This is a genomic window from Shewanella sp. 10N.286.52.E4 (genome assembly GCF_041468785.1).
Classification (GTDB): domain Bacteria; phylum Pseudomonadota; class Gammaproteobacteria; order Enterobacterales; family Shewanellaceae; genus Shewanella; species Shewanella electrodiphila.
The window spans coordinates 127,603-175,654 of sequence record NZ_JBFRJJ010000011.1 but is presented as its reverse complement, the minus strand read 5'-3'; the positions used below and the strand labels follow the sequence as shown (position 1 = coordinate 175,654).

General features: G+C 39.8%; 39 protein-coding genes and 2 tRNA genes. 21 read left to right on the top strand and 20 right to left on the bottom strand.

From position 1 onward, the window contains the following. Positions 1-47: 47 nt before the first annotated feature. The 9 genes from AB4153_RS06785 to AB4153_RS06745 form a co-directional block, all read right to left on the bottom strand. A tRNA-Lys gene (locus AB4153_RS06785) sits at positions 48-123 on the bottom strand. 217 nt (positions 124-340) lie between these two features. Then, positions 341-1,066 (bottom strand): tol-pal system protein YbgF, encoded by a 726-nt coding sequence (gene ybgF / locus AB4153_RS06780; RefSeq protein WP_102528369.1) that lies wholly within the window; start codon positions 1,064-1,066, stop codon positions 341-343. A gap of 63 nt (positions 1,067-1,129) precedes the next feature. Continuing rightward, on the bottom strand, positions 1,130-1,681 hold the full coding sequence (pal, locus tag AB4153_RS06775) for a peptidoglycan-associated lipoprotein Pal (protein WP_229368306.1): 552 nt from the start codon (positions 1,679-1,681) through the stop codon (positions 1,130-1,132). A 19-nt stretch (positions 1,682-1,700) separates the two neighbouring features. Next, positions 1,701-3,029 carry a Tol-Pal system beta propeller repeat protein TolB gene (gene tolB, locus AB4153_RS06770; protein WP_102528367.1) on the bottom strand — a complete coding sequence of 443 codons (1,329 nt, stop codon included), beginning with the start codon at positions 3,027-3,029 and terminating at the stop codon, positions 1,701-1,703. 9 nt (positions 3,030-3,038) lie between these two features. Further along, positions 3,039-3,974: a cell envelope integrity protein TolA gene (gene tolA / locus AB4153_RS06765; protein ID WP_371996802.1), complete on the bottom strand. Its 936-nt coding sequence runs from the start codon at positions 3,972-3,974 to the stop codon at positions 3,039-3,041. 4 nt (positions 3,975-3,978) lie between these two features. Then, positions 3,979-4,404: a protein TolR gene (gene tolR, locus AB4153_RS06760; RefSeq protein ID WP_102528365.1), complete on the bottom strand. Its 426-nt coding sequence runs from the start codon at positions 4,402-4,404 to the stop codon at positions 3,979-3,981. Next, positions 4,404-5,093, bottom strand: coding sequence for a protein TolQ (gene tolQ / locus AB4153_RS06755; RefSeq protein WP_102528364.1), 690 nt, complete (start codon positions 5,091-5,093; stop codon positions 4,404-4,406). The genes tolR and tolQ overlap by 1 nt, the downstream gene beginning before the upstream one ends. Next, the gene (ybgC, locus tag AB4153_RS06750; RefSeq protein WP_102528363.1) at positions 5,083-5,484 is read right to left on the bottom strand and encodes a tol-pal system-associated acyl-CoA thioesterase; all 402 of its coding nucleotides are present in this window, start codon (positions 5,482-5,484) and stop codon (positions 5,083-5,085) included. Before ybgC ends, tolQ begins: the two co-directional genes overlap by 11 nt. A gap of 1,555 nt (positions 5,485-7,039) precedes the next feature. After that, complete coding sequence (locus AB4153_RS06745) at positions 7,040-7,909, bottom strand: OmpA family protein (protein ID WP_102528362.1); 870 nt, start codon at positions 7,907-7,909, stop codon at positions 7,040-7,042. Between the two features lie 138 nt (positions 7,910-8,047). Between AB4153_RS06745 and rnt the strand changes: the two genes are divergently transcribed. Then, the gene (gene rnt, locus AB4153_RS06740; protein WP_102528361.1) at positions 8,048-8,725 is read left to right on the top strand and encodes a ribonuclease T; all 678 of its coding nucleotides are present in this window, start codon (positions 8,048-8,050) and stop codon (positions 8,723-8,725) included. 62 nt (positions 8,726-8,787) lie between these two features. Here rnt and AB4153_RS06735 read toward each other — a convergent pair whose 3' ends face one another. Continuing rightward, on the bottom strand, positions 8,788-9,393 hold the full coding sequence (locus tag AB4153_RS06735; protein ID WP_102528360.1) for a peroxiredoxin: 606 nt from the start codon (positions 9,391-9,393) through the stop codon (positions 8,788-8,790). A 415-nt stretch (positions 9,394-9,808) separates the two neighbouring features. Here AB4153_RS06735 and AB4153_RS06730 point away from each other — a divergent pair, with 415 nt between their 5' ends. Next, positions 9,809-11,128 (top strand): Na+/H+ antiporter family protein, encoded by a 1,320-nt coding sequence (locus AB4153_RS06730; protein WP_102528359.1) that lies wholly within the window; start codon positions 9,809-9,811, stop codon positions 11,126-11,128. A 103-nt stretch (positions 11,129-11,231) separates the two neighbouring features. Here the strand turns inward: AB4153_RS06730 and upp are convergent, their stop codons facing one another. After that, positions 11,232-11,858 (bottom strand): uracil phosphoribosyltransferase, encoded by a 627-nt coding sequence (upp, locus tag AB4153_RS06725; RefSeq protein ID WP_102528358.1) that lies wholly within the window; start codon positions 11,856-11,858, stop codon positions 11,232-11,234. A gap of 241 nt (positions 11,859-12,099) precedes the next feature. Here upp and purM point away from each other — a divergent pair, with 241 nt between their 5' ends. Together purM and purN are read left to right on the top strand one after the other, a co-directional pair. Beyond that, a complete protein-coding gene (gene purM / locus AB4153_RS06720; protein WP_102528357.1) occupies positions 12,100-13,137 on the top strand; it encodes a phosphoribosylformylglycinamidine cyclo-ligase in 1,038 nt (345 codons plus the stop codon). Continuing rightward, on the top strand, positions 13,138-13,782 hold the full coding sequence (gene purN / locus AB4153_RS06715; protein WP_102528356.1) for a phosphoribosylglycinamide formyltransferase: 645 nt from the start codon (positions 13,138-13,140) through the stop codon (positions 13,780-13,782). It abuts the gene before it with no gap. Between the two features lie 82 nt (positions 13,783-13,864). Here the strand turns inward: purN and cysB are convergent, their stop codons facing one another. Next, positions 13,865-14,839, bottom strand: a complete 975-nt coding sequence (gene cysB / locus AB4153_RS06710; protein ID WP_102528355.1) for an HTH-type transcriptional regulator CysB — start codon at positions 14,837-14,839, stop codon at positions 13,865-13,867. 354 nt (positions 14,840-15,193) lie between these two features. Between cysB and AB4153_RS06705 the strand changes: the two genes are divergently transcribed. Next, the gene (locus AB4153_RS06705; RefSeq protein WP_102528354.1) at positions 15,194-15,979 is read left to right on the top strand and encodes a hypothetical protein; all 786 of its coding nucleotides are present in this window, start codon (positions 15,194-15,196) and stop codon (positions 15,977-15,979) included. Positions 15,980-16,279: 300 nt separating this feature from the next. Here the strand turns inward: AB4153_RS06705 and topA are convergent, their stop codons facing one another. Next, positions 16,280-18,943, bottom strand: coding sequence for a type I DNA topoisomerase (gene topA, locus AB4153_RS06700; RefSeq protein WP_102528353.1), 2,664 nt, complete (start codon positions 18,941-18,943; stop codon positions 16,280-16,282). Positions 18,944-19,301: 358 nt separating this feature from the next. Between topA and astB the strand changes: the two genes are divergently transcribed. Beyond that, positions 19,302-20,636 (top strand): N-succinylarginine dihydrolase, encoded by a 1,335-nt coding sequence (gene astB, locus AB4153_RS06695; RefSeq protein WP_102528352.1) that lies wholly within the window; start codon positions 19,302-19,304, stop codon positions 20,634-20,636. 112 nt (positions 20,637-20,748) lie between these two features. Here the strand turns inward: astB and AB4153_RS06690 are convergent, their stop codons facing one another. Continuing rightward, entirely contained in the window at positions 20,749-23,322 is a 2,574-nt protein-coding gene (locus AB4153_RS06690) for a hypothetical protein (RefSeq protein ID WP_371996800.1), read from the bottom strand. 234 nt (positions 23,323-23,556) lie between these two features. Here AB4153_RS06690 and AB4153_RS06685 point away from each other — a divergent pair, with 234 nt between their 5' ends. The 4 genes from AB4153_RS06685 to AB4153_RS06670 all read left to right on the top strand — a co-directional run bounded on the left by AB4153_RS06685 (position 23,557) and on the right by AB4153_RS06670 (position 28,040). Further along, positions 23,557-24,861 (top strand): dicarboxylate/amino acid:cation symporter, encoded by a 1,305-nt coding sequence (locus AB4153_RS06685; RefSeq protein ID WP_102528350.1) that lies wholly within the window; start codon positions 23,557-23,559, stop codon positions 24,859-24,861. Positions 24,862-25,018: 157 nt separating this feature from the next. Further along, entirely contained in the window at positions 25,019-25,798 is a 780-nt protein-coding gene (locus tag AB4153_RS06680; protein WP_371996798.1) for a LysE family translocator, read from the top strand. A 224-nt stretch (positions 25,799-26,022) separates the two neighbouring features. After that, positions 26,023-26,697 carry a response regulator gene (locus AB4153_RS06675; protein WP_229368324.1) on the top strand — a complete coding sequence of 225 codons (675 nt, stop codon included), beginning with the start codon at positions 26,023-26,025 and terminating at the stop codon, positions 26,695-26,697. Then, entirely contained in the window at positions 26,688-28,040 is a 1,353-nt protein-coding gene (locus AB4153_RS06670) for a sensor histidine kinase (protein ID WP_303516541.1), read from the top strand. The genes AB4153_RS06675 and AB4153_RS06670 overlap by 10 nt, the downstream gene beginning before the upstream one ends. A gap of 41 nt (positions 28,041-28,081) precedes the next feature. Here AB4153_RS06670 and AB4153_RS06665 read toward each other — a convergent pair whose 3' ends face one another. Then, entirely contained in the window at positions 28,082-28,777 is a 696-nt protein-coding gene (locus AB4153_RS06665) for a 2OG-Fe(II) oxygenase (protein WP_303516543.1), read from the bottom strand. 127 nt (positions 28,778-28,904) lie between these two features. Here AB4153_RS06665 and AB4153_RS06660 point away from each other — a divergent pair, with 127 nt between their 5' ends. Further along, positions 28,905-30,161, top strand: a complete 1,257-nt coding sequence (locus tag AB4153_RS06660; RefSeq protein WP_303516545.1) for a DUF3391 domain-containing protein — start codon at positions 28,905-28,907, stop codon at positions 30,159-30,161. An 84-nt stretch (positions 30,162-30,245) separates the two neighbouring features. On the opposite strand, the gene corA is transcribed toward AB4153_RS06660, so the two are convergent. Next, entirely contained in the window at positions 30,246-31,193 is a 948-nt protein-coding gene (gene corA, locus AB4153_RS06655) for a magnesium/cobalt transporter CorA (RefSeq protein ID WP_102528344.1), read from the bottom strand. Between the two features lie 201 nt (positions 31,194-31,394). Next, on the bottom strand, positions 31,395-32,423 hold the full coding sequence (gene yejK, locus AB4153_RS06650; protein ID WP_102528343.1) for a nucleoid-associated protein YejK: 1,029 nt from the start codon (positions 32,421-32,423) through the stop codon (positions 31,395-31,397). A 275-nt stretch (positions 32,424-32,698) separates the two neighbouring features. Here yejK and AB4153_RS06645 point away from each other — a divergent pair, with 275 nt between their 5' ends. The 4 genes from AB4153_RS06645 (at position 32,699) to AB4153_RS06630 (ending at position 35,590) form a co-directional block, all read left to right on the top strand. Continuing rightward, positions 32,699-32,917, top strand: coding sequence for a YejL family protein (locus tag AB4153_RS06645; RefSeq protein WP_102528342.1), 219 nt, complete (start codon positions 32,699-32,701; stop codon positions 32,915-32,917). 142 nt (positions 32,918-33,059) lie between these two features. After that, positions 33,060-34,862 carry a DUF3413 domain-containing protein gene (locus tag AB4153_RS06640; RefSeq protein WP_102528341.1) on the top strand — a complete coding sequence of 601 codons (1,803 nt, stop codon included), beginning with the start codon at positions 33,060-33,062 and terminating at the stop codon, positions 34,860-34,862. Between the two features lie 108 nt (positions 34,863-34,970). Next, positions 34,971-35,047: transfer RNA gene (locus tag AB4153_RS06635), tRNA-Pro, on the top strand. Positions 35,048-35,242: 195 nt separating this feature from the next. Beyond that, a complete protein-coding gene (locus tag AB4153_RS06630; protein ID WP_371996797.1) occupies positions 35,243-35,590 on the top strand; it encodes a hypothetical protein in 348 nt (115 codons plus the stop codon). Between the two features lie 79 nt (positions 35,591-35,669). On the opposite strand, the gene AB4153_RS06625 is transcribed toward AB4153_RS06630, so the two are convergent. From AB4153_RS06625 to msrP, 3 genes are all read right to left on the bottom strand, one after another. After that, positions 35,670-36,515, bottom strand: coding sequence for a magnesium transporter (locus tag AB4153_RS06625; protein ID WP_102528339.1), 846 nt, complete (start codon positions 36,513-36,515; stop codon positions 35,670-35,672). A 560-nt stretch (positions 36,516-37,075) separates the two neighbouring features. After that, positions 37,076-37,684, bottom strand: a complete 609-nt coding sequence (msrQ, locus tag AB4153_RS06620; RefSeq protein WP_371996795.1) for a protein-methionine-sulfoxide reductase heme-binding subunit MsrQ — start codon at positions 37,682-37,684, stop codon at positions 37,076-37,078. Next, on the bottom strand, positions 37,681-38,715 hold the full coding sequence (gene msrP, locus AB4153_RS06615) for a protein-methionine-sulfoxide reductase catalytic subunit MsrP (protein WP_371996794.1): 1,035 nt from the start codon (positions 38,713-38,715) through the stop codon (positions 37,681-37,683). The genes msrQ and msrP overlap by 4 nt, the downstream gene beginning before the upstream one ends. A gap of 200 nt (positions 38,716-38,915) precedes the next feature. On the opposite strand from msrP, the gene rmuC reads away from it, so the two are divergent. From rmuC to AB4153_RS06585, 6 genes are all read left to right on the top strand, one after another. Beyond that, positions 38,916-40,397 (top strand): DNA recombination protein RmuC, encoded by a 1,482-nt coding sequence (gene rmuC, locus AB4153_RS06610; RefSeq protein ID WP_371996793.1) that lies wholly within the window; start codon positions 38,916-38,918, stop codon positions 40,395-40,397. Between the two features lie 198 nt (positions 40,398-40,595). Beyond that, complete coding sequence (locus AB4153_RS06605) at positions 40,596-42,545, top strand: transglycosylase SLT domain-containing protein (RefSeq protein ID WP_371996791.1); 1,950 nt, start codon at positions 40,596-40,598, stop codon at positions 42,543-42,545. Positions 42,546-42,699: 154 nt separating this feature from the next. Next, on the top strand, positions 42,700-43,611 hold the full coding sequence (locus AB4153_RS06600; protein WP_371996790.1) for an AAA family ATPase: 912 nt from the start codon (positions 42,700-42,702) through the stop codon (positions 43,609-43,611). Between the two features lie 5 nt (positions 43,612-43,616). Then, on the top strand, positions 43,617-44,693 hold the full coding sequence (locus AB4153_RS06595) for a DUF58 domain-containing protein (protein WP_371996788.1): 1,077 nt from the start codon (positions 43,617-43,619) through the stop codon (positions 44,691-44,693). After that, the gene (locus AB4153_RS06590; protein ID WP_371996787.1) at positions 44,683-46,791 is read left to right on the top strand and encodes a transglutaminaseTgpA domain-containing protein; all 2,109 of its coding nucleotides are present in this window, start codon (positions 44,683-44,685) and stop codon (positions 46,789-46,791) included. Before AB4153_RS06595 ends, AB4153_RS06590 begins: the two co-directional genes overlap by 11 nt. Positions 46,792-46,864: 73 nt before the next feature. Beyond that, on the top strand, positions 46,865-47,335 hold the full coding sequence (locus AB4153_RS06585; RefSeq protein ID WP_371996786.1) for a DUF2059 domain-containing protein: 471 nt from the start codon (positions 46,865-46,867) through the stop codon (positions 47,333-47,335). The last annotated feature ends 717 nt before the right edge of the window (positions 47,336-48,052 follow it).

Here is a 48,052-nt window from a genome sequence, read left to right as displayed (position 1 = left end):
ATTACGTCTGAATTAAAGCCAAACTGGCAATCTCACTTTCAGAAAAGTGGTGGGTCGTGAAGGATTCGAACCTTCGACCAATTGGTTAAAAGCCAACTGCTCTACCAACTGAGCTAACGACCCATCTTTGTTAATTAGATTAAGTGAAGACTATAAATAGAGTTCAATCAATCTGTCATCAAAATAAGTTAATCTAACCTGTTTAATGACCCCAGAACGTCGCTCCGTTCTGAGGGCGCCTATAATACCTTTTTCATCTTCTCATGCAAGCGCAATTTATGGTTTTTTTGCCGTTTGCACTAAAAATAAACTAAGAGGCTGTTTTTTAGTTAAATTAGGCTTATAAAGCCGACAGTTGTTGTTGTGCTAGTCGAGCGGAGGCACTATTGGCATATTCTTTTAATACACGGTTATAGAAAGTCTTTGCTGTAGCACTATCACCTTCTTTCTCTGCGATCATGCCTAGCTTGACTAAACTATCACCACGCTTATTAGAATTAGGGTATTTTGTCACTACAGTATCAAAAGCTTGCTTAGCTTCAGCAAACGTTCCTTTATTAAATAATAACTGACCAAGCCAATAATTAGCATTCGCTGCATAAGTGGAATCTGGGTATTGTTTAATAAAACCACTGAAGGCAGGAATCGCTTCATCGTACTTTCTTTCTTTCAATACTAAATTAACCGCTTGCTCATAGCTTGCCGTTTCACCTAGCGTCGAGTTTGATGAAGAACCTGCACTTGAATCTGCAACAGTAACTGTTGTTGACGCTGCACTTGCTGATAAATTGGCAATTTCTTCGTAGAGCTGACGTTGACGTTGAAGCATTTGACTAATTTGGTAATCTTGCTGCTCATTAATGCCACGCAAATCGAGAACTTCACGTTGTAATGCATCTAAACGTTGTTGTGCTTCAAATTCAGTTTGTTGTTTCGCTTTAATAATACGCTCTAAACGAGAAATTCGATCATCATTTGACCCACTAGCAATATCTTGTACTGGTGCTGGTGCCGCTGTGGCGCCTGCAGCTACAAACATTGCAGCAACTAAAACAGCATGTTTCATCAATAAACTCCTAAACTGGCCAGCTAGGCTGGCCTTCCGTAAACGTCAGTTCTTTTAACGTTATTAATAAACTAAAACACCACGACGGTTTTTAGCAAAACCACTTTCTGAGCGAGAAAAATCTAATGGCTTTTCTTCACCATAGCTCACTACGCTCATTTGGCTTGCTTGAACGCCCATGCTTTGTAAGTACTTAGCAATGGCTTTGGCACGGCGCTCGCCTAAAGCGATGTTGTACTCAGGCGTACCACGCTCATCTGCATGACCCTCAATAAGTACTCGAACGTTTGGGTGTTCAACTAAGTAGTTACCGTGTGCTTGGATAATTGCAGCATTTTCGCTTTGCACTTCACTGCGGTCGAAGTCAAAGTAAATAATGTTTTGAGCGCGTAATTCTTCTTGCTCAACACGTTGCTGCTCTTCAGGGGTTAAAATAGGTGCAACGCCACCAGTTTCAACACCACCAGAACCATATTCACCGCCAGTTGTCGTGGTAGTAGTACCACTTGTAGAGCCACTCGCGTCAGTTTCAGATTCTGAAGTTGTGCTACATGCACCTAATGCCATAACAGGTACAACAACTAACATAGCTTTAAACAACTTATTCAGATTCATGGGTAATCCTTAATTAATTTTATAGAAATGGAGACCAGGCAGGCGATTTCACTTCGCCTTGGCCCGCTGGTAGTCTTGCTTTAAATCGTCCATCCATAGATACCGCTGCTAACACTTGTTTACCGCGGTAAGTAGTACCATAGATAACCATGGTTCCATTTGGTGCAATACTCGGTGATTCATCAAGTTGAGTCGAAGTCAGCACTTGCATAAAGCGAGTTTTAAGATCCATTCTCGCAATATTGTATTTACCATTAGTACGGTTAACAAAAATCATACTACGACCATCTGGAGTAATAGTACCACCTAGGTTCCACTCTCCTTCAAATGTGACGCGTGATATTTTACCTGTGCTTAATTTTACTTGATATATTTGTGGTTTGCCGCCACGTTCAGACGTAAAAATTAGCGATTGACCATCAGGCATCCAAGAAGCTTCGGTATCAATGGCATAATGATTAGTCACACGTTTTAATGCTCTCGTGGCAATATCAATAACATAGATTTCTGGCTGACCATCTTTAGATAAGGTAACAGCAAGTTTTTTACCATCTGGAGAAAAGCTAGGTGCACCATTAATGCCATTATGAGAGCTAACTTTTACTCGCTCTTGGGTATAAATATCCTGAACAAAAATTTCCGCTTTACGGTTTTCAAAACTCACATAAGCTAAACGACGGCCATCAGGTGACCAAGCAGGTGACATTAAAGGTTCAGGAGAACGTAGCAACATTTGCTCGTTATACCCGTCATAATCAGAAATCATCAAATGATATGGTGATTTTTCACCTTGTTTGACAACAACGTAAGCAACTCGACTTAAGAAAGCACCACGAATGCCTGTGAGTTTCTCATAAACGATGTCGCTGATACGGTGACCATATTGTCTAAACTGTGCTTCACTAATGACAGTTTCACGACTTTCCAGCAATAAATCGCTTGATGGCATTGGACCTTTATCAGTTTGCAGTTGAGCTTTCACTAAATCAATCAGATCGAAGCTAACTAAATATTGATTAGTACCATATGGTTTTATCGAGCCGACTAATAACGCTTCTGATTCAGTATCGCCCCAACCTGTCGCAACAAACTCTTTAACAGTACTAATATTGGCCTGTGGTAACCCACGTGCATCAAGTGGGCTAAAAGTACCACTTCTAGCTAAATCGCTATTCACGACATCACTGATCTGCTCTGGTGCTGGCCCTGTTCCCTGCCAAACAAAAGGCATAATCGCGATGGGTCTTGCGGCGTCAACCCCTTCAGTAATAACAATATCTAATGCTGCGTTAGCGGTAGTACTGGTGAAAAGTACCAATATCGTTAACCATTTTGCCAAAATCTTCATGTGACTCCTTTAATTAAATTCCGGTGATACGGTTAAATTAATTTCTTTCATTTTTTCATAGACATCTGGTTCAGAAGAAACCGGTAAACGTCCAGCGTTGTTAATTGCAGCCTTCGCCGCACGGCAAACCACAGGATCACCGCTTACAGTTTTACTCGAAGTAACAAAGCCATCTTTAGCCAAGCGAACATTGACTACGCAACTTTTTCCTCGCATTGACTCATCAACAATTAATCGTCGCTGTATCGCAGATGTAATCATAGCGGTATATTTATTGACTTCACTTACAACCTGTCTGCTACGAGCAGCTGATACCGCCACTTGCTCGGCAGCCATCGCTTCCGCCATTTCACGCTCTTGACGAGCACGTTCCGCTTCTTCAGCCTTACGCTTTCTTTCAGCTTCTTCTTTACGTTTACGCTCATCTTCACGTTTTTTAGCCGCAGCAGCTTCTTCCGCTTTACGTTTTTCAGCGGCTTTTTTCTCAGCAGCTTGACGTTCAGCTTCTTGCTTTTTACGTAAATCTGCAGCTTTTTGTGCCTTAGCTTTTTCTTCTGTTTCTTTAAGCTTGGCTGCTTTGGCTGCGTTATTAGCTTTGAGTGTTTCTTGCTCTTTTAACTTTCGCTGATTTTCAAGCTGTTTAATACGCTCTTGCTCTTTACGTACTTCATCTTTCGCTTTGCGGGCTTGTCTATCTAGCTCTGCTTGACGCTCTCGCTCCAATTGCTGAGCATCAGCGCGTTGCTTCTTCAATTTTTCCGCATGTTCGTTAATACGTTGCTGATCAACCACCACTGCTTGCACTATTGGCTCAGATTGCTGTGCTTGTGGTAAATGCTTTGGTTTATCATCAAAGCTAATGCCTAATGCTAACGCCACAATCACACCGACATGAACACCAGCAGAAATGGTAATGGGTAAGGTTAATTTAGATTTAGCAGTCACTAAATTACTCCTTAGGTGAATCAGTCATTAAGCCAACAGCTGGCACACCTGCGCCTTGCAAGCTGACCATTAACTGAATCACATTTTCATATGGAATTCGGCGATCTGCTTTAACAACCACAGGCCTTTCAGGTTCAAGCAATATCATTGCCCCAACTTGAATTGATATTTCATCCAATGAAAGTGGATCGTCATTTGAGCCACTGCCCACATTTAAGAAGTACTCACCAAATTCGTCTATCGACGCGACAATCGGTGGCTTACTTTCAGCAGGCAAAGGCTCTGCTTCACCTTGAGGTAATTCAACTTTGACACCTTGAGAAACAATAGGCGCGGTAACCATAAATATGATCAGCAGCACCAACATGACATCAATATAAGGTACAACATTGATTTCGGCGACCGGACGACGGCGCTTACGTTGATACATTACACCGCTTCCTTCTCACTGTAGGCTTGGCGTTGCAATATGTTAGAGAACTCTTCCATAAAGTTAACGTGTGCCATTTCAATCTTTTCAACTTGTGTAGAGAAACGGTTATAACCAATTACTGCAGGAATAGCAGCAAACAAGCCCATGGCTGTCGCAATCAAAGCTTCAGCAATACCTGGAGCAACCATTGTTAAAGTCGCATTTTCAACAGCGCCAAGTGCAATGAATGAGTTCATGATGCCCCATACTGTTCCAAACAAGCCAATGTATGGGCTAGTAGAACCAATGGTAGCGAGTAAAGGAAGGTGAGTTTCTAAGCGCTCAACTTCACGGGATAAACTCACTCGCATAGCGCGCGTTGTTCCGTCCATGACAGCTTCGGGTGACTTACTATTAGCCTGACTTAAACGAGAATACTCTTTAAAGCCTGCGACAAATAAAGCTTCAAGACCTGAAACCCCTTCATTTCTAGCTGACAATTCTTTATACAATTTATTTAAATCTACACCAGACCAAAATGTATCTTCAAACTTCACTGATTTAGCGCGTGCACTATTAAGTAACTTGCGGCGCTGAATAATCACAGCCCATGAGGCGATAGATAAGCATAATAAAGTTAGCATCACTAACTTAACGAGAACACTTGCCTCTAAAAAAAGACCGATAAAAGAAATTTCAGCTTGCACGATTAAACTCCTGCACAATATTTAATGGGATAGCTCTTGGTCGCATACGTGATAACGCGATACAAGCGACAATAATAGTGCCTTCACAATAACAGTCGCCTTTATCATCAAGCAAACGCTGCTTAAATACCAAAGAGGCTTTTTTCAATTCTATGACCTTAGACTCAACAAATAAGTTCTGTTCAAACCTTGCTGCAATACGAAAATCTAATTCAGCATGCTTAACAACAAAAGCAATATCCTCTGCTAACAGTTTACTTTGTACGATTCCCATGGACTTAAGCCACTCTGTACGGGCACGTTCAAAGAAATTTAAGTAGTTAGAATGATAAACTACCCCACCAGCATCGGTGTCTTCATAATAAATAGAAATAGGCCATGTAAACATAATAAGCGATTGTGAATTTTGCGTAATAAAAGATGGCTTACTATACCGAGTACCACAACGCTTGTGAACAAAATGACTGGGTAAAGCAGGCTTTATTTTATGGTTCGATGCTTAATTTGCCATTAAAAAACCCCTTTTGCAGGCATAAGCGTAAGAAATGAAGAAACTTTAATGTTAACCCTTGATATATTTACATTCTATTAACTTATATTGAAGCAAGCTTGATTCAAGAATGGACAAATTATCAGCAACACATTAATTAATCTATCGCTCTATCTCAATCTCCTGCGCCATTCAGCCCACCCAAATATCCATGGGTATACTTATAAATACTAATCATGACAACAAGGCAGATCTTTAGACCATGTTTTCGATGGCGATTTATACAGGTTTTCATACATTAGAAACTGGGGGTTCCAGCAAGCTTGAGCTTTCAGGTGACGTAATCAATATTGGTATTTAGCAAAATCAGCTTCGAGTTCTCTATACTTATATTGAAAGTAGCTTTTTTAAAGTCGCTTTGTATTTAAGTCGCTTTCTTTAAGTAGCTTTCTTTAAGAAGCTTTCTTTAAGAAGCTTTCTATTTAAGAAGCATTCTATTTAAGAAGCATTCTATTTAACAAGCTTCGAATATAAGCAACTCTGCGTGTAAGTCGCTTGGAGTAGAAGTAACTTTGTATGTACCTAGCTTTGGATATATAGAATATCAGTTTGGATAAGTTAATTTATTGCTTTTATCGATAATAAACTCGTGCTTCCTCGTAAATAGCGATGCTACCAACACAGATAAAATCAGCCCTCTGAATCAAGAATTAACGGCAACTGAATATTTAGTAAGCAAATTCATTGTTAAACAGTCAAAACGAACTGACATTATTCGCTTTGATAACTTATCCAATATTGAACAGCCTAATCAATTAGTGATCTCTATCACCATTTCAACCAACGCCCCTAATTACACAGGCTTTTAAAGTAAATTAAATATCAAAAAATATTATCAATCATGCTTGGCATGCTGAGATTTAACAATTGTATATCATAGCTAAAAAGGCAGAATTCGACTAAATATGCACTCAGTACGCTTATAAAGTTTATTTTATTCCATTTTGAACACTTTAATGTGATTACGGTAAAAACCCCCTTTAAAAGTTATATTAGTTTTACTAATGATAAACTGAAATTTTTCTAGTTTGTCAGACTAGAGTAAAATCTCTAATATGCATCTTGTTTTCAGGACATAGCTAATTTAGTTATTGAAAACCAAGAACTCCAAGATGATGTACCCCAATACCTCATCTTATCCCTGGTTCTTATGCTTGACTTCCTTCCTTGAATTTGTGAATACAAATTGTTTGGCCCGCTTATTTTAAGCGGGCTTTTTTTTATCTAAAATTTAGCATTTACAAAATCTCAAATAATCACTTTTTGATAGGCATAGAAAATGGCTTAGCTGGGTTTGCTAAACCATGATCAATACGTAGATATTTTATATTTTTTTTTAAGTAAAGTGACTTGGGGAACTTTCAAATAATAAATCAGCCAAATCTCGCCAGCAAGATTAAATGCTTTTTGATATTTTTATCACAACACGGCGATTTCGCGCTCTTTCTTCAACAAGGTTATTTGAAGCGACATGTCGCCTTTCGCCATGGCCTGTTTTATGAATACGGCTTTCTTCAATGCCGCTGGCAACGAGTAAGTCGGCAACAGAGTCTGCACGACGCTCAGATACTCTTTGGTTTATTGAGCGTCCACCATAACTATCTGTATATGCATCAACAAAGATTAATTCAACATCAGAGTCATAGGATAAGTACTCTTGGACACGATTAAGTTGCTGTTTAGAAAAACGGGTTAAGTTAGTTCCGCCTTCCTCGTAATTTAACACGGTAAAAGCGATATCATCAAAACCATAAGGTAATAAGGTTGATAGGCATGAACGAAATTGTCTGTATTGACCACCAAAATTTGCAGCCGACAAGCCGACAGCGACTTTATCATTTTGATTATACCAATCAGCATAGTAAAACGTCGGTTGCATACCTTTACTTAGCTCAGACAGCATAGACCAAGCTGCTTGTTTAGGTACTTCACCATTAAACTGCTTTTGATACTTAAGTTTGGTAATAGCTTTCTCATTAACCCCTGGACGCCATTGAGGCGCTTTGCTGATTAATTCAGCATTTGTCACTTGATCAGGCTTGTTCCACATATCGAGGGTAAAGTTAAGGTTTAAGTCTTTACCTGCTCGACTCGTAAACACAGCCTTACCATAATCAGGAATATCATGCTCTAAGCGGCATTCAATTGGGCTGTTTTGGCTGATGCGCCACATTGAGTCGTCTAGAGACGCAACATAGTGTTGTAGATCAGCTTGTGCTGAACATACAAAGCCTAAGCTCGATAAAAGAATTGCTTTACGCCACATAAAAACACCCTGTTTGATGGTCACAATTCTATATCGGCATAGTTTTATTATTCTTTAGCAGAGAAATCACACAATCAAACATGACACTTGGCCACAGTTTTAGCATAATAGCCGACATATTAGAGAATGAGGTTTTTAATGAGCGATATCTGCGACGCAAACAAATTCAAACACCGCTTTAGAGGCTACTTTCCAGTTGTTATCGATGTCGAAACAGCAGGATTCAATGCCGCAACTGATGCGTTGCTAGAAATAGCGGTCACCACCCTTAAAATGAATGCCGATGGCTTTATCGAGTTAGATAAAACCCAGCACTTTCATATTGAGCCATTTGAAGGGGCAAACCTTGAGCCTGAAGCATTAGCATTTAATGGCATTGATCCAACTAACCCATTACGCGGTGCGGTTGATGAAAAACAAGCATTCCTAGAAATCTTCAAAAATGTCAAAAAGGCTCAAAAAGCCGCTGATTGCCACCGCTGTATCATCGTTGCGCATAACGCAGCATTCGATATTGGCTTTATAAATAAAGCGATTGAGCGAAATGATTTGAAACGTTCTCCGTTTCACCCTTTCGCCACTTTCGATACCGCAACGTTAGCAGGTCTCGCTATCGGACATACTGTACTTGCTAAGGCATGTAAAATGGCAGGTATAGATTTCGATAATAAAGAAGCTCACTCAGCTTTATACGATACCGAGCGTACCGCTGAATTATTCTGTTATATCGTCAATAAATGGAAAACATTGGGTGGCTGGCCAATGGTGAGTGAAGAAGCTGACGAAGTTGAAGTAAAAGAAGACTCAGAAAGCTAATCACAATCTAAAGACACAAAAAAAGCTGCCTAGGCAGCTTTTTTGATTTCTAACTATCGCTATTAAAGCTTGTCAGAATTGTCTTTTAAGTAAGAAGCAACACCTTCAGTTGTTGCAGTCATACCTTTATCGCCTTTTTCCCAACCAGCAGGACAAACTTCACCGTGCTCTTCGTGGAATTGTAGCGCGTCAATCATACGTAGCATTTCATCAACGTTACGACCTAATGGTAAGTCGTTCACTACTTGGTGACGAACTTGGCCTTCTTTGTCGATTAAGAAAGATGCACGGAAAGCAACACCAGCTTCTGGATGCTCAACATCGTATGCTTTACAAATTTCGTGCTTAACGTCAGCAACTAATGTGTAGTTAACTTCACCGATACCGCCTTTATCTACAGCAGTATTTCTCCAAGCGTGATGCGAGAACTGAGAATCGATTGAAACACCGATAACTTCAACGCCACGTTTAGTGAACTCTTCAATACGATGATCAAATGCAATCAACTCTGAAGGACACACAAAAGTGAAATCTAGTGGGTAGAAGAAAACAACTGCTGACTTACCTTTAATCGCGGTAGATAGATTGAAACTATCAACGATTTCACCAGTACCAAGAACCGCTGCGGCAGTAAAATCTGGGGCCGGACGGCCTACTAATACGCTCATTTTATATCTCCATCTATGGATTGAAAAAAACTTAAAAACAATGCCTGTTAAACTGAGTAGCATTATACCCAAACAAAAGCATTATGCGAGGTTGCTCACACATTTGCTTTTGCCTGATAAAAAAATGTACCTTGCATATTTGCGGTATACCTTACCCCTAATTGCTTAAAGAAATAAGTCTTTTAAGATGAAATTTGGTTTACATGCTGAAAAAACACGCCAGAACGATATTGGCCAGAGACAAAAGATTAATTTCAACATAGTGACAGGCCTTGTTACATCAATGAAAAAACCTCCTTACATGCCTACACTTTTTGTAAACTCATTAGAGATAAACTGGACATGGCCTTTGATACAGACAAGAATAACTTCACTATGTCTACCAAATAACAAAACTTAATAAGAATAAATTAATATGAATGCGGTCGTAATTGCTGTCACCTTAATGCTTGCATTAAGTCTCATGCGTGTGAATGTTGTCATCGCGCTTACTGTAAGTGCACTTGTTGCAGGTCTCGTTGGAGGCTTAGATATCCATCAGACAATCGCAGCTTTTAATGACGGTCTTGGAGGCGGAGCACAAATTGCGTTAAGTTACGCCTTACTTGGCGCGTTTGCAGCCGCTTTATCACATTCTGGTTTAACGACCTTGATATCGCACAACATCATTAAAAAAGTAGGTAAAGAGCCAAACAGCACAAATACTCTAGTAGTGCGCTGGTTATTACTTGCATCAATATTGTTGATGGCCATAAGTTCTCAAAATATTTTACCGATTCATATCGCATTCATCCCAATTTTAATACCGCCATTACTGCATGTATTAAGCAAGCTACAAATAGATAGACGTCTGGTTGCGTGTATTATCACTTTTGGCCTTGTTACAACTTATATGATTCTACCAGTTGGCTTTGGTGGCATTTTCTTAAATGACATCTTACTTGCCAATTTAAACAACAACGGTCTAGATGCGGTTAAAGAACAAATCCCAGCGGCTATGTTACTGCCTGCATTAGGTATGATAACTGGTCTACTTACTGCAGTATTTATTACCTACCGTAAGCCGCGCGTTTATAAAGCCACTGATATTACAGTAGAGCAAGAAGTGGTAGGCATTAATAAAAAGACCATCATCATTTCTTTAATTGCAATTTTGGCTACCTTAGTGGTTCAGCTACAAACAGATTCAATGATTTTTGGTGCACTAACCGGTTTTATCATCTTCCGCTTCTCAGGCATCATTAAGCCAGATGTAAGACAAGATATGTTCAACCAAGGTGTATTAATGATGGCCAACATTGGCTTCATTATGATTGCAGCTGCAGGTTTTGCTGCTGTGGTTAAATCAACCGGTGAAGTCAGTACTTTAGTCACCTCGCTTGGTGACATCATTGGTGACAACAAAGCCTTAGCCGCATTACTAATGTTGGTTGTTGGTTTGTTGATTACCATGGGGATTGGCTCGTCTTTCTCAACCATTCCTATTATTGCCACGATTTATGTACCTTTAGCATTAACCTTCGGTTTCTCTGTGGCGGCAACTATTGCATTAGTGGGAACAGCTGCAGCATTGGGTGATGCAGGCTCACCAGCGTCAGATTCAACCTTAGGACCAACAGCCGGCCTTAATGCTGACGGCCAGCACGATCATATTCGTGACAGTGTTATCCCGACCTTTATTCACTACAACATTCCGCTAATCGGTTTTGGTTGGATTGCAGCCATGGTGCTGTAGTCGATTAAAAATTAACAACACCCAATAAAAAAGGAGCCATATGGCTCCTTTTTTAGTTATTAAATCAAACTTCTTAATAAGTAGAGTGATTTAACACTCTGAATTACTTAGTACCAAAAATCTTATCACCTGCATCACCTAAGCCCGGTAAAATATAACCTTGCTCGTTTAAGCAGTCATCAATAGATGCAGTGAATAGTTCGATATCAGGATGCGCCGCTTCTAATGCTTTAATTCCTTCAGGGGCTGCAACTAACACAAGTGCTTTAATTGATACGCAGCCACGTTTTTTCAATAAGTCGATAGTGGCAATCATTGAACCGCCAGTTGCAAGCATTGGGTCAACTACAATCGCTACACGCTCATCTACATTGCTTACTAACTTATCGAAGTAAGGCACAGGTTCTAACGTTTCTTCGTCGCGGTAAATACCCACAACCGAGATTTTAGCGCTAGGCATATGCTCAAGGACGCCATCCATCATGCCAAGTCCTGCACGAAGAATAGGTACTACAGTAACTTTTTTACCTTTGATCTGTTCAATCTCAACAGGGCCATTCCAGCCATTAATAGTGACGGTTTCTGTTTCAAAGTCTGCAGTTGCTTCGTACGTTAATAAGCTGCCTACTTCTGTAGCCAACTCACGAAAACGCTTAGTACTGATTTCAGCTTCACGCATTAACCCTACTTTATGACGAATTAACGGATGTTTTACTTCAACGACTTTCATTTTTGCACTCCTAATGATGAGATATTTTTCGCAAATTGTTCAAATTCTAGTTTATTTATTCTCTTTATAAAACATAAAGTTTCATAATTGCAGCCAATCTCACGCTAAACAGCTAAAACCATTACAGAAAACTGTTTTCATAATCGGATAAACCTGAAACATGACTTTCGACGCCTATCACAAGCTGATAGAATAGCGCCGCATAAAATCCCATAAAACGATGTACCTTAGAGGATCCTCCGTGAGCACTCCTACACCACTTAGCTATAAAGACGCTGGCGTTGATATCGATGCTGGTAATGCATTAGTCAATAACATTAAATCTGCGGTAAAACGCACTCACCGTCCTGAAGTCATGGGCAACCTAGGTGGTTTTGGCGCTCTTTGCGAATTACCAACGAAGTACAAACACCCAGTATTAGTTTCAGGTACTGACGGTGTTGGAACCAAGTTACGTTTAGCCATTGATTACAAAAAGCATGACACTGTTGGTGTTGATTTAGTTGCTATGTGTGTAAATGACCTAATCGTATCTGGTGCAGAACCTTTGTTCTTCCTAGATTACTACGCAACAGGCAAGTTAGATGTAGAAACGGCAACTTCTGTTGTCAACGGTATTGCTGAAGGTTGTCACCAATCAGGCTGTGCATTAATCGGTGGTGAAACTGCTGAAATGCCAGGCATGTATGAAGGTGAAGACTATGATTTAGCAGGCTTTTGTGTTGGTGTTGCTGAAAAAGAAGCAATCATCGACGGCACAAAAGTTAAGTCTGGCGATGCATTGATCGCTTTAGGCTCTACAGGTCCTCATTCAAACGGTTACTCTTTAGTACGTAAGGTATTAGAAGTGAGCAAAGCGGATCCACAACAAGATCTCGCTGGTAAGCCACTAATCGAACACTTATTAGAACCGACTAAAATTTATGTTAAGCCTTTACTTAAGCTGCTTGAACAAACTGAAGTTCATGCAATGGCGCACATCACTGGCGGCGGGTTCTGGGAAAACATCCCACGCGTATTGCCAGATGACTGTAAAGCGGTAGTCAAAGGTGACTCTTGGCAGTGGCCCGTTGTCTTCGACTGGTTAATGGAAAACGGTAACATCGAACAATTCGAAATGTACCGCACCTTTAACTGTGGTGTCGGCATGATTATCGCCCTTCCTGCTGAAAAAGTAGAATCAGCATTAGCACTGCTAACAGCTGAAGGCGAAAATGCTTGGTTAATCGGCGAAATTGCAAATCGTCAAGGTGACGAAGAGCAAGTGGAGATTAACTAGATGCCTGTATGCTGTCGCGTTCTCGTTCTTATTTCGGGTAACGGTAGTAACTTACAAGCCATTATTGATGGTTGCGATGATAACGTAGACGCTGAAGTTGTTGGCGTTATCAGTAACAAGCCTGATGCCTACGGACTCGTCCGTGCTCATCACGCTGAAATCAATACTAGTTGTGTTATCGCTCGCAAGGATGAAAGCCGTCAGCAGTACGACTCTCGCTTACAGCAAGCCATTGAACAGTATCAACCTGATTTAATTGTGCTTGCTGGATTTATGCGTATTTTATCTGATGAATTTGTTAGTCAATATATTGGGCAGATGGTGAACATCCACCCTTCTTTATTGCCTAAATATGCTGGTTTACATACTCATCAAAGAGCACTAGATGCAAAAGATAAAGAACATGGTGCAAGTGTTCACTTTGTTATTCCAGAACTGGATGCTGGACCTGTAATTTTACAGGCTAAAGTACCAGTTTATGAAGACGACACTGTAGAAACATTATCTAGCCGTGTTCATGAGCAAGAGCATGCTATTTACCCTCTTGTGGTTAAATGGTTTAGTTTAAATCGACTTAAAATGTTAGAAAATCAAGCCTATCTTGACGACCAATTGATTGGTATTCATGGCTATGCGCCTGATTAAATCGATTTAGAATAAAGCCACAAACAAAAAATCTCGCAAATGCGAGATTTTTTATTATTTGATATTTGGCTTTTTAAAATGCTTACCTAACAGGTAAGTCCATCCCTGCGAACATTTCATCGATTAATTGTTGGTCACGTAGTGCCACCGCTTTTTCAACCACATCACGAGTTAAATGTGGCGCGAAGTTATACATGAAGTCATACATATAACTACGTAAGAAACTACCACGTCTAAAACCAATTTTTGTTGTACTGTGAGCAAACAAATGTCTTGCATCAATTGCCACTAAATCTTTATCTATCACAGGATCGATTGCCATCGATGCTATCACGCCAACACCCAGCCCTAATCTAACATAAGTTTTTAACACGTCGGCACTCGTGGCGCTGAATACCACTCTTGGTTCAAGTTCAGCTTTTTTGAATGATTTTTCAATTTCAGAAGCTTTATCAAAACCGAACACATAAGTGACTAATGGAAACTCAGCTAAATCTTCAATAGTTAACGTTTTACGATTGGCCAAAGGGTGATCGCGTGTAACGACTATAGAGCGATTCCAGTGATAACACGGCAGCATAATCAAATCGGAATACAAGTGCATCGCTTCAGTGGCAATCGCAAAGTCAGCATCACCACGGGCTGCTTGTTCACTAATTTGCGAAGGCGTTCCTTGGTGCATGTGTAAATTAACTTTTGGGTAGCGTTTAATGAAAGGCTTAATTACTTGTGGCAAAGCGTAACGAGCTTGGGTATCAGTTGTAGCAATATTCAACTCACCTTGATTTGGCTGAGTATATTCTTCTGAGACTTTTTTTATGCTTTCAACTTTGCCTAAAATATCGTTTGAAATATCAATCACTAATTGGCCAGCGGGTGTGACATGAGTTAAGTGCTTACCGCTACGACCAAAGATTTGAATGCCAAGTTCATCTTCAAGCATTCGAACCTGTTTACTGATCCCAGGTTGCGAAGTGTAAAGGTCTTCAGCCGTAGCTGAGACATTCAAATTGTGTTTTACCACTTCTGCAATATATCTTAGTTGCTGTAATTTCATGCTACGACCTTTACTTTATGCCAAACAGAGTTTGAATTTGGTTTTTTAAGACTTCTAATAAAACTAATCAATTTACAAATTATAGAACTAAAACTGTTTATAAAAAGACTCGTTATAGCTAAATGTTATATACGATCTAAAATATTAATGCAAACAGTAATAAAGAGATTGAGAATTTTGCATGTTCTAAGGCTCTAATGGTAACCTTGCGGACTCAGTCCAAAGTTATAGTAATTCTTAACAAATTGAATAACTTTTTTACGACACTCGCTGTGTCTTGCGCTAAGATATAACTACAAATAAGATAAAAGTGGTACTCAACCACTCTGCTATTAATTATTGAACGGAAACCATATGACCTTTACCTTGGTATTGATCCTGTTAGGTGCACTTTTTATCCTGATCATTGGTATCAGTGTTATTCAGCAACAAAAAGAACGCGCTGAAGCTGAACGCAGAATGGAATTAAAGCGCCATAGAGCAATCATCAACGAAACTGAAGCTGTTTTATCTAACACAGGATTAGCATCATTTCCCAGCAGCGTTATTTTAGTGCTTTACAAGCGAATCAATGAAGCACTGGAATTGTCGTTAACTCACCTAGAAAACCAGCCGCAACAAGCTGACTATCAACGACGCTTAGCTGATATTCAAAACCAAATAACGACACTCAGTTCTAGTCCATCTCAAGCATTAGCTATTGAAAATTTTCGTTTGCCTGACAATGACAAACAAATTTTAGAACTAGTGCAAATGCTTAAAAAGCTTAAGGCGATTATTCGAGCTGAGAACAACAAAGGTAAGCTGGACCCACAAGTCTTCGGTGAAGCTGAAAATCGAATTGATAGCTACCAACTACGTATTAACGTCGAGTCGATGCTTTCGCGTTCTCGCGCCGCTAACTCACTTAAACAGTTTGGTTCTTCTAAACAAATGGTGTCAAAAGCATTGGCAACATTGCAAGCCATTAAAGCTAAAACACCTAACGACCCATTTATTAGCCGCAAAGTGGATGAGGCAAAAGAGTTATTAGAAGAAATTAATTCTCAGCAAAAACAACTGAACCCAGATATTGCTAAAGCGCCTAAAGAGGATGAAGACGATATCGATATGCTGTTTCAGCCTAAAAAGAAGTGGTAATAGCAGCATCCATTATTCATTTAAAAAAGCCTCGAAAGAGGCTTTTTTATTGCGTAAATTAAAAGCTTGTTGAGCTACGCAAGAACTTACATTAACTAGGTTTCTCAAATTGAATACATATGTAGCCAAACACTCTACTTCTAGCTTATAAAGCGCACTCCTCAATCCCTAGTGCTATGTTTACTTCTAGTACAGTTTCCTACATTGACATACAAAATTCGCTGAAATCTTAAGTACAAAAAATGGGACCCAAAGGTCCCATTTTAAAATGCTAACTAAACTAGCTTCAGTTCAGATAAATTAAGAGGCTTTTTTCTTAGCCGCTTTTTTAGCAGGTTTTTTCTTTGTCGATTCGCTTACCCACTTACCACCGATAAACTTCGAAGACCAACCTGTTGCCTTGCCATCAACTTCAGTCGCAACGTATTGCTCCTTAGTTTTTCGGCTAAACTTAACAGCGGCTTTGTTACCATTATCATCAGTAACAGGCGCGTCAGCTAAGAATTGGTACTTTGGCCATAATTGGTCACGGTAAGTAACAAGTTCTTCAACTAAAGGCGCTCTTGTCTCGCGAGATTTAGGGAACGTACTTGCAGCAAGGAAAATACCTGCAGCGCCATCACGCAATACAAAGTGCGCATCTGATTTAGTACATTTTAAATCTGGTAAGAAAATTGGGTCTTCTTTCGGTGGCGCCGCTTCTCCGCTTCTCAGCAGTTTACGGGTATTCTTACACTCAGTATTAGTGCAACCAAAATACTTACCGAAACGACCATTTTTAAGTTCCATATCATTGCCGCACTTATCGCACTCAATGATTGGTCCTTCATAGCCTTTAATTTTGAACTGACCAGCTTCAATCTCATAACCTTCACATGTCGGGTTGTTACCACAAACATGTAACTTACGAGATTCATCGATTAAATAGCTGTCCATTGCTGTGCCGCATTTGCCACAACGATGTTTTGCACGTAATGCATCAGTTTCAGCATCTTCGTTATCGCTAACAGCCTCTTCACCAGGCGTTAAGTTCATGGTGGTTTTACAGCGCTCTTTTGGCGGCAATGCATAACCTGAACAGCCTAAGAATACACCTGTTGTGCCTGTACGGATCCCCATTGGGCGACCACAAGTCGGACACTTGATATCTTCAGCTAGTACCATCTCGTTAAGACGCATACCGCCTTCTTCAGGATCTAGTTCAGCATTTTTTAGTTGCTTAGTTAAATCACCGTAGAAACCATCAAGAACAGTTTTCCACTCCAACTTACCTTGCGCAACGTCATCGAGTGTTTGCTCCATGCTCGCAGTAAAGTCAAAGTTCATAATGTCACTGAAACTTTCGACTAAGCGGTCACTGACAATTTCACCCATTTTTTCAGCAAAGAAACGACGGTTTTCAACTTTGACATAACCACGATCTTGAATCGTCGAAATAATCGTTGCATACGTTGATGGACGACCAATACCACGCTTTTCAAGCTCTTTAACTAAAGACGCTTCACTAAATCGTGCTGGCGGCTTAGTAAAGTGTTGCTTTGGCAATAAATCTTTAAGATCTAATACATCGCCTTTATCTAGTGCTGGCAGCGTATTGTCTTCTTCGTTTTTCTTGCCCATTGGCGGCTGAACTTTCGTCCAACCATCAAATCGCAGCGTACGACCACTCGCTTTAAGCTCGTATTCGCCTGCAGTCACAGTTAAACGCGTCGCATCATATTTAGCTGGCATCATTTGACAGGCGACGAATTGACGCCAAATCAACTCATAAAGACGCTGAGCGTCTCTTTCCATATCAGTTAGAGATGCTGACTGAACGATGACGTTCGACGGTCTGATAGCCTCATGCGCCTCTTGAGCGCCTTCTTTACTTCCATAACGAAGTGGCTGTTCAGGTAAATACTTCTTACCGAACTCAGAACCAATCATATCTCGCACGCCTTCAACGGCTTCTTTACTCAAGTTTGTTGAATCGGTACGCATATAAGTAATATGACCCGCTTCATACAAACGTTGCGCCATCATCATGGTCTTCTTAACACCAAAACCAAGACGCGTACTCGCAGCTTGTTGCAAAGTAGAAGTAATGTATGGAGCTGAAGGTTTACTTGAAGTGGCTTTATCATCACGACCTGTGACAACAAACTTCGCATCTTTCAATGCATCAAGTGCAACTTGTGCTTGCGCTTCATTAATCGGGCTGAAAGCGGCCGACTGAAACTTAGCCACTTGCATTTTTAACTTGTGCTGCTCAGGTGTGGCTAAATCGGCATGAACATCCCAAAATTCTTCAGGAACAAAAGCTTTAATTTCGCCTTCACGTTCTACCACTAGTCGCACAGCAACTGATTGCACACGACCTGCTGATAAACCACGCGCTACTTTTTTCCAAAGTAACGGAGATACCATGAAGCCCACAACACGGTCGAGGAATCGACGCGCTTGTTGAGCATTCACCATATTAGTATCTAGTACTGATGGTTCACTAAATGCATCTTGAATAGCTGACTTGGTAATTTCATTAAAGACAACACGTTGATAACGAGATTCGTCACCACCAATGATTTCTTGTAGATGCCAAGCAATTGCCTCTCCCTCTCTATCCAAATCGGTTGCGAGATAGATATGGTCAGCATTTTCTGCAAGTGCTTTTAATTCTTTAACGACTTTTTCTTTGCCAGGTAATATTTGATATTTGGCTGCCCAGCCTTTTTCAGGATTAATCCCCATACGGGCTACTAATGCGCGTTTATCGCGTTGTAGCTTGTACTTGGCTTTTTCTTCAGGGGCCATTTTCCTAACTTCAGCAGGGGTTTTAGTCGCAACCTTGCTGTCAGGCGATGATGATGTAGGCAAATCACGGATGTGCCCTACACTCGATTTAACGATGAATTCTTTACCAAGGTATTTATTAATAGTCTTGGCTTTGGCCGGCGATTCGACAATAACTAGCGATTTACCCATAGTTTAATTTGCGCCAAAAAGTCTCTGATAGATTAAATTGGTTCCATATATAGAGTGTTGAGACGAATGTTTCAAGTAAATACCTCTATTATGTGCCCAGCGAGCCATTTTTTAATCAATTATAAAAAATGACAAAAAATAATATTGCGTTAATTAAAAGTAATATTTCATTATTTATGGTCTAGCAAGTAAAAGTTGTGCATGTTTAGTCACTTTTTCGATTTTTGCGACCAAAGTCACCGCTTGTTAAGGCCTATTTCATCAGTATACTGGCTGTATTCTTGCATTGCCTAGCAGCAAATGAACTCATTTTCACAACAATTTTTATAACAATAATAAATAAATTTAAGGATAATAAATGAAGCACTTCGAAGCGAACTTTGATGGACTTGTCGGACCAACCCATAATTATGCAGGGTTATCTTTTGGTAATGTAGCCTCATATAGCAACGCTGCGCAAGCTTCAAATCCAAAGTCAGCTGCCAAACAGGGACTGAAAAAAGCCAAATCTCTTGCTGACTTAGGCATGATTCAAGGTGTTTTAGCTCCTCAAGAACGCCCAGATTTATATTCACTTCGTCGTATGGGGTTCTCAGGTTCTGATGCTGAGGTGCTTAATCAAGCCGCTAAGCATGCTCCTGCGTTACTTAATGCATGTTGTAGTGCATCATCTATGTGGACCGCAAATGCAGCGACAGTGTCTCCTAGTGCTGATACTCGTGATGGCAAAGTTCACTTCACACCTGCAAACTTAGTCGACAAGTTACACCGCAGTATTGAACCTATCACTACTGGTAATATCCTCAAAGCGACTTTTAAAGACGAGCGTTTCTTCAAACATCATCAACATTTACCAGAACACGCAAGTTTTGGTGATGAAGGCGCGGCTAATCATACTCGCCTGTGTAATGATTACGGTCATTCAGGTGTTGAGTTATTTGTATACGGCCAAGAAGCCACAAATCCGAATGCGATAAAACCAACAAAGTTTCCAGCTAGACAAACATTAGAAGCATCGCAAGCTGTTGCACGTTTGCATCAGTTAGATGACGAAAGCAGTGTTTTTATCCAACAAAACCCTCATGTAATCGATCAAGGTGTTTTCCATAACGATGTTATTTCAGTAGGTAACCAAAATGTGTTGTTCTATCACGAACAGGCTTTTTTAAATACTGATGCGAAATTTGAAGAAATTCGCCGCAAAATGAATGCTGATGTTCACTTTGTTAAAGTTTCTACTGAACAAGTCTCGATAAATGATGCCGTTAAGAGCTACTTATTTAATACCCAAATTATCACCCTACCCAATGGCGAAATGGCAATCATTGCCCCAACTAACTGCCAAGAAAACCCTGCAGTATTTGCCTACCTAAATGAATTAGTCACGTTAGGCACTCCTATCAAACAAGTTCAATATTATGATGTAAAGCAAAGCATGCAAAATGGTGGCGGCCCAGCATGTTTACGTCTACGTGTTGCTATGAGTGAGTTAGAAGTATCAGCAGTAAATCAACATACACTTATGAATGATGCGTTATTCAATAAACTCAATGTTTGGGTAGATAAGCATTACCGTGACAGCTTAGAAGTAAAAGATTTAGCAGATCCACAACTTATTATTGAATCACGTACAGCATTGGATGAACTCACTCAAATCTTGAAACTTGGTAGTGTTTATCAGTTCCAAAAGTAATATCGATAGTTTTAACAGATAATCATTAATAATTTGATGAACTAAATATCTAGAAATAAAAATGCCGCTCATTGAGCGGCATTTTTAATTATTGAATTCATCAAGGTATTAACTACAAGATATTAATACCAATCGCGAACACTTCTGTAAGAACTCCCTGAGGAGTTTCTGTGGTTACAGAGAAAACGCCAGAATTAGGTTCATCCTCACCTTTTAATGAAACAGCAAAGTTTCTACCTCCATTATGGTTAGAACTTGGCCAAGTGATGGTAGAAGTACTTGTAACAGAACCAGCTGATGCCGCAAAAGTCACAGTAGTACCTGCAGGTAATTGCTGATTATGTAAATCAGACAGCGTAAACGCTACTGATGCGGAACCTTTACCAATTATCTGAATTGGATATGGAACTATTTCACCATCCCCATCACTTTGAACAGCCGAGTGTGATCTATCAACAACAATCGTATTTCCATTTTCGTCTAACCCGTAGTCTTCATCTACAATTAGTATTTCTTCAGGTAAAGTTGCAACAGCTGTACTTCCCGACATTACAATCACAATACTACGTCTTACGAACAAGGATTTCGAATCACTCACACCATCTGCACAACCAGCATGAACAGGATCTGAACAAAGTACACCATTATAAAGCCCATCAGCAGTATCAAAGACTGTATTCACATTAAAGTCTATTAGCTCTTCAAGCGCACCACCATCAAGACCTTTTAATGAGTCTGCAGCTTGTGGGTTAAATACCGTATCTTCGTTGTAATCATTAAATGCATCATCTAAATCAAATTTTTCACCAGTCACATCTGTACCGTTTAAAAACTCATTCATTTCATCAGCATCAAAACGACCATTACCATTTAAATCAGGGAAAGACTCTTCACCAATTGCTGTAGCAGTAATAGTGGCACGACCACCATATGGCTGACCGTAGTAATTACCATAGACAATATTGTCTTCTTCACAGGTAGGGTCTTCTGACTTGTCGGTTAACTTATAACACTTAAGGTTTTGAATTGGACTTAGTATTTGATTTCCTAAAGCATCGTAAAAACTTTTACCTTCTGGTCTTGGTAATTGTGAAGTCCACATAACAGAACATGCGCCATTGATAGTTTGGCATGCGTCTTCAATAGAACCACCTTCAGTAGTAAATGACACCGTCGTTCCATCAGGTACTGGGTTATTGAATGCATCAGCCATTCTGGCTGTCACTTCAACTTTTGCACCTTCATAATTCCAACCTTCTGCATTACGAATAGTTGAAGATAATGAGAAACTGTCTTGATCAGGTATACCTGTTGACACAACTAACTGACTTGATTGACTGGCGATAACAGGTGATGAGCCTTGAATTGTTCCAGTTACTCGAACTGATGTTGCAACCGTACCAGTTGTCACTACAGTTTGGACAATGCCATCGTTGTTTGTAGTCGCGGTAATTGGAGCAATAGATATACCGCCTACCACTGTATTTAATGAAAAGTTTACCGCCTGATTAGCAACAACGTTACTGTTTTTATCTAATACTTGAAACTTAACAACTGAAGACTCGATGCCACCAGTTCCTAAAATACCAATATTTTCAGGTTCTGCTGAAACAAAGACAATACTACCGATATCTGATTGCAATACATTGATAGTTGCTACTGCTGATAAACTAATGCCGCCCGCATTGGCAGTTACATTAATTTGATCTTCACCTACACAGCCTTGAGCAAGATAGGTTGATGTTGCAACACCATTAGATGATGAAACAGGAGAACTTAACTCAGCTTGAGCAGGGCTTTTAGTTGCACAAGTAGAAGAAAAGTTAACATCAATGGGTTGGTTGAATGGATTTCCAGCCTCATCTTGGATCAAAACAGAAACCGTTGCTGTTCCACCTGCTGATAAATCAGTAGTACTGACTTCTGCGACACCGCTAACAAATGGTGAGCCGCTTCCCATGACAACATTTGTTGCGCCTACAACAATAATTGTCTCACCTTTCTCTCCAGTATCCAGAGAAGCTGTTACAGTACCAGCGCCTAAAGAACTACCCGCATAAATATCTACAGAGGCCTTGTTCTCATCATTAGTTACAGCTGAAGTGATCGGTAAATCACCAATCTCTGTACTGAAAGAAACGATAGTAGGCTTATTAATGCCAGTAACTGTCGCAACTAGTACCCCTGGAACTAATGTACTGATCGTGTCAACTTCTTCACCTGCTGCATTAAAGAGTTTCAATGACACTTGAGCTCCACCGCCAGCTTCACCACCATCGCCAACCATGGTAAATGCTACTGTACCAGCTTCACCAGATTCGATACTTGCAGTCACTGAGCCCGAACCTGCTATTTCAGCTGAAAATAAATTAATCGTTGCGACACCATCTGAATTGGTAACCGCTGTTGCAGTCGAAACATCAAACGAGCCTAAATCAGCATTATTTAATTCAAATGTAACTAATTCTCCAGAAACAGCTCCCTCAGTCGAGCTGGTCACTGTGGCAGTTAAAAGAGTGCCAGTTGTAGCATCAACATTCTCAACAGATGATGTTAGTGTTATGCTGATAACTTCTACTGGATCGGTCCCTCCTCCACCATCATCAGAAATGCTTCCCCCACCACTACAAGCAAAAAGAAAAATTGAACTTAAAAGCGCTAAAAATAGTCTTTGTGCTGACCTCATTGTCAGTCTCCCTGTTACATTAAAATCGTACTTAAGATTTATAATAGTTACTTATCTCGCCATATTACACAAAATTCTGGCAACTTTTTTGTTACTCTACTGTTTTCTTCGGCATTTTTCCTTAAAAACTTTAACTTTTATGCCGTTTCATAAGATTTATTTTCCTGCTACGCTTTAAAAGATAAAAAATATAAATCATCAAAAATCGATGAATGAGATTGGAAGGAAGTAGTTTTGAATAAAAATAGTAAGCTTGGTTTAACAAGCAAGATCCTGATAGGTATGGGTGCGGGTATTCTTCTCGGATTGATTTTGAGAAACGTATTTCCAGATAGCCTATTTGTAAAAGATTATATTACTGAAGGTGTTCTACACGTTGTTGGAACCATCTTTATTTCAAGTTTGAAAATGTTAGTTGTGCCATTAGTTTTTGTTTCATTAGTTTGTGGTACTTCTTCCCTAAGTGACCCTTCAAAGTTAGGACGTTTAGGAGGCAAGACCATTGCCTTTTATATGTTCACGACAGCCATTGCACTCACCGTTGCGATTTCATTAGCTATCTTAGTTCATCCAGGTAACGCCTCGTTGGCAAGTTCAGCGATGGAATTCAGCGCTAAAGATGCACCAAGTCTTGCTGAAGTTGTGATTAACATCGTCCCAACGAACCCAATTGAAGCGATGAGCCAAGGTAACATGCTGCAGATTATTATTTTCGCAGTCATCTTTGGTTTTGCTATATCTCATATTGGAGAACGTGGTGCTCGAGTGTCTGCTTTATTTAATGATTTAAATGAAGTGATCATGCGCGTTGTGACATTAATCATGCAACTGGCTCCTTACGGTGTATTTGCGTTAATGGCCAAGCTAAGTTTGACCTTAGGCTTAGAAACATTAGGCAGTGTGGTTCAATACTTCTTCTTAGTTATTTTTGTATTGCTGGTACAAGCACTTGTCGTTTACCCAACATTACTGAAAACCTTTACGGGTCTAAACCCATTCATGTTCTTGCGTAAGATGCGTGATGTACAATTATTTGCATTCAGTACAGCAAGTTCAAATGCAACCTTACCGGTTACGATTGAAACCTGTGAACATCGCTTAGGTGCTGATAATAAAGTCGCTTCATTTACCTTGCCTCTAGGTGCAACTATCAACATGGATGGCACAGCCATCATGCAAGGTGTTGCGACGGTATTCATCGCGCAAGTGTTTGGTATTGAATTGAGCCTAATGGATTATGTTACTGTTGTCGTAACAGCCACATTAGCATCAATTGGTACTGCGGGTGTTCCAGGTGTTGGATTAATCATGCTTGCCATGGTACTAAACCAAGTAGGCTTACCCGTTGAAGGGATTGCACTTATTATTGGTGTTGACCGCTTACTCGACATGATCCGTACAGCTGTAAACGTAACCGGTGATTCTGTAGCAACAGTGGTTATTGCCAAATCTGAAGGTGAATTCAACGAAGAAACTTTCAATGACTCACAAGCAGGTAAAGTTGGTTCAAGCTTTGAAGAGCAAGTTAAAAATGCCTAATGGCAATTAACGAATACTAATAAGTTTATAATCAAAACGTTATTACAACCAAAGGCGCCGTATGGCGCCTTTTTAGTTTTTAAGATAACCTAGCCTGAGCCTATATTTTCAATACTTATATTTAAGTATATTTATTACACTTTAATTCGGATATAAAATGGATTTTGCTCTTCTATCAACGCTCGCTGTTATTCACTGTCTTGCACTCGTTAGTCCTGGTCCTGATTTTGCGATTATTGTAAAAACCTCAACCCAACAAACTCGACAAACAGCATTAATGTGCGCTTTTGGTATCAGCATCGCAATTTTAGTCCACAGTTTGCTGTCGCTTTTAGGGATTAGTTTAATGATCCAACAGTCAGAAATGGCTTATCTTGCAGTACAGATAATTGGCATTAGTTATCTTGCTTACATGGGATTTGGTGCATTAAATTCAGTATTAAAATCATTTAAAACACATTCAAACCCTTCTTCAGCAAATAACAATGCTGTAGGAGAAGACGTTGCGGAAGCGAATCTAGAGCCTAACATAACAAAAAATGTAAAAAGTAATATTGAAAAGGCTAATACTAAAACGGCTAATACTAAAAAGAGTAAAGTTTCAACAGAAAGCTTCAATGTACTCACTCCAGCAAAAGGGTTTCGTTTAGGCTTATACACCAACATGCTTAACCCTAAAGCACTGATTTTCTTTATCACTATTTTCACCGTTTTGGTGACCCCTCAAGTCACGACCGAGACAAAAGTCGCTGCTGCTAGCCTACTATTTATCTTGTCTTTATTTTGGTTTAGCTTTCTTGCGATAGTATTAACAAAGCCCGTGATTCAGCAAAAAATGGCAAAAGGTAGCAGATTAATCGATGCGATAACTGGTGTGATATTCATGGGCGTTGCTATCACGATTTTGGTTAGTTTACTAAATGACTATCTCGCTTAGTCGATCCGTTTACATTAACCCCTGCTAGAAATAGCTGCTTGTCGAACTAGCTATTAACAATTACAGTCAGTAATGGTTAAGTAAAGATAAGTTAATATTTTATCAAATTCATCGTAAGCAAATCGTTATTTAAGATTAACTTACTAATAACTAAACATTGCAAAATCGTTTTTTGTTCCTGAGCTAAATATCGAGTTCACACATTTATTTCTAAGAGTATTAATATGAGAATTTTAGTCATTGAAGACGATCCAATCTTATCCCATCATCTAAACGTACAGCTGTCTGAATTAGGTAACCAAGTACAAGTTGCACTCACTGCCAAAGAAGGCTTTTATCAAGCGACTAATTACCCTATTGATATCGCCATTGTGGATTTAGGCTTACCTGACAAAGACGGAATAACCCTGATATCTGAAATCCGTAATGCGGATGTTAAGGCCCCTATTTTGATTTTGACTGCCAGAGTGAACTGGCAAGATAAAGTCGAAGGATTAAATGCAGGCGCTGACGATTACTTAGTCAAGCCATTTCAAAAAGAAGAACTAGTGGCACGTTTAGATGCTCTAGTTAGACGTAGTGCTGGTTTTGTAAAACCGACAATCAGTAGTGGTACTTTACAGCTCGATTTAGCGGCAAAACAAGTTAGTCTGAATGATGAAAACATGGAAGTGACCGCATTTGAATACCTCATTTTAGAATACTTAATGCGACATTGTCATGAGGTGGTGGCGAAACAACGCTTATTAGACGTGGTCTATGGCGACAAAGAAGGTGACCCTAATACCATTGAAGTTATGGTCAGTAGAATTCGTAAAAAGCTTAATAAAGGTGGGATAGAAAACCCAATTGCCACTATTCGCGGCCAAGGATATAAATTTAATTTACCATGCAGCTAAATTTTATGCCCAAAAAGCGTCTACTCACGCGGATGTTTATTACTTCGTTAACCATCATTGCATTGGTGGGCTTTGGGCTTGCATGGTCTGTGACCATTTTACATGCTCAAAATAGCTATAATAAAGAAACCTCACAACTGATTGCTGAAATGCCTCAAATTGCGGCAGAGCTTAGAGAGCACGATCTCATTCCTGCCGACAATAATTGGCTCAATGAAAATAATAAACAAAAAAGCTATATGATGGCCAGTTGTACACAAACCTTTGACGAAGTTTGGGTTTCCACACTGGCAAAAAAGAGTGGTCTTAACAATATATGTCAGCGATTTGAGTCAATAGCTGACACGAGCCCTCCCTATTACCTCACCATGTCTGATAAAAAGTCCTACTTTGCCTACCTTTTACCCGTTGAGTTAAACCAAACTCAATACAATATGGTGGTATTAAAAGATGCTGATTCTGTTGAAAACGAATTCAAACGCTTCAAAAAGCTCACCTACCTTCGTTTGACTGTCGTGATGATGCTTGCCTTTATATTACTGATTAGTGCCGCCTATTGGGGAATGCGCCCTATGGCAAGACTAAAAAGTGAATTACAAGCCATTGGTGATGGCAAAAAGGAGGCACTTTCTGACGGTTACCCCCATGAACTAGAAGGCGTAACCCAAGCACTAAACCAATTACTAGTCCAGTCAAGCGATCAGCAGGAACGCTACCAAAATGCGATGAATGATTTGGCCCATAGTCTTAAAACACGATTAGCAGCTGTGCATGCCATTACTGATGATCATTCTTTGAGTAAAGCTGATGCCAGTGACAAGATTATGCAGCAAGTGGGTCAAATGGATCAGCTGGTAAAATATCAGTTAAAACGCGCACTGGTTGGGCGCCAAGGCCTAGTGCACGAACAAACACTCGTTCGTCCAATGGTTGAGCAACTTTCGCAAATGTTATTTAAGATTTACCGTGACAAAGGTGTGAAGTTTACGGTTAATGTTGACCCTGAAGTTAGCTTCCCGATTAATAAAGGCGATCTAATGGAGCTTTGCGGTAATTTGATGGAAAACGCTTTCAGACTGTCCATTAGTGAAGTGATAATTTCAGCAAGAATCGACCTTGACGGCAATGCAACACTCATCGTTGAGGATGATGGGCCTGGAGTTGACGATGCGATAAAAGAGCGAATTTTACAACGCGGCGTAAGAGCAGATACCCAATCACCAGGACAAGGGATTGGGCTAGCTGTCTGTAATGAGATTGTAAGCAGTTATCATGGCTTACTGTCTATTACCGAAAGTCATTTACTAGGCGCAAAATTCACCATAAAAATTCCACCACAATAATAAAGTAACGAGGGTTTATCTCCTCGTTATCATTTTATTTATTATTTGATTGGCGCATATAAATGCTCTGCTTTGTTAAACATAATCCATGAAGTCGCAATATACTTATCACTGCTGATAGGTGTATTACCTTTATGGGTATGAGTAAATCCAGCAGGCGCTATTACCATGGTTCCTTTTTGAGGTTTAATCGACTTGTTTTGATAATAAAACTCAGTTTCACCGCCGTCTTCTACATCATTAAGGTAAAACATATATAACAGCACGCGATGCAGTGCTTCATGTGAACCTGTTTGTGGGAAATGTTCTGAATGCCAATGCGGGTATCCGCCGACACCTTGATTGTATTTCTGTAAATTGATTACACCACTTCGATATAAATACTTAGTTAAAGCTTCAGCTCTTGGCTCCCCCAATAAAGCAAAGTTATCAGGTGATAAAGTCGCAGGTTTTCCTTGTTCGTCAGAAACAGACACAGATACAGCTCCCATTAGAGCCATTGGGTATTGTTTAAAGTAATCTGCAGTATGTTTTAAGGTATTTTGTAACAGCTCATTTTTAAGCTGTGTCATATCCTTATGATTATCTAGAGTTAAATCAAAACTTCGTTTCTTATCTCTATCGACTCCTTGACCAGTTTTACCTTCAATAACACCATCATGTTGTTCAAATGCATTGATTAACCTGTCACAGAGATCATCAGTTAATGCATTTGGAATGACTTCAATAAAATCCATATTAAATCAGCACTTTTTATAATGTAATGATAATATGCTGCCATGGAATTGATAAATTGGCAAAACAGTCAGCTCATCATTGGCAATTCAAATTATAAAAGATGGCTTCGGGTACTTGCTTTAACCTATGAAAAACTCTGTAAAAGTTTCTATTAATCAAATTCAAGTGGGTAACTTTATTCGCTTACCTGTCTCGTGGAAAGACCACCCCTTTCTGTTCAGCAATTTTAAAGTCAAAACCCAATCTCAAATTGAATTAATCAAAAGCCTCGGGATTGAACAAGTCTATTTTGATACTGAACGCAGTGATGTGAAGCTACTTGATAAAGAAGAAGCTAAGTCAAAAGCCGGATCGATTAAAGAAGATGGCTTAGATGAACTCAAGCTTGAGATGGATCAATACAAGCAAGATCAAATTGAATCGCAAAAAAAACTTCGTCGCAGTATTAAGAAAACTGAACAACAATTTGACCGTTCTTTATCTATGATGCGATCGACAGTTTCAAAGTTAGGAAGCCGTCCCTTAAACTCTGTTAATGATGCGAAAGACATGGTTAGCTCAATGACAAATATGTTACTGAGCTCTGATGATTTAGTTTTACATTTAATGGGCGACGCTAAGCCCGGTGACTTGATTTACCATCACTCTTTAAACGTTTCCGTTATGTGTATGATGTTGGCTAAAAGCTTAAATTGGAATCGAGAAGATATAGAATTAATCGGTTTAGGTGCCTTATTTCATGATGTTGGCAAACTCAAAATACCCAGTAATATTCTCAATAAGCAAGTGCCGCTAACTAAACCAGAACAAAACCTGATTAAGCAGCATCCATTAATGAGTCTGAACTTTCTCAAATTAGCAGATACCTTCCCTGAGCAAGCTAAACCTATGATTGCTAACCATCATGAATTTATTGACGGTTCAGGCTACCCTAAAGGCTTAAAGGGTGATGATTTAGACAAATTCTCTCAGTTAATCGCTGTGGTCAATGAATACGATGATTTATGTAATGGCACCAAAACCTCAAAAGCCAAAACCCCATACGCATCACTTGGCTTAATTTATAAAAACTACCAAAAAAAGCTTAATACTGAATATGTTGGCAAACTAATCAAAACTATCGGCATTTATCCACCGGGCAGTGTAATTGAGTTATCCAGTGGTCAGTTTGGTATGGTGATGTCGGTTAATCTGAATAAAATCTTATTTCCGCAAATCATGCTGTACGATCCTTTAGTACCAAAAGAGCAAGCACCGATAATTGATTTAGAGCGTGAAGAAATCAGTATCGTACGCTGCTTACCAGTATCAGCCTTGCCTGAAAATATTTTTAAATATCTAAACCCACGAGAGCGAATTAGTTACGGTATCGGTCAGCCATAGTCTGTATATAACAAGCACAAAAAAGCCATTAATAACTCAGTTATTAATGGCTTTCTATCTTAAAGACCAAACCGTTAAATGGCTTTATAACCAACCTTTACGTTTAAAAAATAAATAAGTACCACTGGCACTGGCAAGCATTAACCCAATAGCCATAGGGTAACCAAAACGCCAATCTAGTTCTGGCATATTGGCAAAGTTCATTCCATAACTACTGGCAATCACGGTTGGAGGTAAAAATACCACCGCAGCAACCGAGAATATTTTAATAATTTTGGTTTGTTGAATACCACTAAAGCCCATTGCGGCATCCAGTAAGAAATTCAATTTATCAAAAATGAACTGACTGTGAGGCATTAAGGATTCAATATCAGATAACATCTCACGTAAGTCTTTAATGTTCTCTTCAGATAAATGCTCACGGTAATAACGCTGAATGTATCTTAACGAACGCTGCGTATCGAGCAAACTCAAACGAATTTTACCGTTTGAATCTTCTTGCAAGGTGATCATCTTGAAAACTTCATCTAATTCTTCATCATTAAACACTTTCGAGCTGACATTATCTAAGACCGCATACACGTCTTCGATTAAATCTGATAAATAATCAACTTTCAGATGGAATAACTCCAGCATTAAACCTTGAGGTGTCGTGGCATCTAAACGACCTAAGCGTAAGTAGTTACGCAGCAGGCGAATAAGACCGACATCTTCTTCACGAATGGTCAGTAAAAAATCTTTACGTAAGTTAAATGACACGTTAATTGCACGCACATCAGACCCAGAACGCTGCGGGAACAAAGAGTTAATATGCAGACCATCTTTACTCTGAAAAAAACGTGCTGAGGCTTCAATTTCATTGATATCTTCTTCGTCAGGTACTTCCTCTACCGAAAAACGACTCAACCATTCCCTTTCATCATCATTGGGCTTGAACATATCTAACCATAATGTTTGCTCGGGTATACTGTCGTGAACATTGAGTTCGTGGACCGTTAACTTTCGCTGATTATAAACATAGGCTGTTATCATGCTTCCCCCCTAGTAACCACTTAAAAAGCAATCACCGTCAATAGGTTAAATTTTTGGCTAGTGTACTAAAATAATCTAAAAATAAAACTGATAAATGTCATAACAAGCAAATAACATCGAATATTAACTGAAAACCTTAATTTCACATATTAAAAGCAAAAAAAAGCGTCCAAATGGACGCTTTAATTTAAATTTGATGTTTTATTCACCTTTAAGGCGACGATCTAACTGATCTTTTAAGTTTGCTGGTACACCTTTAATCAATAAGGTATCTGAAATAGGATCATATATGACTCGTTCACCTAAATGGCCGCCATCAAAACTTAGTGTCACGCCGCCACCAGTACCTGAAAACTTCTTCAAGGTGCGTAAGCTAGCTTTATCGGCAGGAAACTCTTCATCTAATTCATAAGTTCCACCACAGGCAAAGTCATAAAAAGAATCCATACCCGAGTCAGCAAGTTCATCAGCTAAATCTTTTACTTCAATGTCAGCACCTTCATCAGCGCGTTCACTGCAGTAATCAAACACTTTATCACGGCATTGTTGGCGTTCATCTTTAGTCAATTCACTGCTGGCAACAAAATCCTCAACAGCGTGCATTAAGGTTTTATTCTGTGCTTTAGTGTTAACACCTTCAACACAACCCATGAAATCTAAGAAGAAATCAGCCACTTTACGGCCTGCACGACCGCGAACAAATGAAATATATTTGCGCGATTCTTTATCTGCTTGCCATTCTGTTAAATCAATACGTGCAGCTAACTGAACATTAGTTAGATCCAAATGATTATTCTGCGATAGCTCCATATCATCTAAAACAGTCATCGATGGTTTAGCATTCAATAAGGCAACAAATAAATAGTCACTTGTCATGCTGGTATAACATGACATCAATAAAAAGCCACCTTGGCTAAAGTCATATTTTGCGAGTTCCTCTTGGAGTAATTTACTCGCCGCACTACTGAACTCAACAAAGCCTAACTCGCCGCTACGATATTCATTTAATGCATTAGAAAAAGCCGGATTTGCTTCACCATCTTCGCCATGAGTACCAAAGAAACCAAAGCCTTTACCCGCTTTTCCAGTGTAAGTTTGATGTAATTCTTCCAACATAGACTCAACAGCATTGCTATTTAATAGCGGCTGCGGTCTAAGACGACAACTTAACTGTCCCTGACTGTCTTGGGAAATTTCGTGGATAATTGCTTGCTCGATATTGATGCTCATAAGCCCTGACTGATCTCTATTAATGGAAGCGAAATAGCGTTCAATATCATAACAGACCAGAGTAAAAAGTCTTAAAAAATCTTCGCGAAAATGTGCAATTACAAATCAGTTAAGCTAAATAAACTTCAGCAAAGCGATAAGAGCCAAAGGGGTTAATAAACCCAGATAAACCGCTGAGATTTGATGTAATTTTGAACATTAGAAACTTGCAGCAACAGCGGATGAAATCCGATATAATAATGGGCTAATTCATTACTTTTTGAACTTTTCTGATTATGGCTATCCAATCTAAATATACCAACACCCAAGTTGAAGCATTAATAACTGAGCTTTTAGCAGTACTTAATAAGCACCAAGCACCAACTGATTTAAGCCTGATGGTATTAGGCAATTGCGTTTCACACTTACTTGAAAACAAAGTACCGAGTGAATCTCGTCAAGCGGTAGCTGAACAGTTCGCTAAAGCATTAGCACAATCAGTTAAAGCTGACTAAGTAAAACTCAAGACCCAAAGATAGGTCTAAGTTAAAGATCAAACTAAGCGCCATTTAAATTGTTCAAAGATATGCTATTTTTATACTTTGCATCAGGGCTAATAGATTTTGATTCCAGATAGGATTAGGAAAACGATACCGCATGGTTGAGCGTAAAAAACAGATGACCCGTGACAAAGTGTCACGCCTTGTAAATTGGGGCCATTGGTTTGCCTTCTTTAATGGCTTTTTAGCTATGATAATTGGCGCCCGCTATTTAAGCAGTGTAGGTTACCCAGAAACCATTATTGGTTGGGGTTACCTGGCTATTAGCACCATTGGTCATTTCAGTTTTTTAGCCTTCATTGTCTATGTCGTCTTTCTATTCCCTATTACCCTTTTACTACCCTATTCAAAAATATTACGCGGTTATGCCGCACTCGTTGCGACATTAGGCCTGTGTATTTTGCTTTATGACACCATTGTCTTTGATGATTATGGTATTCATTTAAGTCCTTTTGCGTTCGATCTTGCCTGGACAGATCTCAATGCTCTGTTAAAAAGTACCTCCTATATCGCTACCCCGACAGCGATTATATTAATTGAACTGACCGCTGCTAATTTTATTTGGAAACGAATTGAAAAATTAGAGAAAAAGCAGTTTGGTAATAAAGCAATAGCCTTCGTCGGCATATGCTTTATCAGTAGCCATTTAGTCCATATTTGGGCAGATGCCTCTGATGTAACTCAAATTACCCGTTTTGATGACACTTACCCGCTATCTTATCCTGCTACGGCGCGCTCTTTCATGGAGAGCCACGGCATTGAAGGAACCAATAGTGACGATAACCGATATCAAACCAAATCAAGAAACCTCAGCTACCCAATACTGCCTTTGCAATGCAAAGATCCTGCACTACTTTCACAACAAACTAATGTGCTAATTGTTTCTGTTGATGGTTTAAGAGCTGATATGGTCAATGAACTCACCATGCCATTCTTAAGCCAATATCAGAATGACAATAAACAATTTACTGACCATTTCAGTGGCGGAAATCAATTTAAAACCGGCATGTTTGCCATGTTTTATGGCTTACAGGGTAACTATGGTGATAGAAAAGAGTTTTATCACACGCCGCCAGTTATGACTGTGGCGATGGATCAAGCGGGTTACCAGCAAGCTATTTTTCTATCTGAAGAAAATGAAAAAGTATTCGACAATCGCTCAATATTTGACGGACTCTCTGTCATAACTAACGAGAGTGAAGAAGGCAGCGCGCAAACAGACATGAAAAATGTTCAGGCGTTTATTGATTGGAGCGCAAGTCAGCAATCTCATTGGTTCTCGCTAGTCAATTTATCTGCCCCAAAACATTATGACACCCCAATTGGCTTTTTAGGGATTGAAACGATTAAGCCGCACATTGATGTAAAGCCAGCACAAAAAGTATTGTATAACCAATATCGACAGTCTTTGTACTTTATTGATCAACAACTTAAAGAGTTACTTAATCATGTTGGTGATGACACTCTGATCATGATTACTGGTACCCATGGACAAATATTTAGCAGTAACCCATCTGAGGTTAACCAAGATCTTTCCCCTGGTAATGTTAAAGTGCCGTTTGTCATGCATTGGCCAAAAGTATCTGCTGATACTGTCAGCTATCGCACCAGTCATTTTGGTATTGTACCGACAATAATGAGCCAAGTATTACATTGTAATAACTCAACTACGGACTACAGTTCTGGCTATAGCCTGCTACAACCTAGTCAGCAAAAATGGGTTTATATTGGTGATAGCCGCACCTTTGCTATTTATCAAAAATCTGAGATTACTGTTTTAGACCGCCATGGGAAATATCGTATTTATGATATTAATTACCAGAAACAACTTAAACAAAAACTGAGTGCTCCCGAGCTTATTCAAGTGATGCGTGAAGGACGAAGACTTTACAATCAATAATATAAAATTGATTTATCGTTTACTTAACAATCGATTGAAAGTATTTTTCACCAAACAGGTTGCCTGAAAAATACCTTATTGATAGTCTATGCAGCGAAACAGAATGCTCGGGATATGGCCTAGTCCGGTAAGGCGCTTGTCTGGGGGACAAGAGATCACAGGTTCAAATCCTGTTATCCCGACCACTTTTTTTCACCTCTGTAGTTTCCCTTGTTTTTATTCTCAGTTAATTCGATTAAACCTAGACTATTAGACCTTTGTCACCTAAAGCACACTTCAAAACGCCGTTTTGTGATTTACGCATGAGAATATATTCTCCTTTGCCGCTATATTGCCGCCTCTTAGCCTAATTTCACTTAAATTTGTAGAAGGAAACTACCATGTGGTGGCGCCTTGTTTTTATCACTTTAGCTTATATATTACTGGCAGCGCATTTCATGCGTTACGGTCAAATAAATCTAGCAGTGTTGTGCACCATGTTGCCGTTGCTGGCATTACTCAAAAATAACTTCATAAATCGTATCCTTCAATTAGGTCTCCTCGCTGGCACATTTGGCGTCTGGGGCGTTGTTACTTTCCAATATATTGACCTTAGAATTTCCATGCAGCAAGACTGGTACTTGCTCGCCGTAATTATGGGCAGTGTTATTGGCTTCAGCTTATTCTCAAGTTACTGTATAAATGGCTTAGTGAAGCCTCCAAAACATAAAAATTGTTTATTTAGATAGCCAGAATTAGACACAAAAAAGCCGAGTTCAACTCGGCTTTTTTGTGTCTGGCAAGCGGTATTTTTGCCAAATAATTTTGTTAGCTAATGCCTAAGAACGCATTCACAATACTGAAGTAAATCCACATACCAGAAATATCGACAATCGACGCCAGTAATGGGCTAACAAGTACTGCGGGATCTAATTTACATGCTCTAGCAATAATTGGTAACACACCACCAAGTGTTGTTGATATGCTGATTTGAATAAACAATGCCACAGCAACTGCACTGGCAATAAGCTCTAACTCAAAGCCCCCAGTTGACATACCATCACTGAAAAACATCACCCTTGCGACAATAACCAGCGCAATCACCAAACCAATAATTAACGCCACTCTGCTTTCTTTCCAAAGTACTGACAACCACTGACGCTTTTTAAGCTCACCAGTGGCGAGTGCTCTAATCACTAAGGTTGCCGCTTGAGCCCCAGTGTTGCCGCCAGCAGCAGCAATAACAGGCATATAAATCGCTAACAGCATTAATTGGCTCAGGGTATCTTCATAACTGGCAATAATTAACCCTGATACAATCCCTAACAACGCTAAACCTATAATCCAGCCTATTCGCTGCTGAACGTGGGCGAAAACCCCTGTGTTTAAATAGCCTTTGTGGGGTTCAACCTCTGAGAGAATGATCCCTAACTGATGAGCAAAATGCCTTGCTCTAACATCTTCACCAACAATATCTAATTCAGCAATCAACTTTTGCACATGCACAACAGAGCACCCACCAAGAATATTAACTGCGTCTTCAATAGGCATTGAGGTCAACAACGCTATTTGTTCATCTTGAGTGTATTGAGTAAATATTTTGGTATTTGGGGTAGACTCTTCATTCGGTAATGACACTGAATCATAAGCTAAGGCTTTATTCATTAGCTTCATGGTATATCTCTCTATCATGTATAGCTTAACCAACCAATTGATAAACGGCAGGTATTATCCATTAGCCACCTTTAAAAGATGCTAATCATTTTAAATACAAATGTATTTGTGGTGTCGAGTAGATATTTGGGAGAAAAAATAAAAAGATAACAGCATATTGAATGTGTTCTAAGCCACTGAAGGGCTCGACAAAATTGACAGGCCGACAGGTGTTATTTTTCTCCCTTTCTACTAGGAGGATAGTCGGTCGTTTTCATTCTCGTCTCCAAATATGACTGGTTATTCCAGCGCCGCGTAATATATCAAAGAGATACGGAAAGTAACAAGAAACCAATATGTGAAAAAGCCAAAAATAACAAAGGTATGACACAAAATCAAAGTCAGTAAACAGAAGCGGTTTAGCCTCCCTTTATTGATAACAAAAAATCAATCAAGGTTTCAGCGGGAGCACTAAACCAAACTATCTCTGGCTATAATTAAGATCTATAGTAAAAGTCTATCGTTAAGGACTAATGCAATAAGCTTATGAAACGAGCTTATGTAAAACGTTTAGGAAAAAACTATGCTCTACCAAATAGCCACTGTTTGATAGATTTTCGTCTGTACCAAAGTAACAAAGCGAAGATGCCAATATAAATACTGGGTTCGATAATTTCAGATTTAACTGACCAGTAAAAATGGATCGGCGCGAGTATTGCCATAACATAAATCCAATTATGCAAAGACTGCCAGCGTTTTCCCAGTTTACGCTTTACCGCTTGAAAAGACGTTAATGCTAACAGCGTAGCAATAATCAAACTGGCAGCGCCGACTAAAATATACGGACGTTTAACAATCTCTTCAAACAAAAATCCCCAAGCAAAAAGTAAATCTAAACTAATAAAGGCGGCAATATGTAAACAAGCATAAGCAAACACATATAAGCCCACTAACCTTCTAGTTTGCAGTAGCAAGCCTTGCTTAAATCGCTTAGCAAGCGGTGAAATTAGCAAGGTTACCACTAAAGCATTCAGCGCGCCCATGCCTGTATAATGAATAATATACTGCACTGGATCACCACCAGCATTATCAGTTAACACCATCAAAACTAGATAAATTATTGGGCTTAAAAAACTAATATGCAGGCATACTTTAAGCCAAAATAATCCTCTTTGAGTTAAGCGCTTCAATAGAACTTCCTTAAATCTAAACCTTTATACAGATCGGCTACTTGTTCACCATAGCCATTAAACATTTGTGTCGGAATTCGTTTCGCTGAAAATAACCCACCCTCACCAATACTTCGCTCAGAGGCTTGTGACCACCTTGGATGATCGACTTGCGGGTTTACATTGGCATAAAAGCCATACTCATGTGGTGCCAATTGGTTCCAACTGGTTGGTGGCTGTTTATCAGTTACGCGAATTTTAACCACTGATTTAATGCTTTTGAAACCATACTTCCACGGTAGAACTAAACGCACTGGCGCTCCATTTTGTGGCGGTAAGGTTTTGCCGTAGAGTCCAACGGCTAAGAATGGTAATTCATTCATCGCCTCAGCAATCGTTAAACCTTCAACATAAGGGTAATGAATCCCCCCGCCCATTAAACGATTCCTTTGACCTGGCATCTGATCTGGGTCGAATAGAGTTTCAAATGCAACATGAGTCGCTTTATTCGACACTCCTGCCATCTTAAGTAATTCAGCTAATGAAAACCCTACCCAAGGAACAACCATCGACCATGCCTCTACGCAGCGTAAACGATAAATCCTTTCTTCAAGATCAAATTTGGTGGTTAAGTCATTCAAATCGAGCGTTAACGGCTTATCCACTAAACCCTCAATCCTGAGCTCCCATGGATTAACTTGAAACTGCTGTGCATTGTCAAACGGATCTTGTTTGCTGGTACCGAACTCATAAAAGTTATTATGGCGAGTGATTTTATCTTCAGGGGTTAAACGATCAACTATTTGGAATTGATTAGGCTTACTGTAATCAAGTCCCTGTAAAGCAAAAGGAGGCTTTTCTTCGCCGCCAAACAAATCAAATAATCCTGCTTGAACTTGTCCTGGTAAACTTGCCCCTAAAGCGCCAAGACCAAGTGCTTTAATGATGTTACGTCTATCACTAAATACACTTTCAGGTGTCACTTCATTTTCCTTAAGAGACCAAGAAGGCGTATTGCCAACGCCCTTAGTAAAGCCTTTTTTAGACACCATAAACTACTCCTTACTATTCCCGAAAAACGAGATTATTCACTGCGATTAACTATAAGACAGTTTAATACGAATATAAATTTCAAAAAGTTTAGCTTTTGAGTTTATTAATTATGCGCTTAAGTATTAAATCCACTTTAACTCCCTTGCGCCCATACTAGCGGCATGAGAATCTTAAGCATCATTTTTATCTGGTCGACATCATGACGCTTCCTACTTCTTTATCTATCGCTGAAATCATCGCATTATCCGCAGCGGCCTTTTTAGGTTTACTCATAGGCGCATTACTTAATCAACGGTTAACTCGTCAACGTTGGGAACTACATCGAGACAAAATTGCGGCTGAGATGACTCAGCAACAATCTGATTTTGAGATAAAACAGCAGCTATTAGCGCAACAGATTGAAGACAAAGAACAAGCACTGGCTCAAACAAGAGAAAGATCAGAATTACTCATTGCCCAATTATCAAAATTAGAAGCTCAAGCCGAGCGTATTCCTCAATTAGAACAAACCTTAGCTGACGGCCAGCGTAAGTTCATGGAGACTCAACTGGCACTTTCAAAATCAAATGCGATGCAACAAAGTATTCAAACCCAAGCGAATACCGAAAAAGTCGCATTGAATGACAAAATAGCTTTACTAGAAAGTGCAGAAGAAAGATTAAAGCTACAATTTGAAAACCTTGCTAATCGTATTTTTGAAGAAAGAAGCGAAAACTTTAAACAGCAAAATGTCACTCAAATTGATGGCGTTCTAGGGCCGCTTAAACAACAACTTGAAGGCTTCAGACAACAAATCCGCGAATCCTATACTCAAGAGCAAACTGAGCGAAGTGCCTTAAAGCACCAACTTGATCACCTTAAAGATCTCAACCTTAAAATGAGCCAAGATGCAATTAACCTCACCAAAGCGCTTAAAGGTGACAATAAGCAACAAGGTAATTGGGGTGAAGTTATTCTCGAGCGTGTACTGCAAGAAAGTGGTTTGCGTGAAGGTCATGAATATGACACCCAACAAGATTTAAAAGATGAGCAAGGCAAACGCTTTAAACCTGATGTCATTGTTCACCTTCCAGAGCAAAAAGATGTGGTCATTGACGCAAAAATGTCACTGGTTGCCTACGAGCGATTCTTTAATAGTGATGATGAAATTGTTCAACAGCAAGCGATTAAAGAACTGGCCTTATCGATTCGCCAGCACATTAAGGGCTTAAGCCAAAAGGATTATCACAAACTACACGGTCTTAAGAGCCTTGATTATGTGTTGATGTTTATTCCAATCGAACCTGCATTTTTATTAGCACTTGAGTCAGACCCTGCTTTGGTAAGCTTTGCCCTTGATCATAATATTATGCTTGTCAGTCCAACAAACTTATTAGTTGCTCTGCGCACCATTAACAATATTTGGCGTTATGAATATCAAAATCAAAATGCTCAAAGCATTGCAGCTCAAGCAGCTAAGATTTACGACAAGTTATGCGGTTATGTTGAAGACATGGACAAATTAGGCCGCGCGTTAGAAACCGCAGACAAAACATATCAGCAAGCCATGAGTAAATTGTCACAAGGTAAAGGCAACCTAATAAGGCAAGCACATATCATGCAAAACCTAGGGGTCGAAACCAGTAAAAATTTAGATCCACAACTCATTAATAAAGCATTAGATGATTCAAAAGAGCACTAAAGGGTATTTTAAAACGATTAAAACCGATTTAGCAGCGCATAAGTGAGCATTTGCACTATTATTTTTGTTGAGCTTACCTGAAACACAGGGTAGAAATACTTAAGCCGTATTATTCCAACTGGCGAATAATACCAATACTATAAATACTAAAGTTGAGTTTTCGCAACGAAGTCGTACTGAGACGGAGATCTCATTATTATGCGTAACATGGTGTATTTTTCAATTGTCACGGTTGCTCTGCTATTTTTGCAGGGCTTTAGTCATTGCGTTAGCGCTAAAGAAATCACTAATAGCGCTCAACAGCAGCTTTATCTGGATGCACGTATAGCACTGGATAAAAAACAAATGAAAACTTACCAAAAATTACGCCAGCAGCTTGGTGATTACCCACTTAATGTATACCTTGATTATCATGAAAAAAGTGCAAGCATATCAAACCTTAATGGCAAGCAAGCCCATCAAGCCATAGAAGCATTCAATCAAACCCCGCTATACAATACCCTGCGCTATCGGTATTTGAAAAATGCAGGTAATCGAAAACAGTGGGACAACTTTCTTGCCATCTCACCGACGGTCCCTAACGATACAGCTTTGCAGTGTTATTACTTTCGCGCCCAATTGTCCCAAGGTAATGAAAAAATTGCCTACGACGGCGCAGAAAGGTTATGGCAATATGGCCGTTCTCGTCCAAAAGAGTGTGATGTTTTATTTAGCGAATGGACTAAAGCAGGTAAGCGAACTCAAGCATTAATATGGTCAAGAATGCTATTAAGCTTTAATGAAAGCCAATACGGTTTAACTCAATATCTGGCTAGAAAGATTACTAAGAATAAAGCTGAAGCAGATCTGCTTATTTCGGTTTATCGCGACCCGAATAGCTTGCGTCATACTCGTAAGTTTTCGTCTAAATCTCCCATGGTTGGCGACATTGTCACTGTAGGGCTGCGCAAACTGGCACGCAAAGATTTAAAACAAGCAGTCAAACTTTACAAAAAGTATGACAAAGCGAATCGCTTTAATGCCATTAAAGGACAACAACTTAATCGTTATATTGTCCGCCGTGCTTTAATCTACAAAGAAGCTGATTTACTTGAACATATCGACGCGAGCTTACCTATATTAGACTCAGATGACTTGTTTCAAATTCGTCTACGTTGGGCCATTAGTGAAAAAGACACTGCCACCATTAAACATTATCTCGCATTACTAAGTGACGACGTGATTGATGATTCCCGCTGGCAATATTGGCAAGCACGCTATCTTGAAGAAAACGCTAAAAATGATGCCGATAAACAAACATCAGCACAGATTGCCAAACAGTTAAGTCAAGCGCGTAACTTTTACGGTTTTCACACCGCACAAACCATCAAAGCGCCCTTGGCAATGAACGATGACAACTTACAGTCAAACCCTGTTCTTGCCGCGAGATTAAATGATGATCCAGCCATGGCGAGAATTATTGAACTGATTGCCATGGATAAAACCCGTGATGCTCGCAATGAGTGGGTGCACATGCTTCGCAGGCAGAGCAATCCAATGCGTGCAGAGTATGGACTGTATGCCCTTGAGCAAGGCTGGTTTGATTATAGTGTTGAAGCCAGTATTCAAGCAAAGCAATGGAACAGTTTACAACTACGTTTTCCTCCTGCTGCCCAAGCTGAATTTGAAAAGGCCAGTAAAATATATAAGGTCAATATTGACGAAGTGCGCGCTATCGCACGGCGTGAAAGCGCATTTTACCCCTATGCTACATCAGGTGTCGGTGCCCGTGGTTTAATGCAACTAATGCCAGCAACCGCTAAAGAAACCGCGCGAAAAAACAAACTTACATTTAAACGTAAAACTGATTTATATCAGGTTGAATACAACGTACAACTGGGCAGTGCCTATTATGCTGAACTACTTAAACAATTCGATAATAACCGCGTATTAGCCTCTGCTGCCTATAATGCTGGGCCACATCGTGTGAAGCGTTGGCTTAAAGAATCAGACGGTAAGTTAGACGTAATGAGCTTTATCGAAACGATTCCTTATAAAGAAACCCGAGAATACGTCCAGGCGGTACTCAGTTACCGTTTGATATACCAACAATCCCATAGCCCTGAAAGCAGTATGTTTAGCACTAAAGAGCTTAATTTTATGTATTAAATGTTTTGTACAAAATTAACGCAAGATTTAATAAACATTTACAGCTTAATGCCGTTAAGTGCTTTCCTTCTAATTAATGACAAGGTAACGTTATAGTTTCGATGTATTTGTTAACAAATATGGCCAAACCATTTGTTAACTAACGGAGTCCTGAGTGCCAGCGTCAAAACTAAAACAATTATTATCGCAATTAGAAAGTGTATTACTGGGTAAACCTGAACAAATTAAACTGGCGGTTGCCTGTATTTTGGCAAAAGGTCATTTATTAATTGAAGATTTACCCGGCATGGGCAAAACCAGTTTATCCCAAGCGCTTGCCACCTCTTTAGGCATGAGTTATCAACGCATCCAGTTCACCAGTGATATGTTACCTGCCGATATTCTTGGGGTATCAATTTACCAACAGGAGCAGCAAGAATTTACTTTCCATCCTGGTCCCATTTTCAATCAGATGTTGCTAGCTGATGAAATCAATCGTGCAAGCCCTAAAACCCAGAGTGCATTGCTTGAAGCCATGGCTGAGCGCCAAATCACCTTAGACAGCACCACTCACCCATTACCAAAACCTTTCTTTGTTATCGCAACACAAAACCCTATCGAGCAATCAGGTACTTTTCCTTTACCTGAGTCGCAATTAGACCGCTTCATGATGCGTATTTCGATTGGTTACCCAAATGAGCAAGCAGAACTGGAAATGCTCAAAGGACTCACTTCACGAAATACTGCTGAGCCTTTAGCACAATGTTTTACACCCAATGAACTCATCAGCTTACAAAATCAGGTACAAAAGGTCAGTGCTTCTGATGCTGTGCTTAAATACCTTATTCATTTAGCCCAGTTCTCTCGCCAGCAAGCCGATGGCAATGGCCTGTCACCTCGAGCGAGTATTGCCTTAATGGACGCAGCTAAAGCATGGGCATTTATTCATCACCGCAATTATGTAGTGCCTGAAGATATCCAAGCGGTATTTCACTGCGTGGCTGAACACCGTATTCGCACTAATAATCAGTTACAAGGCCAAGCCTTGTCAGATCATATTCTTGCCAGTGTTAACCCAATTAGTTAACTAGCATGAAAAAATCAGTAAATACTGAAGCCCATTATCAGCCTAAGCCCAAATGGTATACACGCTTTATTCCCCAAAGAATTAAGCAACGTTGGGGCCGCTGGCTGAATAAGCGGATCCCTCCCAATAAACAGGTTACCCTGACTCATAAGAGTATATTTATTTTACCCAGTGGCTTTGGCATAGCGTGGTTTATGCTTATTGGCGTGCTGTACCTTTTTGGCACTAACTATCAAAATAACTTAGTTATCGGTTTAAGCTTATTACTGGCGAGCCTGCTGCATACCTGCATTATTTACAGTTATAAAAACCTCGCAGGGTTAACTTTAACCTCGCAAACGCCACCAGAAACCCAAGCTAACCAAAGCATTGCTTTTCCTGTGACCTTAACCAGTAAAGCAAAACCAGATAACAAACATACCAGCCATCAACAAATCTGCCTTAACTTTGCAGAGCAGCGACATGTGCGCCTGACTGATATTGGTGAGTCTAGTCAATCAAGTATCACATTCACACCTCAAGAACGAGGTCGTTTCAACCCCGGGCGCATTAAGGTGTCATCTAATTTTCCATTGGGTCTGTTTCGTACTTGGACTTATGTTGATTTAGATATTCACCATATTATTTATGCCGAGCCAAAAACTAGCCAGGTCTCGTTAACCAGTCTCGATGACGATAACAGCAGCGAGTTTGAGCATGGGAAATTACAATCTGGTGTCGATGATTACAAAGGCTTAAAAACTTATGTAGAAGGTGAATCGTTAAAACAAGTCGCTTGGAAACAATGGGCTCAAGGTCGAGGAATGCTCACCAAAGAATTTGCTCAGCCAGAAGGAAAACCTGTGTGGTTAAGCCTGGACGATACCGATGGTAATAGCCTTGAACAAAAACTCAGCAAATTGGCATGGCAAGTTAATGTGCTATCTCAAGGGCAACAAGTATTTGGTTTAGCCCTTAAGCAACAAGTGATTGAACAAAATAGTGGTGAAATACACCGTAAACAATGCCAGCAATTAATCGCCTTATATGGCAAAAAAATCACTGATGCAACGGTAGAAACAGGAGTCAATGATGAAAAGTAATGACTCATTTTCTCAAACAGCTCAGGCGAAAAATGATAAAAAGCAATTTATCGAGCAAGATAACTTTAACGAAAACATAGGCCGAAATACCCTATTTTGGTTGTTGATGACTAATGCATTAGTGCTATTTCCCCTTTATCAAGATGCCACCTTATGGAGCATTGGCATTTGCGGTATTTGTTTTGTTTGGCGTGTCGGTATTTATTTCGGCAAAGTCGCCGCACCGCCCAAATTACTGGTTACCAGTCTTGCTGTTGGCGCCGCAGCCACCTTGGCATTGGTGGCTAAAGAAATCGGTATGCTTAATGCGCTAGTTAACTTACTTTTACTTGGGTATGCACTTAAATACATAGAAATGCGTCAAATACGCGATGTAAAAGTCGTCGTGCTAGTGGGTTATTTTCTTATAGCGTTTGCCTTGCTTGAACGACAAAGCATTTTAGACACCATTCAATTGTTGTTTGTTTGTCTTGTTAATACCTGTGTACTAATCAGCGTGTATCAACATAGTAGCCGCAAAATAAACTTAAGTTTTGGATTCAAACTTTTTTTGCAAAGTTTGCCGCTGGCGCTATTACTATTTGTGGTATTTCCAAGGCTGCCACCTTTGTGGCTTGCACCAAGCATGAAAAACGCAACAACGGGCCTTTCGGATGAAGTCTCACTGGGCGATATCAGCAAGCTAACTCGCTCACCTAGTCTCGCATTTCGCGTCGGCTTTGATAACGAAACCAATAACACCGATAAATTACAGTTAGTTCCCAATGAGCAACTATATTGGCGCGCGCTCGTGATGGAAAATTACGACGGAACAACCTGGAAGCAATCAAATTTCAGAAAGAATGAACAGCGGATTTCATACGGGCCTTTACCTAAACGTAAATTGCCACATACCATTGAGCAGTCGAATCCATATAATTACCAAGTTATCACTGAGCCAACTTATCAAAAATGGCTGTTTGGTTTAGATCAATCTTTTACCAACACAGAACAAGTAGCTGAACTTAATGACTTTCGACTGTTTTCATTACGTAATATCGACCAACGCTTTAGCTACCGCGTCACGTCTTACCCTAATAGTTCACTTGAATTGTCATTACCACCGATAGCCAAGCGGATAAATTTGACTTTACCAAAAGAAACTAACCCTAAGACACAAGCATTAGCCCAACAATTTGCCAAAGATTACCCTCTCCCACGTGATCGTATCAACGCGATGATGGCCTATTTTGCAGAGCAACCTTATTTCTATACCTTAAGTCCGCCGCCCATCGGTGCTAACCAAGTGGATGATTTTCTATTTGATAACAAAGCTGGTTTTTGCTCTCATTACGCGTCCGCATTAGTGTTTATGGCGCGCTCAAGTGGCATACCAGCACGTATGGTGGCAGGTTATCAAGGCGGCGAATACAACCCTAAAGCCGGTTATTACAGTATTTACCAATATATGGCACATGCTTGGACTGAAGTCTGGTTAGAAGGACAAGGCTGGGTCCGTTTTGACCCAACAGCGATGATTGCCCCAAATCGAATTTTAGATGGCTTTGATGCCATGTTTGCTGGCCAAGATAGTTATTTACAAGACAGCCCATTTACCAGTTTACGCTTTAAAGAAATCCCTTGGCTTAACAACATCCGCTTGCAATTGGCCAGCTTAGATTTTTATTGGAGTGTTTGGGTTTTAAGCTTTGATGAAGAGCGCCAGCAACAGGTATTAAGTGAGCTGTTAGGCGAAGTAAACAGCAGCAAAATTATTGTTTTAATGATTATTAGCTTTAGCATTATTGCTTTAATCATTGCCTATTTTGCTGGCGTGTTTAATGTTCGCCCTAAACAAGACCCGATCATTAAACGTTATAACCTGATTTGCACTAAGTTAGCCAAAAAAGGTTACTCACGGAACACCATGCCCCCCCAAGCCTTTGCTACTTTTATGCATCACACAGTGAGTGAGCAACAACCACAATTAGCCGAAGATTTTAACAAGATGACAGAGCACTTTATTGCACTGCAATATCAGCAGTTGAGTGATAAGCAGATAGAACAACATCAAATCTTGTTTAAACGCTACTTTAGAAAGGTAAAAATGGGCTTGTGAGTTTAATTTTGGAATTCATGATGCAAACGCTTGCCAATAGACCATATATACAATTAATCCATAAGGTTATGAAATGAAAAAAGTACTAATATTACCGCTATTATTTATGACGTTTAGCGCACCTGTAATGGCCGAAGAAGCCGCAATAGACAAAATGTTCAAAGTCATGAATATGGACACTCAGATGAATGGCGGGTTCGAGGCAATGCTCCCTGTCATTGACCAGATGTCTGCCCAATTTCAATTAAATGAAGCAGGTAAAGCAGAGCTTAAACAAATCTTCCGCACTTGGTTTAATGAAGATATTGATCGCGCCAAAATAATCAATGAAATTAAAGCACTGTATTCAGAGTCTTTCACAGACGATGAACTTAAAGCAGTCACTGAGTTTTACCAAACTCCTGTTGGTCAAAAATTCTTAGAGAAATCCCCCCAGTTGATGCAATCGGGCGCACAAATTGGCATGCAAGAAGCACAATCTAAACAAACTCAACTGATGGAACGAGTTCAGCCATTTCTAGAAAAACATAGTGTTCAGCATTAATCATTTATATTCGTTTAATTGAGTAAAACTAAAGATTAACGTCGTGGCGCTTCGCCCACACCAGACCAAAAGGGTATCAACAGCAATACCCTCTTGGAACACCCCGCAGCCCCTCCGAAAAATGCTGAAAAGCGCATGATTTTCGATGGGGGTTGATCCAGCTTTTGACGTCGTTTGTTGCTAACTTCGGTCTTAGCCGAAAATGCTAACGCTTCCGATGGTGCATCCATGCACCGCAAAAGCTAAACTCACATCCATGTGAGCTTCACGCGATTTTCTCTGCGTCCTCAATTCAAGTTGAGCCTTGAAGATTTTTTATTATCACGAATGGAGTTAAATCGAAGAGATAAAAATTTCGGTGTAAGCGCGGCAGTGACCGTCCATGACAAGGACGTCATGGCCGAGCTTTCAGGGACGAACTTGCAGCGTGTCGCAGTTGTATCTGCACATAGGCCTTCGGCAGGCAATTGGTTAACTTGAAGCTATGGTGAACCATAACCTAACCAATACAAATATGGTAACTTGCCTATGCCCTAAAGCTGATAATTGAAAAATTAATTGTGGGTGTCACAGTTATTTTTATAAGCAGATAGAACAACATCAAATCTTGTTTAAACGCTACTTTAGGAAAGTAAAAATGGGGGTGTAGGGTTAGTTATTTAATCATATTTCAATAGCTTAATCCTATAAAACTAGTTTAAAGTCGTGGCGCTTCGC

What these genes read in the sequence shown, in the direction of transcription:
- AB4153_RS06675 (WP_229368324.1), top strand. Translation starts at nt 26,023, where the DNA reads ATGAGAATTTTAGTCATTGAAGACGATCCAATCTTATCCCATCATCTA.
- AB4153_RS06730 (WP_102528359.1), top strand. Translation starts at nt 9,809, where the DNA reads ATGAATGCGGTCGTAATTGCTGTCACCTTAATGCTTGCATTAAGTCTC.
- AB4153_RS06680 (WP_371996798.1), top strand. Translation starts at nt 25,019, where the DNA reads ATGGATTTTGCTCTTCTATCAACGCTCGCTGTTATTCACTGTCTTGCA.
- corA (WP_102528344.1), bottom strand. Translation starts at nt 31,193, where the DNA reads ATGATAACAGCCTATGTTTATAATCAGCGAAAGTTAACGGTCCACGAA.
- AB4153_RS06585 (WP_371996786.1), top strand. Translation starts at nt 46,865, where the DNA reads ATGAAAAAAGTACTAATATTACCGCTATTATTTATGACGTTTAGCGCA.
- rnt (WP_102528361.1), top strand. Translation starts at nt 8,048, where the DNA reads ATGAGCGATATCTGCGACGCAAACAAATTCAAACACCGCTTTAGAGGC.
- pal (WP_229368306.1), bottom strand. Translation starts at nt 1,681, where the DNA reads ATGAATCTGAATAAGTTGTTTAAAGCTATGTTAGTTGTTGTACCTGTT.
- AB4153_RS06690 (WP_371996800.1), bottom strand. Translation starts at nt 23,322, where the DNA reads ATGAGGTCAGCACAAAGACTATTTTTAGCGCTTTTAAGTTCAATTTTT.
- AB4153_RS06645 (WP_102528342.1), top strand. Translation starts at nt 32,699, where the DNA reads ATGGCTATCCAATCTAAATATACCAACACCCAAGTTGAAGCATTAATA.
- tolR (WP_102528365.1), bottom strand. Translation starts at nt 4,404, where the DNA reads ATGTATCAACGTAAGCGCCGTCGTCCGGTCGCCGAAATCAATGTTGTA.
- rmuC (WP_371996793.1), top strand. Translation starts at nt 38,916, where the DNA reads ATGACGCTTCCTACTTCTTTATCTATCGCTGAAATCATCGCATTATCC.
- tolB (WP_102528367.1), bottom strand. Translation starts at nt 3,029, where the DNA reads ATGAAGATTTTGGCAAAATGGTTAACGATATTGGTACTTTTCACCAGT.
- AB4153_RS06735 (WP_102528360.1), bottom strand. Translation starts at nt 9,393, where the DNA reads ATGAGCGTATTAGTAGGCCGTCCGGCCCCAGATTTTACTGCCGCAGCG.
- AB4153_RS06630 (WP_371996797.1), top strand. Translation starts at nt 35,243, where the DNA reads ATGTGGTGGCGCCTTGTTTTTATCACTTTAGCTTATATATTACTGGCA.
- AB4153_RS06705 (WP_102528354.1), top strand. Translation starts at nt 15,194, where the DNA reads ATGACCTTTACCTTGGTATTGATCCTGTTAGGTGCACTTTTTATCCTG.
- astB (WP_102528352.1), top strand. Translation starts at nt 19,302, where the DNA reads ATGAAGCACTTCGAAGCGAACTTTGATGGACTTGTCGGACCAACCCAT.
- upp (WP_102528358.1), bottom strand. Translation starts at nt 11,858, where the DNA reads ATGAAAGTCGTTGAAGTAAAACATCCGTTAATTCGTCATAAAGTAGGG.
- msrP (WP_371996794.1), bottom strand. Translation starts at nt 38,715, where the DNA reads ATGGTGTCTAAAAAAGGCTTTACTAAGGGCGTTGGCAATACGCCTTCT.
- topA (WP_102528353.1), bottom strand. Translation starts at nt 18,943, where the DNA reads ATGGGTAAATCGCTAGTTATTGTCGAATCGCCGGCCAAAGCCAAGACT.
- AB4153_RS06670 (WP_303516541.1), top strand. Translation starts at nt 26,688, where the DNA reads ATGCAGCTAAATTTTATGCCCAAAAAGCGTCTACTCACGCGGATGTTT.
- AB4153_RS06605 (WP_371996791.1), top strand. Translation starts at nt 40,596, where the DNA reads ATGCGTAACATGGTGTATTTTTCAATTGTCACGGTTGCTCTGCTATTT.
- purN (WP_102528356.1), top strand. Translation starts at nt 13,138, where the DNA reads ATGCCTGTATGCTGTCGCGTTCTCGTTCTTATTTCGGGTAACGGTAGT.
- AB4153_RS06665 (WP_303516543.1), bottom strand. Translation starts at nt 28,777, where the DNA reads ATGGATTTTATTGAAGTCATTCCAAATGCATTAACTGATGATCTCTGT.
- ybgF (WP_102528369.1), bottom strand. Translation starts at nt 1,066, where the DNA reads ATGAAACATGCTGTTTTAGTTGCTGCAATGTTTGTAGCTGCAGGCGCC.
- cysB (WP_102528355.1), bottom strand. Translation starts at nt 14,839, where the DNA reads ATGAAATTACAGCAACTAAGATATATTGCAGAAGTGGTAAAACACAAT.
- AB4153_RS06595 (WP_371996788.1), top strand. Translation starts at nt 43,617, where the DNA reads ATGAAAAAATCAGTAAATACTGAAGCCCATTATCAGCCTAAGCCCAAA.
- AB4153_RS06625 (WP_102528339.1), bottom strand. Translation starts at nt 36,515, where the DNA reads ATGAAGCTAATGAATAAAGCCTTAGCTTATGATTCAGTGTCATTACCG.
- AB4153_RS06745 (WP_102528362.1), bottom strand. Translation starts at nt 7,909, where the DNA reads ATGTGGCGTAAAGCAATTCTTTTATCGAGCTTAGGCTTTGTATGTTCA.
- AB4153_RS06640 (WP_102528341.1), top strand. Translation starts at nt 33,060, where the DNA reads ATGGTTGAGCGTAAAAAACAGATGACCCGTGACAAAGTGTCACGCCTT.
- yejK (WP_102528343.1), bottom strand. Translation starts at nt 32,423, where the DNA reads ATGAGCATCAATATCGAGCAAGCAATTATCCACGAAATTTCCCAAGAC.
- AB4153_RS06590 (WP_371996787.1), top strand. Translation starts at nt 44,683, where the DNA reads ATGAAAAGTAATGACTCATTTTCTCAAACAGCTCAGGCGAAAAATGAT.
- AB4153_RS06660 (WP_303516545.1), top strand. Translation starts at nt 28,905, where the DNA reads ATGAAAAACTCTGTAAAAGTTTCTATTAATCAAATTCAAGTGGGTAAC.